Source organism: Pandoraea sp., assembly GCF_004297875.1.
Taxonomy (GTDB): Bacteria; Pseudomonadota; Gammaproteobacteria; order Burkholderiales; family Burkholderiaceae; genus Pandoraea.
In genome coordinates this window covers 1-56,669 of the sequence record NZ_SCSK01000048.1, presented here as the reverse complement: position 1 = coordinate 56,669, position 56,669 = coordinate 1, and the positions used below count along the sequence as shown (strand labels likewise).

Here is a 56,669-nt window from a genome sequence, read left to right as displayed (position 1 = left end):
GGCACGCATAACGGCAGGTCGCGACGATGGCTGGCGACATCGGCGCGGATCGATTGCGCCCAGGCCAGCACCTCGCTGTGCTGCGCGTCGCCTCGCTCCGCGGCAAAAGTCTGCGCCAGATCGAGCAGCGTCGCCGCCCGCTCTTCGAGCCCATGCCATCGGCCGGACCAGTCGGCGTCGTTCATTGGCGCCTCAAGCAGCCACTGTTCGAAATCATCGAGCCCTTCGTTGAGCTGACGCAAGTTGACCGTCAAGGTACGGCGGTCGTCTCGCTCGGCCTGGATCGCTTCGCGCAGCAGCCATACAGTATCCCGGACTCCCGCCAACTGTGCTGCGCAAAACACCGGCTGCTGCGCCATTTCGAGGCAGCCGCTGGCAAGCGCGAGCAAGTGGCCAGCCAGATTACCGCTGTCGACCGACGAAATATATTGCGGATTGAGCGGGCTTAGCGTGCAGGTGTCATACCAATTGAAAAAATGTCCGCGAAAACGCTGCAGGGCCTGCATCGTCCCCAGCGTCGTCTCGAGCCTTTCCACCATTTCCGTGATGCCCAGCCAGCCAAAATCGCGCGCTGAAAGCGTCGACAGCAGATAAAGCCCGAAATTGGTTGGGGAACTTCGGTGCGCGACAATCGGCGCCGGGTCCTCCTGGAAATTATCGGGCGGCAGTCCGTGATCCTGCTCGGTGACAAAAGTGGCAAAAAATCGCCAGATGCGGCGCCCGGCCATGCGCATCGCCACCACGTCGGCGGCCTTGCCGGGGTAGGGCGGGGCAGTCTTCGGCGGCGCGCTGATCCATTGAGAAAAAAATGGCGAGATGCCCCACAGCACGAGAAACGGCGCGGCCAATCGCAGGTTGTCGGGATTAAGGTAGGCCACCACGGCGGCACACAGCACGGCAATGAAGATGGCGCCGCGCAAAGACCAGGTGAAACTGCCCAGCGAAATGCCCGCGCGCAATTTCGCCTGCGCGGCGGTCACCCATTCGAGCAGCAGGCGGCGGCTGACCAGCAAACGGAACAGCGTGCGGCCGATGGCATCGAGCGCCAGCCAGGCGTGGTTCGCCAGCAACGTGACGGCAATCAGCAGGTGGCTGCCGCCATAAGCCACGTCTTTGCCCACGGCACGCAGATGGCTGCGGATCGATATGCCACTGCGCGGCGGTATCAAGCCCTGGCACAGCGACAACAGCGCCGGCAAGGCAAGTGCGAGCAGCACGTAACCGCTCCACAGGCCGACGGGTACTCGCGGCAGCACCCAACTTGCCAGTAACGTGAAGATCATGGCTGGCGCGGATAGCGAGCGACGCAAGTTGTCGATCATTTTCCAGCGGCCGATGGCGGGAATCGATTCGCCGGTGAGGCCTGCAATCCATGGCAGCAACTGCCAATCGCCTCTTATCCATCGGTGCGACCGGGTTGCCGCGACTTGAGAGTGGGAAGGAAAATCTTCGAATAATTCAATATCCGTCACCAAGCCGCAGCGCACGAAGACACTTTCCAATAAATCGTGACTGAGCACGGTATTTTCGGGAATGCGGCCGGCCAACCCGCTCTCGAAAGCGTCGACGTCATAGATGCCTTTGCCGGTATAACTGCCTTCGCCGAATAGATCCTGGTAGACGTTCGAGACTGCGCCGGCGTAGGGATCGATACCGCACGGCCCGGAGAAAATGCATTGGAAAATGGACCTTTCCTGAGCCGTGGGGAGCGTCGGAGTGATGCGCGGCTGCAAAATGCCGTACCCTTCGACGACCCGGCGCGAGCGCGGATCGATCCTCGGCTGGTTCAAAGGATGCGCCGCGGTACCGACCAATTGGCGCACGGCGTCGATCGGCAGCCGCGTATCGCTATCGAGCGTCAGCACATAACGTACGCCGGCGGGTGCACGCGGCGGCTGGCCACCCACAGGCAGGAACGAGGTATCTGTCGCTCCGCGCAAAAGGCGGTTGAATTCGTGCAACTTGCCGCGCTTTCGCTCCCAGGCAATCCATTTGCGCTGGGCCTGGTTCCACAAGCGCCTGCGGTGGAACAGGAAGAAGCGCGGGGTGCCGTCGAGCGCGGCGCCATATTGTGCATTGAGCGTCGCGATTTTCTCCGCCGCGGCGTTCAACAGCGCCCAATCGCCGTCGCGATATTCGGTGTCTGCATCGGCCCAGTCCGACAGCAGCGCGAAAAGTATGTCGCCCTTGGCGTTGGCAAGGTAATGCACTTCCAGTTGTTCTATTTGCGCCTCGATTGCCGCTTGCGACGTGAGCAGCGTCGGCACCACGACAAAAGTCCGCAGTTCCGGCGGGATACCTTGCTCCAGCGCCAAACGCGCCAGATGATGCGGCGCGACCAGCCCGGTGATGGCTTTGTTGATCAGCGTAACCGCCATGTCCGAGGCCGGGAAAAACCCCAGCAAGCCCAGTAGAAGCGCCCCTGCCAGACCCACGCCGGCATTGATGCTGGGCCATAGCGGCAGGCACAACAGCACCGCGCTGAGCAGCAGGATCGTACCGATATACGCTGCCGTGGCGCGTGAGGTGTAGGCGCGCAGCAAATGCTGCTTCCACGTCGGGCGAAAACCGACTTCCCGCTCGAAGGCAGGGCGACCGCTGGAAATGAGGTAATAACCGGGGTCGGCGATGCGCCCGTCGGATAGGTTGCCCCGCTCGGCGTTGCCCGCCGCCTTGGCCACCGCGGCGCGGGCGATTTCGAGTTCGGTATGCCGCGATTGTTCGGCCAGCACCTCGATGGCGTGGCGATACCGGTCGCGGGTCGTGAAATCCATGCTCGGATACACTGGATGGCGGCGCAGGCATTCGTCGACCAGGCTGACGTCCTCGACGAGCGGGCGCCAGTCGAACGCGTACATGTCGCGCATGCTGGTGATGAGGTTGCGCACGGTCATATTGGCGGCCGCTTGTTCAGCGTGCTCGGCCTGCACGACATCGTCAAACGATTGCGCCTGGCGCGCCAATTGCTGATTCAGTCTTTGCAGCGAGATATCCTGGTAGCGCAGGCGCTGAATCAATTGCACCACGAAAGCCGATCCGAACGGTTCGGCAATCAGCTTGTTCATCGCCGTATCGATGGCCTGCGGCGTTTGAGCGCGAAGCGCCAGCAAATCGTCGGCGATTTCGTCGGCTTTCTGACGCCCCGTTTGCGCGCCAATGACATGCACGCTTAACCGGCGCAGATTCTCGATCATCACGCACTGCAGGGTCAGCGGAATGGCCCACAATTCAGCAATGGTCAGCGGCTCGATGCGTTGATAGGCACGCAGAAAGCGTCGCAGCAAGGCAGCATCGAAGCGGCTATCGGTATGCGCGACGAACGCCCAGATCACGCCATAAATGCGAGGCTTGCCATGGAGCGGGCCATCCGAAAGCATCGGCAACACACGATAGGAGCGCTGCGCCAGCCCCAAGCGAGTTTCCTTGAACAGCCCTTCGATCACCCGGAAATTGTCGAGCAGCCACTCGGCCGCCGGCGTGATGGAGCGGCGCTGCCGCGTTGCCTGAGAGATCGCGCGATAGCATTTGAGCAAGACGCGTTCGTTGTCGGCCGCGCGTGCGGCCAACGCTCGCCCGTTGCCGCGGCGCGCGGAGACGACCTGCGCCGCGGCCAGGCTTGCCGCGTGTTGCTCGAGCCGCTCCGTGCTGAAAAGTTCGGCGCGAATCGGTGGCTCGCGCGGGCCGAGATCGCCGGCGATACGCTCAGCGCCAAGGAAGCTCGTAAAGCGCGGCAGGAGCCACATAGTGATACCTCTTAGGTCGCTGGATTGGGTCGGTGAGGTTCTTCTGGCCGGCCAACCGCGTTAGCCAACCCACACGCGGGAGCTGCCAGCTCATCCGGTAGGAAGCGGGCGAAACGCGCAATCAGGTCGCAGGAGCGTGGCGCCGCGGCTCGTCCGGAACGAGGCGCCGCGGGCGCGCGCCATCCACGCTCATTGCCACAATGCGACTGCTCCAACGAGGAAGCAGTCAGAGAGTGAGAGCTGCGGGATGGACGATCAGTCTTGCAGAAATAGCGCGCCCGGTATGTACGGTAGCGTACAGAACACTATCGCCAGGCCTGAGCGTTCTCGCGTTATGTACGCCACCGAACCGACACCGGACCATGGCACGCCTATGGTGCTACCGGTGGCAAGTGGCCTCTACATCCGTTCGGATGATCGTGGCTGAGCATTTCGCTGGCCAAACCATTGATGGAGAAACATGAGAAAACGGAACAGCAGGGCGATCGGAATATTGACGATGACCGTTTTGGTGCTGGCGTTGTCGGCCTGCCAGAAGCCGGAAGGGCCGGCGCAGCGTGCCGGCAAGGCAATCGATAATGCCGCGGCAAATGCAGGACAACAGATCGAGAACGCGGGCGACAACATCAAAAACGCAGCCAAAAGGGGCAGCAACTAACGCATCGATCCCTCACGCTCGCTAGGCTCGCACACCAGGCACATGTAAAAATGAACTCGCCTGTTCAGAAGGCGCCAAACATGGAATAACCGGTCGGGAAAAGCGTTCTCGGCCAGTTGTCGTGAAGCGCTCAGGTTGAATGCGCGGAACATCCCGCTGGAGAAAATGATGCTCAAGATACCTGTCGGATTCGTGGTGTGTCCATGTTGCGGCATGGCATTTCCACTGACTGTCACTACCACGGACGAGGCGCATTTGCGAGCCCACTTGCGGTCGGATGCTCCAGTCAAATGCCCCACCTGCAATCATGCATTTGCCTGCGGCAGCGCAAAATCCTATGTGCAGGAAGAATTGATCCAGGATGGCACCACGCTCGATTCATCCAGCAGGGGGTGTCTGGGTGGATTGGATAATCACTGACTGCTTTTCGATGGATCGGAGTTGCCTCGCCCTGTTGATGCATGCCCCGCTAACTCGCGATTTTGCCCGGAAGAAGCCGGTTGTACTCGTTCTTCACCACCGCATAACATTCACAGGTTCGCCTCTCCAGGCCAGGACGATCCAGCACGGTAATGTGACCTCGAACATAGCTGATCAGCCCGGCCCGTTGCAATTTCAGCGCCGCCTCCGTCACGCCCTCCCGACGAACGCCAAGCATGTTCGCGATCAATTCCTGGGTCATGACGAGTTCATTTCCCGTGAGGCGGTCCAGACTCAAAAGCAACCACCGGCATAGCTGCTGATCCAGAGAATGATGGCGATTACACACCGCCGTTTGCGCCATTTGAGTGATGAGCGCCTGGATGTAGCGCAGCATAAGACGCATAACCGGGCCAGCTCGACTGAAATCGTCCTTTACTGTTTGCGCGCTCAGCCTGAAACCCGTTCCCGCACTCTGTACCACCGCGCGGCTGGGGGTGGACCCACCGCCCATGAACAGCGCAATGCCTATCACGCCTTCGTTACCGACAACGGCAATCTCGGCCGAAGCACTGTTTTCCATGACATACAGCAAGGAGACGATGGCGGTGGTCGGAAAATAAACGTGGCTCAGCGTGCCACCCGACTCATATATCACTTTTCCCAGCGGCAATTGAACCAGTTCGAGCTGCGGTAGCCAGCGTTGCCATGGCTCATCAGGCAGGGCGGCAAGCAGATGATTCTGTCTCGGGTCCGGGGAAACAGTCATGGCAGGCTCTCAAACTGGACGAGGTTCAGCGCCAAAAAAGCCGCTCGAACGCATCGCGTCGGAGGCTGCCGTGCATGGCGCATGATCGCATTGTGCCGCGCTCCGTGGCACATGGCATACGCGGAATTACCCTATCGGGACATCTATCGGGAGCGTGTTTCGAGAACATGACTCTGATGCGCACTCAACATAACGGTATGCATAGCGGCCTCGACACCAATGTACGCTGCCGTACAGACAATGTGATGACGGGCGTTTAACCTCCACAACTTGCCACACCGCATGTCACAAATATCAATTTCGGCATTATAGAATCGGGTTCTCATGCAACTATTTAGGACATATAACTATAAAAAAAATCAGCCAGATCATTTGTCGCCAAAGCGGAATCTATGGACCTTCTGAAATTCCCGGATTATGTCCGACGAAAATTCCTGGTGTTACGCGGCTTTTCTCGTGTAGCCGTCACGCTTGGAGGCATCATTATCATCCTGGTTCTCGCCGGAATGCTTGGGTTGCCGGTGAATTCCTTCGCACTGAGTCATCAGATGTTCCTGTCCGCGTCATCGGAAGCGCAGAGTTCGCGCTTGACGACCGGCGGTGAGGTTGCCGGGGTGGGCATTGGAGCTGCATCGCAGCAAGAGAGTCAGCTGACGCACAGTGCCGCCCAGGCGATATCGCCGGATAGCGGCAAGCCGCGCGAGCTCGGGTCCACCGCCGCCGGGCCATCGGAAAATGCGGGGATCAGCACGCACGCGGCGTCGGCAAGCGAGACCCGCAGGCAATCCGGAGGTTGGCTGGCTATTACGAGGCATTCCGTTGCCTCGGGCATGACGACGGCGCTGTTTGTGATTGTCTTGATCATGACAGCTTATGCCTTGCGGCACATGCTGTTCACGCTCAGCCGGCTGTTCGGCAAGCAACGTCATCCGTACATCGACATCGACGACGCGCCGTGGCCGATGATCACGGTGTTCATCGCCGCCCACAATGAAGAAAATGTCATTGCCGGATGTATGGACGCATTGCTCAACACGAGTTACCCGATCGACCGCCTGAAAATCGTTCCGGTCAACGATCGCTCCGTGGATGGCACGCGCGTCATTATCGACGATTATGTCGCGCGACATTCGGGCCGCATCATACCGTTTCATCGCGCGGATGGAAAAGCCGGCAAGGCTGCAGCGCTCAAGGATGCGTTGGCCTATGCCGAAGGCGATATCGCGATCATTTTCGATGCGGACTATGTGCCGGGACGCGGCTTGTTGCGGCAACTGGTGGCTCCTTTCTTCGATCCCGAAGTCGGCGCCGTGATGGGCCGCGTGGTGCCGATGAATGTCGGCACCAACCTGCTCACCCGGATGCTTGATCTCGAGCGATCGGGGGGGTATCAGGTCGACCAGCAAGCGCGCATGAACTTGAAACTGGTTCCCCAATATGGCGGCACTGTCGGTGGCGTGCGCCTGTCCGCGGTCAACGCCGTGGGCGGGTGGCATGACGATGTATTGGCCGAAGACACCGACATCACTTACCGACTCTTGCTCAACGGCTGGAAGACGATTTATACGAATCGCTCCGAATGCTATGAGGAAGTGCCGGAAGATTGGCGCGTGCGCATCAAACAGATCAAGCGTTGGGCCAAAGGGCACAACCAGGTACTGGCGCGATATTGGTATCAGTTTTTAACCAGCCCCTATCTGAGCTGGCGTGAACGCATCGACGGCATGTTGCTGCTGCTGGTCTTTGTCATGCCTCCGCTTCTTTTGCTCGGCTGGATACTCGCGCTCTGCCTGTATTTTCTCGATGCCGGAGATCTTTTGACAAAATTGATACCGATATTTGCCTTGATGGCTTACGGCACGATGGGAAATTTCGCTGCTTTCTTCCAGATTGTCATTGCCGTATTGCTTGACGGAAATCGACGCCGGCTGCGTCTGCTGCCTTTTAATCTGCTTGGATTTTTCGTCAATCTGTTTGCGATCTCTTCGTCCGTTTTCAGTTTGGCGATCGATTACGTTTTCAAGCGAGACATGGTCTGGGAGAAAACCGTGCGGTACCGCAAGCCGGGGGTCGAATGAACCTCGCCTGGCTTTACTTCGTCGCATTCGGAACGACATGCCTGGCTCTGATGTGGCTGGCATTTCATCCCGCGTGGCAAGAATGGCGAACACCGACTGACTGCACGCCGCTGGCGGTTTTCCCCAATTACACCAGCGACATCGATCACTTCGCGGAAAAATTTCGTGGTGTCGCGCTGTCCAATATCGCCGGAGAAATCCTGGCGGCCCATGAAATTTTCGAACACGTACCGGAAGATCTTAACGAAATGAATTGGGCGCTCGCGCGGCGTCCGTTGATCGCATACGACTCGATCAAGACGGCGGGGCCCGTCCGATGCAAGCCGCCGTTATTTGTCCAGGGTGGCATAGAGGCTTCGAGCGGCGACAGTTTTACCGCGCTGTTTGCCCAGGGCAGCATCAGATTGGGGCCAGATAGCGAGGTGCTTGAATGGGCTTATGCCGATGATGTCATTTATCTCGGCGAAGGAAGTTGCGCGTTGCGCCGTATATCCTCCGCGACTGCTGTCGAGTTGGACAAGCGGTGCTGCTTCGAGCGAATCAGCGCGCCCGTGGTGCGCTTCGGCGTTGCGCCCGACGGTGTCCCAGGCACACGAAGACCGGCGCCGGTCGAGGCATCGTTCGACGATTTGCCCAATGTGATTCGCCGCGGCGACTCGGTTCATATGGTCAGGGGCAACTGTGAATTACCGGAAGGAAAAATTTATCGGGGATCGCTGATTGTGACCGGGCGTCTTTTGATTGGTGCATGGGTGGAAATCGATGGAGACATCAAGGCCAGGAAGGACATCACGGTGGGCGCGCATGCGCGAATTCTGGGGTCTTTGATCAGCGAAAAACAAATTCAGGTGCGCCATGAGGCGTTCGTCGAAGGACCGGTCATCTCGGAGACCATTGTTTATCTTGGGGTACGGGCCAAGTTGGGGACATCGGCATCGCCGACCACGATTAGCGCGGGAAATATTTTTGCCGAAGCCGGCGCCATCGCGCATGGCACGGTATGGGCGAGGGATTTAGGAGTGGTATGGTCAATATAAGCGTTGCAAGACTTTGCGGTTATCTGGTATTGCCGATTGCGCTTGCCTTTTCAATGCCTTGCCATGCGCAGCCATCGAAGCTGCAACTGGCCGGTTACGCCGATCCGCAAGGGGCGATTTCGATTCAATATAACGGCGACACCATAGACCCGTATTTCGCGCTGCAAGCGCTTCTGCTGGCACGCGAAAACGGGCTCGACATTTCTCCCTATGCGAGACAATGGGCCGATTGGCTGGTTCAGCGGCAAAAGCCGGATGGCACCTTCGACCGCTACTGTCGTCGCGGTCCGGTATGGGCGCCCTGCAAGACCGCCGATGCCGACGACGCGCTGGTGGCCCTCTGGCTGAAGTTTCTGGACACCATGCCGGCAGAACTCAAAAAGAATCCGGTTTGGCAGCGAAGCTATCAAAAAAGCGTTGCCACGTTGAGTCACCTCATCGATCCGGTGCGAGGCATCTACTTGGTGTCCCCCGTCTATCAACACGGGCTGTTCATGGATAACCTGGAAGTTTTGTCCTATCGTCCGAAGCCGGGCGGCGGCACCGCATTGCTGGATACAAAAAAGCTTGCGCGCAATATTCACACGATATTCTGGGACAAGCAGGCGCGGCATTTCCTGGTGTCCACCCAGTCGGGACAGGATGCGATTGCCCGGACTTTTTATCCTGACGATATCGCGCAATTGTTTCCGCTGCTGTTCAAGTTCGACCACCTGCCCACAGATCCACATACCTATTATGAGCAATGGATGCATCAGTATCGTGCGACATGGCTCATGCAATCCCATGCCGACTTTTCCTGGGGCCTGGTGGCGGTCGTCGCGCTGGATCAGGGCGATCCCACCTCTGCAAGCTGCTGGCTCCGGGAGACGCGCGCGGCTCGGAATACCTCGCATTGGATCGTGACCGACGAAGTGGCGCGGCAGATCCTGGCCCACAAGGGTGTTACGGCAGCCGGGCCGGAGGTTAGCTGTCAATGACCCGTTCCCTGCGCGTCACGCTCGATGTCTCGCAAGCCGAATATGCTGGCGATAACAACCGTCGTTTGCCACCGCATACGCCGCCCTCATTCGATTTCAATAGGCCTGTCGTGTCCAAAAAAACTTATCTGGCTTGCATCGGGACCCGCCCGGAAATCATCAAAATGGCACCGGTGTATCGGGAATTCAAAGCGCGCGGCCATCAGGTACTGGTGGTTCATACGGGCCAGCATGGTGCTATCGCCGAGGCGCTGTATGCGTTTTTCGATATGCCGCCCGATATCACTATTGATCTGCAGCGCAAATCGTCATCACTGACGGATCTGACCGCGGCGCTGCTCCATGGCATTGATGACGCCGTCGAGCGGCTCCGGCCGGACGCGCTGATGGTGCAGGGCGATACCACCTCCGCACTGGTCGGCGCGCTGGTCGGTTATTACCATGACAAGTCCGTGATACACATCGAGGCCGGTTTGCGCACCCATGAGCGCGAGCCTTTTCCCGAGGAGAAAAATCGCGAATTGATCGGTCGTCTGGCCAGTTGGCATTTTCCGCCAACGCAGCAGGCCGGCCTCAATTTGCAGAATGAAGGAGTCGATCGCGCTGGCGTTTTCGAAGTGGGTAATACCGTCATTGACGCCGCGCTGTGGGCGCACGAGCGCATCAAACATTCGCCGCTCGAGCGCAATGCGGTGACGCCGGCCGACTTGCTTGAGTTCGAAGCCCGCTATACGAGCCATCGATTGATCCTCGTCACCGCTCACCGGCGGGAAAACTGGGGCCAACCAATCCGCAATATCGCTCATGCCGTCGCGCGCGTCATTGAAGCGCACGGCAATACGGTGGCGGTATGGCCGTTACATCCGAATCCGGCAGTGCGGGCCGACGTTGAATCGGTCATGCGGGATCTGCCGCCACAGGTTCGAGCGCGCATCTGCGTGACTGAACCGCTGAGCTACCAGGCGTTAATTGCGATGTTGGTCCGTTGCGAGTTCACGCTGACCGACTCCGGCGGTATCCAGGAAGAGGCATCCGCATTCCGTAAGCCCGTACTGATTGCCCGCAACAGCACCGAACGTCAGGAACTGGTCGACGCCGGCGGCGCGAAACTGGTGGGCACTGAGGTTGCCGAGATGGTCGAGCAGGCGGGTTTGCTGTTGTCCGACCCGGCCGCCTATCGTCGCATGCAACTCGACAAGAGCCCGTTCGGCGACGGTAAGAGCGCGCAACGCATCGTCGACATTCTGATCGACGCCCATGCGACTTTGGAACGGTCTGCTCATTTCATCGTTCCGTCGCCAGAGATGCGGCAAGACAACCAGTCCGGCCGGATTTTGCCGTGATGCAAGCGGGCGCTGCCGACCGGCACGCCCCGATAACGGGATTTCCATGGGAGAGCAGGCGTGGCAACGGAATACTTTATTCTCACCGCAATATTGTCCCTATTCGTCGCATACGCGCCTGCTTACGCACAGCAGCAGAATGTGGAGAACCCCAGCGCCGCCAACAAATACGTGCAACCGGTGCCGGTCGATGTCGTGGCACCGCCCATTCGGAGTCTCGAACTGAGCGCCGGCGCCGAGCACCTGAACGCGGGTTATGGGAACTGGCTCGATACGACGTTGCGCGGCATCTATGGGATTGGCCCCAATGTGATTCAGGCAGAGCTCTCCTCCAAACGCGAATTCGGCCAATTTGGCAACTTTGTCGGCATAGGCGACACCTATACGATCAATCAGGATTGGTATGTCAGCGCCGCCGTTGGCTTTGGCGATGGCGCGTTCTATTTACCTCGCGAACGTCTAGACGTGTTCATCAACCGCAAGTGGCTGCCAAAGCGCAATCTCGTCAGCTCAATCGGTGTCGGCTATTACAACGCTCCGGATGGCCATATCGATCGCAGCCTAAGCCTTGGGGCGGCCTATTATTTCGATCAACCGTGGATCATCCAGGCGGGCGTGCGTTTCAACCATAGCGATCCGGGAAACATCCCAACGCATCAACAGTTCGTCGCCGTCACTTATGGTCGCGACAAGAAAAATCTGGTGACGGCACGCTATAGCTGGGGAGGCGAGGGGTATCAGGCAATTTCCCAAACGGCAACGCTGGTCAATTTCCAGAGCAAGGAGATTACTCTCGAATGGCGTCATTGGTTCAGCAAGAAGTCGGGCTTTCTGGTCAGCGTGGATCACTACCAAAACCCGATTTACGGACGTAACGGCGCATATGTCGGTCTGTTCCATCAATTCTAAAAATTTCACAATGAAAAAACAGACAGGTACCGCGCGGGCACGCGAACAGGCGTTCCGCGCGGCAGTGAAATCGCTCAGGCAGACCAAACTATTGCATCGGCATGCGCGCCAGCATCGAGCCATCAGCCGACTGCCCATCGGCCCCTATTTGCTGCTTCAGGCAATAGCGCTACCCACGCTATTCTGCGGCGGCTTGGTGTGGGCAAAGCCTTATATCCTAGGGATCTGGCGCGACTGTGTCGTATTTTGGGCGCAACGACTGAACATACCGCTTCAGGTTGATCGCGGCACTGGAAATTGGCGCAGCCTGGATCTGATCTGGGCGCAATCCGCGCCAACCGCGGACCTGCCAAGCAACGCGATCATGTTAGCCACCGCCGCGGCAACCGCGCTTGCATTCCTGGCAACGGTTTGGATGAATGGCCGATTATTGCCGCTCAAGTATCTGATCCGCATTCTGTGCGTCGTGCAAGCGATGGCATTGCTGTTTTTTTGGCTTTGGCCCACGCAATTTCCCTATACGCCTCTGAGTCACCTGACTGCCGTGATCGATATGGGATACGAATTGCTGTTAGCGATACCGGTCATGCTCGCGATTGGCTACTACATTTTGAATGTGCGCATAGCAGTAAAGGCTTTTTATACGACAATGATTCTGGCTTACTTCTTCGTGATGATTCCAAATCAGGCGGTATTGCACATGCTGATACTTCAGCATTTATCAGTGCTCTTCATGCCGGTGTTGTATATCTGCTTCGGTGCGGTATTCGACGTATTGATTTTCGTCGCGTTGTACTCCTGGGTAGCCAGCATGGCGCCAGCGCAAGCAACCATCTAAGGCCGAGGAGCCGCAAACGCACCCGCTCTCGTGTCGCTACCGAGGCGGCCAAGGCGCCGGGTGCCGGCACCGCGCAATTATTCAACTGTGACGGATTTTGCCAGATTGCGCGGCTTATCGATATCGGTGCCTCGCGCCAACGCCGTGTGGTAAGCCAGCAACTGCAGTGGAACCACGTGCAGGATCGGCGACAATAAGCCATGATGCTCCGGCAGCTGTATGACGTGCATACCGTCACTGGGCGCGACCATCGAGTCGGCATCGGCGAAGACATACAGTTGGCCGCCCCGCGCGCGTACCTCCTGCATGTTCGATTTCAGCTTGCCGAGCAATGAGTCGTTTGGTGCAATCGTGACCACCGGCATATCCTCGGTTACCAACGCCAATGGACCATGCTTGAGTTCGCCGGCGGGGTACGCCTCGGCATGGATATAGGAGGTTTCCTTCAGTTTCAATGCACCTTCCAGCGCGATCGGATAATGCAAGCCGCGCCCGAGAAATAGCGCATTTTCCTTTCTGGCAAATAGGCTTGCCCAAGCCATAATCTGGGGTTCCAATTCGAGTATCCGGCAAATGGCCGCCGGTAAGTGACGCAGTGCGTTGACATGCAATCGTTGCTGTTCGGGCGTCAGGTGCCCGCGTAGTTTCGCCAGCGTAAGCCCCAGGATGAGTAAAGCCGCCAGTTGGGTGGTGAACGCCTTGGTCGAGGCCACGCCGATCTCGATGCCGGCGCGCGTAAGGAACGACAACTCGGCTTCGCGCACCAGGGCCGACACACCCACGTTGCAGATGGCCAGCGAGTGCCTGTGACCCAATTGGTGCGCATATTTGAGTGCAGCAAGCGTATCGGCGGTCTCGCCAGACTGCGATATCGCCAGTACCAGCGCATGCGGATTGACGGCCGGCTCGCGGTAGCGATATTCACTGGCGACCTCGACACTGACCGGAATGCCCACCAGCGACTCGATCCAGTATTTGGCGGTCATGCCAGCGTAATAACTCGAGCCGCACGCGAGAATCCTAATGGCGTTTATCTGTTTGAAAATCTCACTGGCACCTGCTCCGAACATCCCGGCATCCAGGTTCTCGCTGCCAATCAACGTATCAGCCAGAACCCCCGGCTGCTCAAAGATCTCCTTTTGCATGTAATGCCGGAAGGGCGCGAGTTCAGCCGGACCGGCGGTGGCCGACACGGTGTGGATCTTGCGATTGACCGAGATGCCATTACGGTCGACGACTCGAATCGATGTCTGCCGCACATCGACCAAATCGCCTTCCTCCAGATAGATGATCTGATCGGTGGCGCCGGACAGTGCCATTGCGTCGGACGCCAGGAAGTTTTCTCCATGCCCCAGTCCGGCCACCAGCGGGCAGCCGAGACGGGCGCCCACCATGCGATGCGGCTCACTCTTGCAAATCACCGCGATGGCGAATGCGCCAGTCAGGCGCTTGACGGCCTTTTCAACCGCATGCAGTAAATCGCCGTCGTACAAATGATTAATCAGATGAGCAATTACTTCGGTATCCGTTTGCGATTCGAAAAGGTAACCAAGAGATTTCAACTCGGTTCTGATGAGTTCATAATTCTCGATAATTCCGTTGTGAACCAACGCTATGCGTCGATCGCCCTGGCGATCGAGTGAGAAATGCGGGTGTGCATTATCGATCACCGGCCCGCCATGCGTCGCCCAGCGAGTGTGGGCGATCCCCGAGTTGCCGGCAAACCCGCTGGCATCGATCTGCGCCTGAAGTTCGCTGACTCGAGCAATACTCCGCGCACGGAACAGACCCTGATCATGAACGGCGATACCGCATGAGTCATAGCCGCGATACTCGAGTCGCTGCAAACCCTGCATCAACACCGGAACGATATTCCGGCCAGTTACTGCCCCCACGATTCCACACATCGCATATTCCTATTTGAATTGATTCATCGCCAGTGATTATTGCTTCGGCGATTATTGAATGTGACCGATGATTATTCATCACGATGCGTAAAGCGGAAATGTAGATTTCCTCGGTCAACGTGGCACGCTTTTACTCAGATTCTTATTAAGGAACGTCAATGGCCCGCAGCGTTACGTAAAACGCAATTCAGGCATTCTTGGATGACACCATGCCAGGATCGTGCCGTCTGTTCGATAGCCAACAGTGGCGCATTTCTTTTTCGTTTCCGGACGGCACCGCTTGCTATCGCATGCTCTATTTTTTAAAGTTAATTGAGTTTAGTGACTATCGAACCTGGCACCGACATCGCCGGATTCTATGTACGTTTTCGTACAGACAAAGCGATCTCGAACTGTTTAAATCAAATCAGGGGTTATTAAACATCGGTCGCGAGGACGCCCCGTCGAGGGTGGTTCTTCCAATCAAATAAAGTCCGTGGTCCACCCAGTCATGACTGGATTAATCCTTCCAATGCTTTTCCTCAAATCAACTGAACTGGGGAAGATTGTTTCTGGAGGTTCAAAAGATGCAAAAAAACCAAAATCTGGTATCTGAACTGCGTCACGGATCAGAGGATGGCGCTGCCGCCCCCGACGACGCAATCTCGAAATCACAACCTTGCACCAATAACAACAACCGGTCGCTGGCTGCTTCGGCAATTGCGGAAGGGATCACGGACAGCGTCAATCTGCTTAGCGCGATTAAATCGCGGTTCGAGTCAGGCGTCGCTATCCCGCTGAGTACCGCACTCAGAGACGCGGCATGCGAATCGCGCAGGGCGGCCAAGGAGAATATGCTGTTGTGCGCGGCGATGTTGGAGCAACTGCATGACCTGCTATTGCAGGAGAAGGCGCGGCTCAGACAACTCGAATCGGAAGTATGCAACGCTCGCGCCGCACTTGTTGCGGCGCGAGCCGATTTGGTCGGGACGCTGTCGGAGGGAAGACGTGTGCGCCACCTGGCCTTGCACGACGACCTCACCACATTACCGAATCGTGTTTTCTTTCGGGAATGGCTCAATAATGCGCTGCTCGCTCATCAGAAGCAGCGTCAGACCTTGGCCGTGCTTTACCTGGATCTGGACCATTTCAAGAGGATCAACGATGCGCATGGGCACCATGTGGGTGATGAACTCATCAAGATTGTCGCCGCTCGACTGGCGCGCACAGTGCGTATCGAGGACATCGTCAGCCGCTTGGGCGGCGATGAATTTGCCTGCTTGTTCTCAAATGTGCCTGATCGCGCTCATCTGAGCATTCTTGCCGGCAAGTTGTTCGAGGCCATATCGGCGCCTTTGGTAATCGACGGCGTCGCGTTCAGCATGCGCCCGAGCATTGGCATTGCGATATACCCTTCAGATGGCATGACGTCAACGGCGTTGCTCAAAAACGCCGATGCAGCCATGTATTGCGCCAAGCGACGCCAGACTGGTCACGCATTTTTTGATCAAATGGCTACTACGCAAACTCGTGGCGGCGCATAGCCAGCGAGGCTGCATAGAGGCGGTTGCAGAACCCTTGCCCGCAGCCCGGGCCTTCGACACGCAACATCGCAAGCTACAAATCGGCGACCGACTCGTCCTTCACATCGCCATCGATGATCTCGCGGCCATGCTTCTCGCCGGCGCGTCTGGCTTCACCGATCGCATCGTATGAGAGCGCTTCCGAAAGCTTGAACATGCGGCTGGTCAGATCCGTCGGTACGATCCCCGCGCGAAAAATCCGCACCGACACCTGGTACCCTTGATCTCGTTTGGGCACCCGCTTGATTTGGATGCCGTGCATATCATGGTTTGGATATATTAAGGTCTGAATTTCGAATCCCTTATGAACCGGAAGAACGGCAGTAAACATATTGTGCCTCTGTGTATATGACGAAATTCGCTAGACACGACCGAAGTGAGCGTGCCGGGATGAAATGAGGGGCGGCAACATTGTTGCGAGATCGCGAAGCGCGGCGTGCAGGACGGGGCATCACCAGCCAGCCAGGTTGCGAATCGAATAGCGCATCCAAATCAACGGCAAGTGAAGATACGCGGGCGCATTACAGCATCACGGCGTCATACATCTGAGCCCAGTGTGAACACATTCCCATCAGTTTGCAACATATCTTGACGCCTGTTGGCGCCGCGCCGACGACATAGAGTTGCTGCGTGCGCTGGCGTACAGACAGCCGGCTCCCGCATCGCTAGCGTTGCTACTATGAAGTGGGTTTCGCCGAGATGGCGGCGCGTCTTATCTCGGTACTCGATGAGGTACTGACGTTGGCTATCGACAATGAACTACCGCAGTCCCGAATTGACCTCTGCAGGTGGGAGGACGAAGGAGGGCGAGGCAGGCTGCTGCGAGGCTGGTCAAAAATCAGCTTGGTCCAGCCGCCCAGGTTTTTTGCTGATCCGTTATTCGTTTTGATGCGTTCGAAAAAATTCGCTACCGAGAAATCGAACCCTACCACCATCGAAAAATTCAGCTCGGCAAATCGGATGCTGTAGTGGGCACCATCCTCCGAGAAATGGCGTTTCCTGGCAAAGCCGCACCCGGTATGGCCGTAACGACAGACAAGCCGATGCCGCGATGATATCGGCGATATTCGCGCTTGCCAGGCAGCGACGGCGCACAGTTCACAGTTGACAGTATTGCGATGAAGAAAACAAAGATCAAATGGCTCAAAGCGCCTCAGCCGCACGATTATCCGGCAGCGGAAGCCTATTTGCGCTTGATTTTATTGCCACAGGCGGCGAGGCTCGCGGCTGTTGAATTGACGAGTGCAGCAATGACAACACTCGCCGCAAAGGACATCTTTCGGGCTTCCGGTGTTTCGCTGCTTGGGGTCAGCAACAGTCATGTTGAAAAGGATCGGGCTCGTATCACCCGGGGAAAGAAGTTGTCGCCGCTTTTGCTATTCAGAAACCCGGATCAAGGCCGGCTGGTCATTGCCGACGGCTATCATCGACTCTGTGCAGTCTATATGTTCGATGAAGATGCGATGATTCCCTGCAAAATCGTCTGAAGAAGAGAGCGCGGCTCGTTTGATGGAGGCCATTATGACGAAGGCTCAATCGGGTAAATTTACTTCAGAGCAGCTTATGCTGCGCGGCTCGCCGCCGCCCGATTTTCTGGAGTTTGCCCACGAGTGGCGGCGTCTATTCTCCGAAGCCTGGGGGACCTTCCTCCTGGTGGTTGTTGCTGCGGGCGCTGCCGTGGTCGGTGCCCGGAGCGGCGGTGAGATAACCCCGGGTATGAAGGTCGCGGCGCCGGGCCTGATGGTCATGGCTATCATTTATTTCATGGGGACTGTCAGCGGCGCCCATTTAAATCCGGCTGTCACATTAGCGTTTGCCGCGCGGCGCAATTTCCCGTGGCGCCGTGTGCCGGGTTATATCGGCGCTCAACTGGTCGGGGGAATCGCCGCGGCATCTTTTCTCCGAGCGATGTTCGGTACCGCCGCGTTGCTCGGTGCCACCACGCCCGGCTCCGGTGTGAGCGATGTTAAAGCGTTGGCGATGGAAATTCTGTTGACGACAGGGTTGGTCAGTACAATTCTCGGCACCGCATCGGGCGCTCGAAATATCGGTTCGAACGGCGCGCTGGCGATCGGCGGATATATCGCTCTGGCAGGTTTTTGGGCATCGCCCATCAGCGGAGCGTCGATGAATCCTGTTCGCTCGTTCGCCCCCGACCTGATGCGCGGCGACTTGAGCACCACCTGGATCTACGTTGCCGGTCCGCTACTGGGCGCGCTCATTGCGGTAGGCTTCGAGTGGGTTCTGAAAGGCAACGCAACCGCTGCTGGCACAATTGCCGCACAAGGAGACCACCAGGAAACGGGCTAAGCAAGGGCGATCTCATTCAACGATCATAATGTGGTTGTTTTTCGGCGATCGGCAAGGAATCTGCTACCATCAATAAAGAGTTTCAAGACGACACTTGCCTTGACAGGGCTGAGTAAGCCGTAACACAGAGTTGCAACGGGTTGATTAGAGGGAAACACTGATGAACACTGCTGATCTCCATAATCAGTTGCAATTGCGCTCTCGAGCGATGGCATACCTCGAAGACGGCACGGCGCCGCCGACAAACGGCGGAGCGGTCAGTGCCGGAACCCTGGCTTTGCTGCACCAGCTTGCCAACGATCCGGCCTACGCCGGCGATGTGCTCAAAATCCTCCATGAGCTGCAGGTCTTTCAGGTGGAACTGGATATCCAGCATGAACAGATGGAGCAAGACGCGCGCGAGTTGACGCTCGCGCTCAACCGATACGTTGAGCTCTATGCCCATGCCCCGGTTGGCTATTTAATCCTGGACTCGGATTACGTCATTCTTGAAGCCAACTTCATGGCAGGCGAGATTCTCGGTGTCGCGCATGACGCCCTGTTGGGGCAGAGAATCGATATTTTTTTTGCGCCGGGAAGTCGGCTGCCATTACTGACGCTGCTCTCGTCACTTCTCGCGGATCAGGAGCCGGGACATTTCCGCAAGGCAAGTCGCGCGGTGCAATCCGGCACGTCCATTCTTCAGGCTGTCGCGAGCGTTGCGCCGCAAAGCGGCGCTCTTTTACTCACACTGACCGATTCCGTGACCTGAGTCCGGGTATTGCGGCGCCTGCCCGCCGTGACTGCGGTGCGCTTCGACCTGCGAGGCAGGTAGCCAACAAGGTCAATCGAATCATGCGCAAATCGCCTGGCCAACATCCCGTCGATGACGATCAGGTAACGCCGCGGATTGTCGGCATCGGCGCGTCGGCCGGCGGTCTGGCCGCGCTCGAGCAATGCCTGGCTCGAGTCCCGCCGAACAGCGGTCTTGCCTACGTGGTGGTGCAACACCTGGATCCGACCCACAAGGCGTTTCTGGCGGAACTGCTGCAGCGCTTCACCGTGATGCCGGTGTGCCAGGCTCAGGACGCGATGCACATCGCGCCTGACAGCGTTTATGTCATTCCCCCGAACACCGAGCTGAGCGTCGCCGGCGGCCTGCTGCACTTGCAGCCCCCGCCAGCGCCGCGTGGCATGCGCCTGCCGATCAATGCGTTGTTTTCGTCGCTGGCACGCGATCAGAGCGAACACGCCATCGTTGTGATTTTGTCCGGGATGGGCTCCGACGGCACGCAAGGGGTCCGGGCCGTCAAGGCGCTTGGCGGCCTGACCATCGCGCAATTGCCGGAATCCGCCCAGTTCGACGCCATGCCCAAAAGCGCGATCGAGACCGGATGCGTGGACATCATTGTGCCACCGGAAGAAATTGTGGCGCGCATTCTGGCCTACATCGGTAAAAGCCCAGGGCCGCAAAGGCCAAAGAAAACGGACGACGCGCCGGTCGATCACATGGCCGAAGGAACGTGCTCCGATCCGCTTGCCGCAGTCGTGGCACTGCTGCTCGCGCGTGGCCGGCACGATTTCTCAAGCTACAAACCCAGTACGCTGCGGCGCCGCATCGAGCGCCGCATGGCGATTCATTCGATAAGTTCGTTGGCGCGGTATGCAGATTTCCTGGAGAAGAATCCCCAAGAGATCGACCTGCTGTTCAAGGAACTTCTGATCGGCGTCACGAGTTTCTTTCGCGATGCCGCGGTCTGGCAGCATCTGGCGGAAACCACCTTGCCGGCGCTGCTGGCGAGCAGTGCTCGGGAAAAAAAGCTGCGCGCCTGGGTGGTGGGATGTTCGACCGGCGAGGAGGCCTATTCGCTGGCGATCGTCTTTGAGGAAGCGATGCAGCGCTTGCAACTGCGGGACAGAACATTGCAAATCTTTGCCACCGACTTGAGCCCGGATGCTATCGCCACGGCGCGGCGCGGCGTCTATCCGGCCTCCATCGATACCAGCGTATCCGCCGAACGGCTGGCACTTTTTTTCACCTGTCATGAAGGACGCTACGGGGTCAGCCAGAGAATTCGCGATATGGTGCTGTTTGCCCAGCAAGACGTTGTGCTCGACCCGCCCTTCACCAAGCTCGACATACTGTCTTGCCGCAACCTGATGATCTACTTCGATGCGGCGCTGCAGCGCCGGCTGCTGCCGCTGTTCCACTACAGCCTGCGCGCGGGCGGCATCCTGCTGCTGGGAAACTCAGAAACAACAGGGCAATTCGACCGTTTATTCACCCCGATCGAATCGAAGCTGCGACTCTATGCACGGCATAAGAATACCCATTTCGATGGCGTCAACTTCCTGGCGCAATCATTCCCCCCACTGTCGACAATGAAAATGGAGCAAACCGTGCCTACCTCAAGACTTCCGGCGCAGCTCCATGAGAACTTGCAGAAGGCGGCGGACAATCTGTTACTGCAGGTTTATGCCCCGCCCGCTGTGGTGGTCAACAGCTCGGGCGATATCGTATACATCAGCGGCCGCACCGGAAAATATCTCGAACCTGCCGCGGGCAAGGTCAATTGGAATTTTCATGCGATGGCGCGCGATGGCATCCGCCTGCCGATTGCGACCGGGTTACAGCGCGCCGCGGAGCAAAGCGAGCCGTTGCAGTTGACCGGTCTGCAGGCGCAGAGCACCCAGGGCAGCCAGCTGGTCGATGTGACGATACAGGCGCTCAAGGAGCCGATAGCTCTGCGGGGCATGTTCATCATCGTGTTCCGTGATGTTCCCGCCGCAGCGGGGCGCCGGCGCAAGACGCCCAGTGCGCTTGAGGCATCCCACGCGGCAGCATTGCAGCGATGCCACGAGGAGATACTGGCGCTGCGAGAGGAGGCGCGCATCTCCCGGGAAGAGCTGCAATCGACCAATGAAGAGCTGCAATCCACCAACGAGGAGCTGCAGTCGGCCAACGAGGAATTGACGACGTCGAAGGAGGAAATGCAGTCGATGAACGAGGAGCTGCAAACGATCAACGCCGAGATGCAGCGCAAGCTCGACGATCTATCGCTCGCTCAGAGCGATATGAAGAACCTGCTCAATAGCACCGACATCGCCATGCTGTTCCTGGATCAAGAGCTCAATGTCAGCCGCTATACCGAGCGCACCTCCAAAATCATCAACCTGCGGGAAAGCGATGTCGGCCGGCCCCTGAGCGATCTCACCACCTCATTGCAATACCCGGCGCTGCAAGACGATGCGTGCGAGACACTGCGCACGCTGGTCCCGTCGGAAAAGCAGATTCTCAGCAATGACGGCCGGTGGTTCGCGGTACGCATCATGCCATATCGCCGACTCGACAACGTCATCGACGGCGCTGTCATTACCTTTGTCGATATCACTGCGGCAAAGGAACTGGAATTGAGGCTTCGTCGAGAATCCCGCGACTGACGTCACCGACCCAGCCACTGGCGCCTCGCTGCGCGTATGTTCGCTGACGCACCGACGATGAAGCGAGCGCAGGGGTAAGCTGACAATTGATGGTGATGCGGCCGCCTCGGCGGCGCGTGACAAATGGAGTTGGTCTTCTTGCTCGCAGGCGCAGGCTTGGTCCGCAAATGCTGATGATTTCCGCCAGACGCTGATCCAGTCCGGAAGAACACTCACAATCATGTCAGTGTTTTACGCAGGACAAAGGAAGAAATCATCATGAAAAATATCAACTTGATTGCGGCTGCGCTGTTTGTAATCGCGCTGAGCGCTTGTACCGGCCCGGCCGGGCCGCAAGGGGAAACCGGCAGCACAGGCAATACCGGCAATACCGGCTACACGGGCGACACAGGGGCTACGGGCGCCACTGGCTATACCGGCGCGACCGGCAGCACCGGGGCCACGGGTGATACCGGTGCAACGGGCTACACGGGTGCGACCGGCGCAAAAGGCAATACGGTGATTGTCGTCCCGCACTAGCAAACCCATGCGGCGTCCCGCGGATCGTCCAAACACCGGAACCTGTTGAGTCGGCACGGGGCTTTGTCACAGCTTTATGTGCCCAGTGATCACCGTCCACGCGGTGATGAAAATGGAGAGCGTCATGCAAAAGAAAAGAATTCTTATGGTCAAATTGGCGATATCGCTGTGCGTCGTCGGAACGGTGCTCGGCGGTTGTACCACCACGGGCATGACCGGCGTCGCCTCGACGGATAAAGTGCAACAGATAGACGCGAGCGTGCAAACCACGCTCAACCGGCTCTACAGCACAATGCCGAGTTCCCGTGAGCTGGTCGGCAAAGCGCGCGGCGTACTGGTATTCCCGTCCGTGCTGGCAGCCGGTTTCATTATTGGCGGCGAATATGGCGAAGGCGCATTGCGCGTCGGGAATAGGACGGTCGGTTACTACAATACGGTAACCGGTTCGTACGGCTTGCAAATCGGCGCACAATCCAAGGCCATCATTTTCCTGTTCATGACGCAGGATGCCCTGCAGAAATTCCGCGACAGCCAAGGCTGGACCGTGGGGGCCGATGCCTCGGTGGCAGTCATCAAGGCCGGCGCAAACGGTGACATCGACGTGAACACAGCGACCGAACCGGTTGACGTCATCGTCATGACCAATCAGGGATTGATGGCAAATCTCAGCATTGAAGGCACGAAGATCACCAAGTTGAGGGTCCAGTAAGGCCGGCCGCATAACGGCGTGCGCGAGACAAGGGCGGCGGAGGTTGGGACTGGTAGCGGCCCCGACTGCTCGTTGTGCCGCATTTTGAAAAAACCCACCAAAACGGTGGGCGAAATATTCCGCAGGGGGGCACGATAGAGCGGAACCGCGCCAGATTATCGCCCAATGAGTCCATGTGTATGTTCGGCAGCGTACATACGCGGGGGCAAGGCGGATGACTGCAGCTCAATTCGGAGCCAGCCGACAACGTTCGTCAACTGGCACGCGTGCTGGGGAGCAGGCGGTCAAACTCTCTCTTGACGACGCCATAGCATTCGCAAGCGCGAGCTTCGAGCCCCGGCCGATCCGTGATCGTAATGCAGCCCCGGCTGTAGTGAATTAGCCCAGCACTCTGCAATTTCCCCGCTGCTTCCGTGACGCCCTCGCGGCGCACGCCCAGCATATTGGCAATCAACTCCTGGGTCATGCGCAACTCGTTGGAAGGCAAGCGATCGAGGCTGAGCAGCAGCCACCGGCACAGTTGCTGGTCTACCGAATGGTGGCGATTGCACACGGCGGTTTGCGCCATTTGCGTGAGCAACGCCTGGGTATAGCGCAGCAGCAGATGCTGCAGGGCGATGGCACGATTGAATTCCTGTTTCAACACCTGCCCAGGCAACCGGTAGGCATGCCCCGCGCTTTGCACCACCGCGCGATTTGGCATCGTCTCGCCGCCCATGAATAGGGCGACGCCAATAATACCTTCGTTGCCCACCACCGCGATTTCGGCGGATGCGCCATCGGCCATCACGTAGAGCAGCGAGACGATGGATGTGGTGGGGAAATAGACGTGATGCAGTTGACTGCCGGATTCGTAAAGCACCTCGCCAAGCGGCATGGCTACCAGTTCCAGGTGAGGTGCCAGACTTTCCAGCTCTTCGGCCGGCAAGACAGCCAGCAGATGGTTCTGATGGAAAGTGTGAGGGGCAGGCATGGGTAACTCCAAATGACCAGCTATTTCGTGACAGAAAGGCCGTAGTATGTACGCCACCGTACCGACGGTGGCCAAGCCTGCCGCTAGGCTGGTATCGGTAAAGCAGTACCAGTCGAGCGGGCTCCAACGGCAATCGGATTTCCGTCCGATACATAGTGAGTTCGCGATACCTCCGCTAGTCGTGATTTATCGCTGCACTGCACTGAACATACCACACATGACGATCGACGTCGGCTAACTCTGGCCGGTTCCGCAGGCCGGCGGCTCATACCGGTTCGCGGCGTATTTTCCCTGGCCGAGCGCTTGCAAGGCTTTCCCCGCTTAAGGAGTACCCGCTATGCTTTATTACGCCGTTATATTTTTCGTCATTGCCTTGGTCGCCGGTCTGTTTGGATTTACCGGCATCGCCGCCGGCGCGGTAGGAATCGCCAAGATCCTGTTCTTCATTTTTCTGCTGATATTTGTGGTGACGCTTCTATTGGGCGTGGTCAGACGTTAGCAACACACACGATGAGGCAATTCGATCTCACATCAGGGCAGCCCATCAATAGCGAGGCAACAACATGCGTTCCAAGAGCAGAAAACAACATTCAGCCGACAATTTCGCCATGGATGTCAAAGCAATTCGCTCCAAGGCACGGCAACACCTGAACGCCGGTGCAGTGACCCAAGGTTATGCGGCCGACCGCGAGGTCGTACTCAGACTATTGAACGATGCGCTGGCGACCGAACTGGTTTGCGTACTGCGTTATAAACGCCACCAATTCATGGCCAGCGGCATTCACGCCGAACCGGTGGCTGCGGAGTTTGCCGCCCATGCGGGTGAAGAACAGCAACATGCGGATCGGATTGCTGGTCGGATCATTCAATTGGGCGGTGCACCTGATTTTTCTCCCGATGGACTTGCGCAACGCAGTCATTCCGAGTACGTGGAAGGAACGGATTTGCGAGACATGATCACCGAAAACCTTGTAGCCGAACGCATAGCAATCGACAGCTATCGTGAGATGGTGACTTATCTCGGCGATCGAGATCCGACCACGCGTCGCATGATTGAAGAAATACTGGCTGTGGAAGGAGAACATGCTCACGATATGTCAGACCTTCTTGAAAAAGAATGAGCAATACATTTCAAATTCATTGCCTATGTGCCCCGGCGAACAGACTCCGCCGCGCTTCGGGTCCATGCTGAGCAAATCGATCGAATGACATACAGTCAAACGTTCCGTAGTTTTTCGACATTAAATGTCTGGAGGTTGTGATGAACAAAGATCAAGTGAAAGGACGTGTAAAGGAAGTAACGGGCAACGTCAAGGAAACGACAGGGAAGGTGACCGGTGACGTGAAACTCGAAGAAAAAGGCAAGCTGCAAAAAACCCTTGGCAAGGTTCAAACGAAATACGGCGACATCAAAAACGATCTTAAGAAGGATCGTTGAGCCACAACGGATAAGAGGTAATGAAAATGAATTATGAAGATCGCGATACCTATGGCATGTACAAGGGGCGTGCCGGCATGGCGCCCGGGCCCGACGCACGGCGCGGCCCCGGCCCCGAACTGATGGGCGCAGATACACTCATCGGAAACGATGTTTACAACCACAAAGGCGAAGACCTTGGACAAATCAAGGACATCATGCTCGACATGCGCAACGGAAAGGTGGGTTATGCCGTTCTTTCCTTTGGCGGCTTCCTGAGCATGGGGGAAAAGCTGTTCGCGGTGCCATGGAGTGCCTTGACGCTGGATCTTAACAACAAGCGCTTCGTGCTCCATGTTGAGAAAGACCGTCTAAAACAAGCTCCCGGATTCGACAAGGAAAAGTGGCCGGATATGGTGGATCAGGCGTGGGCAAAGGAAATCCACTCTTACTACGGCACCAGACCTTATTACGACGAGCCCCTGCTCTAGAGCGCATCGACTTTCGAAAAAGGTTCGCGTTGCCGACGGTTTGCGCAGGAGGTATCGTGAAATTTGCCCGCAATCTGATTTTGACGATCGTGACAGTTGTCCTCGCGGGGTGCTATTGGGGCCCCGGGTATGGAAGAGGGCCGTACGAGCACGATGGTGGTTATGACCACGGTGACCAGCACATGAGGCGAGACGAATCTTCCCATCGAGAAAACCACGATCAAGGCATGCCAGATAGAGACCGTCCCGCGTACTAGGCAGGTCGATATCAATGTGGCTGATTGCGTTGCAGCCGGAATAACGGAGATAAATCATGACAATCGGACTGGGAACCATATTGCTGTTTATTGTGGTTCTCCTGCTTATCGGCGCATTCCCCACCTGGCCGCACAGCCGCGGATGGGGTTATAGGCCGAGCGGACTGCTCGGGCTGGTGCTGATCGTGCTCGTTGTCTTGCTAGTGATGGGACGCTTATGAGCTTTATTGGCTGACTTGCCAACTTTCCCGGCCAGTCAATCGCCGCAGTGCCCAACGAAATGGGGCCCGGGAGGATGAACGAGGCCTCAGGAGCATGGCTGCATGACATCTCGACACCCCGCGGGGGCCCAACCGATTACCGACGCTGCGGCGCTGGGGGCCGACGAACTTGGCAGGATTGACGCTTATTGGCGCGCTTGCAATTACCTGTGCGCCGGGATGATCTACCTGCGCGACAACCCGCTTCTAAGGGCGCCGCTTCGCCCCGAGCACTTCAAACGGCGGTTGCTCGGACATTGGGGGTCCGACCCTGGCCAGGCCTTCACGTGGGTGCACCTGAACCGCGCCATACGCAAATACGATCTTGACATGATTTACCTGAGCGGCCCCGGCCATGGAGCACCGGCCGTCATTTCCAACTGTTATCTCGAAGGCGCTTACTCGGAAATCTACCGGGAAAAAGGCCAGGACGAAGCCGGCTTGCTCAAGCTTTTTCGCGCCTTCTCTTTTCCGGGGCAGCTTGGGAGCCACTGCACCCCGGAGGTGCCAGGCTCGATTCACGAAGGCGGTGAACTCGGTTATAGCGTATCGCATGCCTTCGGTGCTGCCTTCGATAACCCCGATTTGATCGTCAGTGTCGTGGTCGGTGATGGCGAGGCGGAGACCGGACCGCTAGCGACTTCATGGCACTCCAACAAATTTCTCAACCCGGTTCGCGACGGTGCCGTATTGCCGATCCTGCATTTGAACGGGTACAAGATCGCCAATCCCACACTACTGTCTCGCATCACGCCTCAGGAACTCGAGGACCTCTTCAAGGGTTACGGCTGGACGCCATACTTGGTCGAAGGCGACGCCCCCTCATTGATGCATCAGCGGATGGCAGCCACGGTCGATGCCTGCGTGCGGCAAATTCGCGCCATCCAGGCCGAGGCCCGAAGTACCGGAGAACCCAAGAGGCCTCGCTGGCCAATGATTATCCTGAGATCACCCAAAGGGTGGACTGGGCCAAAGGAAGTGGACGGACACCGGGTGGAGGGCTCCTGGCGTGCCCACCAGGTACCTGTGCCGGATGTCCAATCGAACCCCGAACACTTGCGGATCGTCGAGCAATGGATGCGTAGCTATCGACCCGAGGAATTGTTTGATGAACATGGCACGCTGGTAGCTGAGCTGCGGGATTTGCCACCCAAGGGGGCGCGCCGCATGAGCGCCAACCCACACGCCAATGGGGGGAAGTTGTACATGCCATTGGATCTCCCCGGCTTTCGCGACTATGCGGTGCTCTCGAGCAGTCCCGGCACCAGGTCGGCGTCACCCACCGCGACCCTGGGCAAATTCCTGCGCGACGTGATGCGACGCAACATGAATAACTTTCGTCTTTTCAGTCCGGATGAGAACGCCTCCAATCGCCTTCAGGATGTCTATGAAGCCAGTTCGAAGACTTGGCTTGCCGAGATTCGGCCGGAAGACGCCGACGGCACGGACATCTCTCCCGACGGTCGCGTGATGGAAATGCTCAGCGAACATACCCTCGAGGGCTGGCTGGAAGGCTATCTGCTGACGGGACGCCATGGCATATTCAACACCTATGAGGCGTTCGTCCATATCATCGATTCAATGTACAACCAGCATGCTAAATGGCTCGAAAAGGCGAAGCTGCAATCTGCGTGGCGCCCGCCCATCGCCTCGCTCAATCTTCTGATTTCATCATTGGTATGGCGCCAGGATCACAATGGCTTCACGCATCAGGACCCTGGTTTTCTGGATTTGGTGAGCAACAAAAGCGCGGAAATCACGCGCATTTACCTTCCACCCGATGCGAATTGCCTGCTCAGCGTGGTCGATCATTGCCTGCGCAGCATGGATTATGTGAATGTGATCGTCGCCGACAAACAGCTTCATCTCGTCTACCTCGACATGGAGGCTGCGATCGACCATTGCACCAAGGGTATCGGCATCTGGAAATGGGCCAGTAACGACGGCGGCGAGGACCCCGATGTGGTAATAGCGAGTGCCGGTGACATTTTGACTCGTGAGGCGCTGGCCGCCGTCGCTATCTTAAGACAGCATTTCCCCGACATGAAAATTCGCTTCGTCAATGTCGTTGACTTGTATCGCCTCCAACCCGACACCGAGCATCCCCATGGCCTTTCCGATAAGGATTTCGACTCGCTATTTACCAAAAACAAGCCTGTGATTTTCAATTTTCACGGCTATCCGTGGCTGATTCACAAATTCACTTACCGCAGAGCCAACCATGCCAATATTCATGTGCGCGGATACAAGGAAAAGGGCAACATCAATACACCACTCGAGTTGGCCATCAAGAATCAGGTAGACCGCTTCAATCTGGCGATCGACGTCATCGACCGGGTGCCGGGGCTGCAAGGCCCCGGCGCCCATCTGAAAGAATGGTTGAAGGACCAGATCGTCGCCAACCTTCTTTATGCGGACACCGAGGGCATCGACAAACCCGAAATCCAGAATTGGCAATGGCCGGCGACTTGAATCTGCCGGCGATTCGTCCAGGTGCCCTCGAGACTCGGGCTTGACCGCCTTGTGCTATGTTGCTGATGGGACCGGCGACGCGCGATTAGATCTCGGCCGCAGACGGCACTCATAATCCGGCGCGCAGTGTTACCGGCGCGCGCAGACGGTCTTTTTGAGCAGCGTCACGCCATCCGTATAGCCCAACTCGCGATCGAGAATCTCAGGCCAATCGCCATCTTCAACTATGTGTGCTGCCGTACAGACCCGATGTGATGATGGGTCTAAAATTTCTTTAATGGGAAGAAAATAAATTATTCAACTTCCTTCAATCAATTATCCGAACTATATAAAAAAAGATTTAACATTTTGAAGCGGATATTGAGCGTCGAATTTGGCGCGATCTTGTGCCATAGGCCAATACAAGGAGTATCGAAATGAATAACTCCCGTGCATTTTCAATCAACGCGGCAGTATTTTTCATCGCAATCGGTCTTGCCGGTTGCGCGGGCATGTCTCGACAAGGCCAGGATACCGTAGCCGGTGCCGGGGTCGGCGCGGTGGCCGGCGCCGTGCTCACCGGTGGCAGCGCCTTGGGCACCGTCGGTGGCGCGGCCGTGGGCGGCCTGGTCGGCAATCAGGTCGGCAAATAATCACTGAGCCGGCCGGCGGATTGATTCCGCGCGGCTTGCCGTGTCCGGTCATCCGGGTTCGGCAAGCGATATCGGACCCTACTGGAACAAGCCAATGCTGCACAACGTGAAGGAATTGCTCGGCTGTCATATTCATGCCAATGACGGTGAAATCGGCACGGTCAAGGACCTGTATTTCGACGACGAGCGCTGGGTGATACGCTACCTCGTGGTAGAGACCGGCACATGGTTGGCCAGCCGCCGTGTGCTTATCTCGCCGATCTCGGTACGCGACACGACCTGGGTCGATAACGTGATGCGCGTGAGCCTGACACAGCGGCAAGTCAAGGACAGCCCGGACATCGACACCGACAAGCCGGTGTGTCGTCAGCATGAAGCTGACTACCACAATTATTACGGCTATCCGAACTATTGGGAGGGTGCGAATCTGTGGGGCGCAAGCATGTATCCAGTGATTCCCTGGGTTGACTCGTCGGCCGGCGTGGCGACGCTACGGGAGTCCCGTGAGAGCGCGGTTGCCCACGAAATGCAAGCGCGGCTGACGCTCAAAGGAGAGCCGGCCGACCCGCACCTGCGCAGTTGCGATGAGGTTGCCGGCTATGAGGTGCTGGCAACCGATGGGCTGATCGGCAGGGTGGCTGATTTCATTTTCGACGACAAACACTGGGCGGTGCGCTATATCGACGTCGACACTCATCGATGGATGCCGGGCAAACATGTCCTGATCTCTCGGGCCTGGGTCGATCAAGTCAGTTGGGCCGAACATCAGGTGTTGGTGGACGTCACTCGCAAAGCGGTCGAAACCGGTCCGGCATATGAAGCCGGGCATCCGCTCACGCGCCAGCAGGAAGCCAATCTTCACGAACATCACGAACGCGCTCCATACTGGCCCTTGACCGACGTCGATGAGTGAGCGAGGCCCGAACCATAAGCGATGAAGCTCTCCACGGGCGCCGAACTGCGCTTGCTGCAGCAGCAGGCATTCTCTTATTTCCTGCAGGAAGCCAGTGCCGTCAACGGCTTAATGCGCGACAAAACCGCTCCCGCTTGGCCGGCCAGCATCGCGGCGACCGGGTTGGCATTGGCGGCCTATCCGGTGGGTGTGGAGCGCGCAATGATGACGCGCGACGCTGCAGCCGAGCGCACGCTCAAAACGCTTAGATTCTTCTGGAACAGCCCGCAGGGTCCCGAACCGGATGCCACCGGCTATCACGGCTTTTTTTACCATTTTCTCGATATGCAAACCGGGCGGCGCGCCTGGCAATGCGAGCTATCCACAGTGGATACTGCATTGCTGCTGGCCGGCGCGCTCACCGCCGGCGTGTACTTCGACGCGAACACGGCCGACGAGCAGGAGATCCGCGCGCTGGCCGATGCGCTCTATCGGTGCGCCGACTGGGCTTGGGCGCAAAACGGCGGTGATACCGTAACGCATGGCTGGCGCCCGGAAAGCGGTTTCATCGAATACCGCTGGGAAGGTTATGACGAGGCATTGCTGCTCTATATCCTCGGACTGGGCTCGCCCACCCATCCGCTACCCGAGCGCAGCTATGCCGCGTGGGCGTCGACTTACACATGGCAAAACTGCTACGGTATCGACCACCTCTACGCGGGACCGCTGTTCACGCATCAGCTCTCGCACCTTTGGATCGATTTTCGCGCTATCCAGGATGCCTTTATGCGCGATAAAGGTATCGACTACTTCGAGAATAGCCGCCGGGCGACCCAGGTGCAGCGTCGATATGCACTCGACAATCCACTCAAATTCAGCGGCTATGGCGATTGTTGCTGGGGCATCACCGCCAGTGACGGGCCGGGTCCCGAGACGCTTGAGGTTGGCGGCATCGAGCGCCAGTTCTTCGGCTACCTCGGCCGCGGTGTGCCCGAGGGGCCGGACGACGGCACGCTCTCGCCATGGGCGGTGGTCGCATCCCTGCCGTTTGCCCCGGAGATTGTCTTGCCGGTGATCGAGCATTTCATTTATCACGCGAAATTGAAGCGCACGAATCGCTATGGCTTCACAGCCTCCTTCAATCCAACGCATCCCGGAAAGCCCGCCAATCCCAATGGCTGGGTGTCGCCATGGCACTACGGCTTGAACCAGGGGCCAATCGTGCTGATGATCGAAAATTATCGAACTGGCCTGCCGTGGGAATGGATGCGGCAGTGCGGCTACGTCGCGAACGGCCTGCGGCACGCGGGTTTCACGGGCGGATGGCTCTGAGCACAGCTTCGAGGCACACGCCTCCCACGCGTTCCATGCGACACACGGGCTATGACGGGCTATGTCTCGCCGACCGCGCCAAGCGCCTGATCCACGATGTGCTGGGCTTCGGTCAGAATGTCACGCAAATGCGCTTCGCCTCGCGAACTCTCGCCATAGATCTTGTAGATATTTTCGGTGCCGGACGGACGCGCGGCGAACCAGCCATGCTCGGCAACCACCTTGAGACCGCCGATCGCCGCATCGTTGCCCGGCGCGCGCGTGAGCACCGCCTGAATGGGTTCTCCGGCCAAGGATTTCGAACTCACTTGCCGGGGCGCCAGTTGCGCGAGCCTGATTTTTTGCGCCGGCGTCGCGGCGGCTTGGACCCGGTCGGCGGCCAGTTCGCCGAACTGTGCCGTCAAGTCACGGTATATCTCGCCTGGATCGCGCCCCATGCGCGCCGTCATTTCCGCCGACAGCAGGGCCGGTATCAGTCCATCCTTGTCGGTCGTCCAGGCCGTACCGTCGCGCCGCAAGAAACTTGCTCCTGCGCTTTCTTCACCGCCGAAGCCGAGCGTGCCATCCAGCAAGCCCGCGGAAAACCATTTGAAACCGACCGGAACTTCATGGAGCTTGCGCGCGAGCTTGGCGCACACTCGGTCGATCATCCGCGTGCTCACCACGGTTTTGCCGATGGCGGCGTCCTTGGGCCAGTCGGGACGATGCTGGAACAGGTAGTAGATGGCCGCCGACAAATAGTGATTCGGCGGCAGCAGTCCGGCCTCGCGCGTAACGATGCCGTGCCGGTCATGGTCGGTGTCGCAGGCGAACGCGATATCGAAACGATCCTTCAGGCCGATCAAGCCCTGCATCGCATAGGTGGAGGACGGATCCATGCGGATCCGCCCATCCCAATCGACCGTCATGAAGCGAAAAGTCGCATCGACGGCGGGATTGACGACGCTCAGATCCAGCCGATAGCGATCGGCGATCGCCGGCCAGTAATGCACCCCCGCGCCGCCCAGCGGATCGACGCCCATGCGGATATGCGCGCCGCGGATCGCATCGAGGTCGATCACGTTGCCCAGGTCGCTCACGTAGGCATCCAGAAAATCGTACTGATGCGTGGTCGGCGCCTTTTCCGCTTGCGCCAACGTCATTCGCTTGACCTCACGCAGGCCTCCCTCGAGGATGTCATTGGCCTGCTTTTCGATCCAGCCGGTGACATCGGTGCCCGCCGGGCCGCCATGCGGCGGGTTGTATTTGAAACCGCCATTATCGGGGGGATTGTGCGATGGCGTAACGACGATACCGTCGGCCAGACCAGTGCTGCGTCCTCGATTGTGATTGACAATGGCCAGAGAAACCGCCGGGGTCGGCGTGTATTCACCGCCGGCCGAGACCATGACGTCCACGCCATTGGCAGCCAGCACCTGCAGCGCGCTGGCAAAAGCCGGTCCGGAGAGCGCATGCGTGTCGATGCCAATGAATAGCGGGCCGTCGATGCCTTGCCGGCGGCGATATCGGCAAATGGCCTGGCTGATGGCCAGCACATGGGCTTCATTGAATGAGCGCTCGAACGCGCAGCCGCGATGCCCGGAGGTGCCGAACGCGACGCGTTGCGCCGGGATACTCGGATCGGGCGCTTCGCTGTAGTAGGCCTCGACGAGCTTGGCAATGTCGACCAGCAGCGTCGGCGGGGCTGGCTTACCGGCCAGGGGGCTGATTTTCATGGATTGCGGTTCACTCCCATCGGCTAGCCCATCACCCGATCGTCAAGGGCTGGTCGGATCCAGCGTGTCGCGCCTGCTCGAAAATTCGCACCCATTCAAGATAGCGCTTGGCAATGCTTGCGGCTGCCTCCTGGCGCGTCGTTTTCTGCGCCAGATAATCGGCGAGCGCTTGCCAAAAACTGGTGCGCCCCACCGCGAACCCGATGAATCCGCGCACGCTCGCCGCCGTGCTCAGCCAGTGCGTTACCCTGACCTCATCCGCGCCGCGCCCAAGCACGATGCAACTCACGTCGTCGCGCCCGTTGCGCTGCACGGTTTGGACAATCTGCTCGCAATGCTGGCGCCGATCGAGCCCTTCGATCTTCCACACATCGGGCTCGACGCCTTCGTTCTGGAAAATTCGAATCGCCCGGGACATCAGCTCGGGCCGCAGCTGTTTGTCATATGCGTCCTTATCCTGTTCGACGCGTTTCATCTGCGCGGCGGTTGCCGGCACCAGCAATTCGAACATGAACAGTTGCTGCGCGGTGCCGCAATACACGGAGAGTTGCTTGATGCGTGCGATCTGCCGACGATTGAGCGCGGCATCACCCTCCGGGTTGTAGCGCACGAGAATTTTCGCGAAGGTCGGGCTGAACGTTTCGATGTGCGCGGCATAATTCTCGCCGTATTCGAATTCGAACTCGTCGACACCGCTTTTCTCGACCGAGAGCGCGGTGGTGTAGCCACGTTTCGCGGCATCGCGCAAAATGGCGGCGCCGAACTCCTCGTCGACCAGCACCGCGGCGCACGCGGCCGGCAGGCCTTTCGCCAAGGCTTGCTGGAAGCCCTCGTAAATCAACTGCTTGCTGTCGATCACCGCGTCGCGCTGCGGTGGCGTGAGCGGCGCGCTGAATTGGAACAGACCGCTCAAGTACGATTGGCGATGATCGAACGGCAGCAGATAAAGCGGTTTGCGATAGCCTCGTTGCATGATCGTTTCCCCTTGAAGGGCGAGTCGCGTCTTACGTCATTGCTAGCGCCTCTTCAACTGGCGGTAGCGCCGAATTAGCGCATTGGTCGAACTGTCGTGCCGCAGCATCGGCTCTTGCGGGCTTTCCAGCTCCGGAATGGTTCGCTCGGCCAATGCCTTGCCAAGCTCCACGCCCCACTGGTCGAACGAATCGATTTGCCAGACGGCGCCTTGCGTGAAAACACTATGTTCGTAGAGCGCCACCAGGCGGCCCAGCGTTTCCGGCGTCAGGCGTTCCGCGAGCAGCGTGTTGCTGGGGCGATTGCCCTCGAAAAGACGATGCGGCACCAGCCAGTCGGGCGTGCCCTCGGCCTCGACTTCGGCCTGCGTCTTGCCGAACGCGAGCGCTTCGCTCTGGGCGAACAGATTGGCCATCAATAGATCGTGATGACGCGCCAGCGCATTCAGGGGCTGGCAAAAGCCGATGAAATCGCACGGAATGAGCCGGGTGCCCTGATGAATCAACTGGTAGAAGGAATGTTGGCCGTTGGTGCCCGGCTCGCCCCAGTAGATCGGTCCGGTCTGATAATCGACTGGCGCGCCGTGCAGCGTCACGTGCTTACCGTTACTCTCCATCGTCAGTTGCTGAAGATAGGCCGGAAAGCGCTTCAAGTACTGCTCGTAGGGCAGCACGGCAACTGTCTCGGCGCCGAGAAAATTGTTGTTCCATAGCGCGATCAGACCCATCAGCACAGGCAGGTTCCGTTCGAAGGGCGCCGTGCGGAAATGCTCGTCCATCGCGCGAAAACCCGCCAGCATGGCGCGAAAATGCTCGTCGCCGACGGCCAGCATGGTCGACAGGCCGATCGCCGAATCCATCGAGTAGCGCCCGCCGGCCCAGTCCCACATCGCGAACATGTGGTCGGTGTCGATGCCGAATTCGGCGACGCCCTTCGCATTGGTCGATACCGCCACGAAGTGCTTGGCGACCGCGCGCTCGTCCACGAGCTTGTTGAGCAGCCAGGCGCGCGCCGACCGCGCATTGGTCAGGGTCTCGAGCGTTTTGAAGCTCTTCGAGCAGACCACGAACAGCGTCTGCTCGGGTTTCAGGTCGCGCGTGGCCTCCGCGAAATCCGTGCCGTCGATGTTCGAAATGAAGCGAAAGGTCATGTCGCGACGGCTGTAGTGGCGCAGCGCCTCGAAGGCCATCACCGGGCCCAGATCCGAGCCGCCGATACCGATATTGACCACGTTGCGGATCGGCTCGCCGGTGTAGCCGCGCCATTGCCCGTCATGAATCCTGCGCGTGAAGGCCGCCATCTTCTCGAGCACCGCATGCACTTGCGGCACTACGTCCTCGCCATCGAGCATCACACTTGCATCGCTGGGCGCGCGCAGCGCCGTGTGGAGCACCGCGCGCTGCTCCGTAGCGTTGATCTTCTGCCCGGAGAACATCGCGTCGATGCGTTCGCGCAGACCGCGGCTGTCGGCCAGTGCAATCAGCAGCGCCAACGTCTGCGCCGTAACACGGTTCTTCGAATAATCGAAATAGAACCCGCAGGCCTCGAGCGCCAGGCGCTCGCCCCGCTTGGGGTCGTCGGCGAACAACTGCCGCAGATGCTGGGTGCGCAGCGTCTGGCAGTGCGTCTGCAGCGCCTGCCAGGCCGGGCTTTGCGTTAACGTCGGCGAGTGTGTCTGCACAGCGTCGCTCATGGTTGACCGTTCTCCTTGGTGTCGGTTGAGGCGCCTGCCTGAACGCTCTTGGTTTCAATCGCATTCATCAGATCTTGCCAGGATTGCTTGAAGGATTGCGCGCCCTCGCGCTGCAGCTCATCAGCCAGCGCCACGATATCGATACCTGCCTTGGCAAAGTTATCGAGGGTTGTTTCGGCGTCGCTGCCGTCCTCCTGCATCACGCCGATCAGCTCGCCATGCGCGGCGAACGCATTCAGCGTCTTCTCCGGCATGGTGTTGATTGTGTAGGGCGCCGCCAGCGCCTCGACGTAGTAGGTGTCCGAGATCTGCGGATCCTTCGCGCCCGTGCTTGCCCACAGCAGACGCTGGGGCAGGGCGCCCGCGTCGGCAAATCGAGCCCACGCGGCCGAAGCGAAACGCTCACGATAGGCCTTGTAGGTTCGGCGCGCGATCGCGATTCCCAGGCGATTGCGTAGCGCGAATGGCACCTTGCCGGCGACGGCTTTGTCCCAGCGGCTCACGAAGATCGATGCCACGGAGTTGACCTTGGGATCGAGGCCGGCGTCGATCCGCCGCTGAATGCCGCGCCAATAGGCATCCGCCGCCGCGACATATTGCTCGCGCGAGAACAGCAGCGTGACGTTGACCGGCACGCCGGCGAAGATGGCCTCTTCGATCGCGCGGATGCCCGCGGGCGTGCCGGGAATCTTGATGAACAGATTGGGGCACCGTGCGCTGGCGTGCAAGCGCACGGCAGCGTCAATCGTGCCGGCAGCATCATCGGCCAGCAATGGCGAAACCTCGAGAGAGACCCAGCCATCGACGCCGCCGGTGGCGTCGTACGTCGGGCGGAACAACGCCGCGGCCCGCGTAAGGTCTTCGATGGCCAGTTCGAAAAACAAGGCTTCGCCCGATTTTCCGTCTTTGACTTTCTGGCGAATCGCGGCGTCATAGGCGTCGGTGCGCCCAATGGCCTGGTCGAAAATCGTCGGATTGGATGTCAAGCCGGTAATGCAAAATTCCTTGCGGTAACGATCGAGCGTGCCGCTGTCGAGCAATTCGCGCGTGATATTGTCGAGCCACAGGCTTTGGCCCAGCTCGTGCAATTGGGTCGTGGCATTCATGGTTGCCTCCTGATCGTGCGTTCCTGTCCGGGCGCGGCACCGTTCATTGCGTTGCCCGAAAAATCGTGATTGAGTAATTCCCCGATGTGTTCGACCGTCAGATCCGCCGACGCGTATCTGGCAAGATTCGCGGGATCGCGCGCGTAATGGCCCTGACGCGGGAATACCGTGGTCAGACGCTCCTTCCAGGCTGTTTTCATTGCTTCCAGAATGCGTAATTTGTCGTCCACCATGACGTAGCGGCGTGCTGGATACCACCGCGCCACGTCGTCAAGCCGCTGTTCCTTGTGCACATAAATCAATACGCGGCCCTCGACCGCGTCCCACAGGCCCGAACGCTGCACCTTGCGCGGCTGGAAAACGACGTCGCCGTCGGTGAGGATAACCGTCCTTCCCCAGGCGCCCAGATGCGCGATGACCTCCAAGGCGCCCGCGTAGAGCAAATCCGCGAAAGGATAATCCATCAGGAAAGCCGACATCAATAACAACTTTGGGTCGTTCATGTCGGTCAGGCGGTAGCGCTGCAGCGCGCCAAGATAGTCGACGTAGCCCGACTCGGCGCGCAACGCCTCGAGAATCTCCCGGTACCGGTCACGGTTTTCCACGCCGAATTCCCGCGCGAGGTGACTCATGAGTTCGCCTCGCAAGCGATCGTTGTCGAGCAGCGTATTGTCGACGTCGAGCAGAAAAACGGTTTCATCGCGCGCCGCCATCGTTCTCCTCCGGGGAAATCGGGTTGTGCCAGCCGCCCGTGCCGGCGACGATTTCATCGGCCTTGGCCGGCCCCCATGTTTGCGGGTCGTACAGTTGCACCGGCACGGCATTGCCCAGGATCGGAGTCACCGCGCGCCACGCTGCCTCGATGCTGTCGTAGTGGGCAAACAACGTGGCGTCGCCGCGCAGCGCATCGCCGAGCAGGCGCTCGTAGGGCAGCATCTCGTCACCCGGGTGGCGGTGGGCGACGATCTCCGATATTTCCCCGGCCATCGCTTCCCCCGGTATCTTGGTGCGCGTGCCGATGGCGATCAGCACGTCGGGATCGATCCGATACCGCAAATAATTCGCTTTTCCCGGTACGGCTGTATCGAAAACCGCTGGCGTCGGCGTCTTGAGCGTAACGACCACTTCGGTAGCGCTTACAGGCAACTGCTTGCCCGCGCGAATGTAGAACGGCACGCCCCGCCAGCGTTCGTTGTCGATGCAAAGGCGCAAGGCAACGAACGTTTCCACCTGCGAGTTCGCGGCCACGCCGCGTTCGGTGCGATAGCCGTGGAATTGGCCGCGCACGGTGTGGGCCGGCGAGATCGGCTGCATCGCCTCGAAAACCCGCAGCTTGGCCTCGCGCAAGGCGTCGGGATGATTGCCCGCGGGGGGCTCCATGGCGAGCAGCGAAACCACTTGCAGCAAATGGTTTTGAACCACGTCGCGAATTGCCCCGACTGTCTCGTAAAAACCGCCTCGCCCCGCCACGCCGAACGCTTCGGCCATGTTGATCTGTACGCTGGCGACATAATCGCGGTGCCAGACGGCCCCAAGAAAGGTATTCGCGAGACGGAAATAGAGCAAATTCTGCACCGCCTCCTTGCCGAGGAAATGATCGATGCGGAAAATGTCGCTCGGCGGGAAATGCCTGGCGAGCAACCGATTAAGCGCTTGCGCTGACGGCAGATCCCGGCCGAATGGCTTTTCCACGACCAAGCGCGCGTTTTTGGCGCAGCCCGAGCGGGAAAGGCCGGTCGCGACGGCTTCGAACAATTCGGGCGGCACGGCGAGGTAATGCAGCGGATGCGCGGCGTCGCCCAGCGCGGTGCGCAATTGCCGGTAGGTGGCATCGTCCTGGTAGTCGCCGCCAATGTACTGTAGCCGCGCCGCCAGCTTTTTGAACACCGGCTCGTCCAGTGTGGCGTGCGACTCAATGCTTTGGCGCGCCCGCGCGATGAATTGATCGATCGACCAAGCTTCCTTGCCCAGACCGATGACCGGCATGTCGAGGCGGCCGTCGCGCATCATGGCCTGCAAGGCGGGAAAAATCTGCTTATAGGCCAGATCGCCGGTCGCGCCGAAGAAGACAAAAGCATCCGACTGAAAGGGCGACATGCGCTACGCTCCCGGTTTGGCGGCGGGTTTCTCGGCATGTCCGCCGAACTCGCTGCGCATGGCCGACAGAATCTTGTTGGCGAACTCGGCGTCGCCACGCGAACTGAAGCGCTCGTAGAGCGCCGCGCTCAAGACCGGCGCGGGCACCGCCTCTTCGATGGCGGCCATGATGGTCCAGCGGCCTTCGCCGGAATCCGACACGCGGCCCTGGAATTTTTCCAGCGTCGGGTCGCCTTGCAGTGCATCGGCCGTCAGATCGAGCAACCACGAGCCGATCACGCTGCCGCGCCGCCAGACTTCTGCGATTTCCGGCAATTCGAAATGATATTGATAGTACTCAGGATGCCTGAGCGGTGTCGTCTCCGCATCGGTGTCGCCCGAGCGCGTGCCGATGTCGGCATTGCGCAAAATGTTCAACCCTTCGGCGTAGGCGGCCATCAGGCCGTACTCGATGCCGTTGTGCACCATCTTGACGAAATGCCCCGCGCCGTGCGGCCCGCAATGCAGATAGCCTTGCTCCGCGGTGCCGTGGTCCTGGCGCCGGACCGGCGTGGCCGGCGCGGCGGCGGCTCCGGGTGCCAGGGCAGTGAAGATCGGGCGCAGATGCCGGATGACGTCCTTCTCGCCGCCGATCATCAGGCAATACCCGCGCTCCAGTCCGAACACGCCGCCGCTGGTGCCGACGTCGACATAATGCACGCCGCTCGACGCCAACATCCTGCCGCGCCGGATATCGTCCCGATAGTACGAGTTGCCGCCATCGATCACGATGTCGCCGGGCTCAAGCAGGGGCATCAGCCTGGCCAACTCGTCGTCGACCACCGCAGCCGGCAGCATTAGCCAGACCGCGCGCGGCTTGCCAAGCCGCGACACCAGATCCGCCAGCGATTGCGCGCCCACGGCGCCTTGCGCCTGCAGCGCCTCGACGGCTTGCGGATGCACGTCGTGCACGACGCACTCGTGACCATGGTTCATCAGGCGCCGCGTCATATCGCTGCCCATGCGGCCCAAGCCAATCATGCCGAGTTGCATCGTCAAGCTCCTTGAAATTATGAGAACGGGCGCGAATGGCCGCAAGGCGCTGCCGCATGAACCGCGGCAGCCATCAAAGACCGGCGAGCTTCGCGCAGTGCCGACGCGCTTTTCCTGGGGGGACCCGCTTGACGCGCATCGTTGCGGCCTCGCAAGACGCAGCGCAGGCGCGTGGCAACCGCCTCTATACGATACGGTAAGTTGAATACCTATTATGTACGCTGCCGAACAAAGGCGCTGTAACGAATCGTTATTGTGGTTGACACGCTCCGATTCGTGCCTGCCCCGGTGGCCGGCGCGCGCCGGACAGTGCAATATCCGCGACGTCGGGCCGTCGATAACACGGCCCGGCAAGCGATGCGCGAGCGGAAAAAAGATGCTCCGCCAACGGAGCATCGATGGGATGGGAGGCGCTAGTGCGACGCGCAGGTCAAGGCCGCGATCAGGGCACCCAGTGTCCGCGAATCCAGACCCAGCGATAGCCGTTCCATCGGTAGTGGCCGCGAACCCAGTGATAGCCGGGCACCGGTGCGACTGGCACCACTTCGACACGCGGCGCGGGTTGGGGCGGACGCGCGGGTGCCACGACACAGCCGCCGAGCGCGGCACAGCTGGCCAGCGCAACGCACCAGCGGGTCATGCGGGGACAATTCATAGAGATGCTCCTGGCGGGTATGAAAAAACTCAGGTCCGTATCAAGTCGCGCGGCGCGCCGCGCATATCGGCCGCGGGAAACAGCGTGCGTGCGACTCGTTCGGTATCCAATCCCAGGCTCTGTGCTGCCGTGGCGGCGATCAACGCATCGAGCGCGGTAGTCGGCTTGAGATCCCGGTTCTGATACAGGGCGCCGGCGCCGAGTCCCGGCCAGTCTCCCAGAACCCGTCCGCCCTTGAGCGCGCCGCCTACCAGCATCGCCACCGCGCCAGTGCCATGGTCAGTCCCGGTCGTGCCGTTGGCGGCGGCAGTGCGGCCGAACTCCGTCGCCACCAGCACCGTGGTGTTGCGCCATACGGGGCCCAGCTGATCGCGCAGCGCCGCGAGCATCGTGTCGAGCGCCTTCAGGCGCGCGGCCAGACGCGGATTCTGCGCGTCGTGCGTATCCCAACCGCCGGTCTCGATCATCGCGATGCGCGGGCCGTCGGGGCGTGCCAGAAACTTCGCTGCCAGCTTGCCGAGCCCCGCCGGGTCCTGCCGCGCGTGCATGTCGCCGGCCAGCGCGCGTGTTTGCATCGCCGAGGCCCACAATGGGTGCAGTTGTGCATCGTGCTGGTAGAGCTGTGATACGCGCATGAGCAAATCATCGGGGGCCGATGGCAATGCCGACGGCGCATACGACGCCACTTCGACCTTGCCACGCAGCGCCAGCGGCACTGTCGGCGCCAGCGCAATCGCGCTCTCGCGGGTCGCGGGCAGCAGCCCCACCAGCCGATTGAGCCAGCCATCCTTGAGCTGGTAGGGCGCGGTGCCACCGCTCTCCAACACGTTTTGGCCATCAAAATGCGAGCGCTGCCGATAGGGCGAGGCGACCGCGTGCACGAACAGCGCCTGCCCGGCGGCGTACATCCTGCCTGTTTCCACCAGCGACGGATGCAGTGCGAACAGGCCGTTGAGCTTGATCGCGGAGGCCGCGTCGATTGCCAGCTCGGCACGCAACCCCGCATAGGCCGGATCGCCATAGGGCACCACGGTGTTGAGTCCATCGGCGGCGCCGCGCTGGATCACGAAAACGAAACGATGCTCGGTCTGCACGCTGGCGAACACCAGCTGCGGCGAGACCAGTATTGCCCCAGCGCCGGCGGCGGTGAGCGAAACAAATCTGCGACGGGACACCATGGCGGTCATCTCCTGAGAAAATCCGGCGACACCAACAGCAACGCCAAGCCGGTGGCGGCCGTATCGGCATGGGCGACGGCCGCCGCGGTCGACGGGCTGAGCGAGCCGAGCAGCAGCGTTTTGCCCAGGGATCGCGGGTCGCGCCGGTCGCCGACCTGAGCGGCCAGACGCCGCGCGAACTCGACGCGGCGCACCAGTGCGTCGGGCGCGGCCCAACTGGCCGCGATATCGTCATAGCCGGCGGGCGAGCCCGGCTGCCAGACCGGTTGTCCCAACTGGCGCAGCAGCGGCGCGGCGTGCATCTGGCCCAGATGCGCAAAACCCAGTCCGCGAAGCGATGAAATCGTCCACTCCCACGGGGTCTTGAATTTTTTTGCGGCAGGCGACCACGCCTCGGGCGCCTCGACCAGGGTCCGATAGACCGCCGGCAGGTCGCCGCGACTGCGCAGGAAAGTGTCGGCCAGACGGGCCACCAGGGCCGGCGGCGGCGTGTCCGCGACAAAATGGCGGGCGAGTTCCTCGGCCAGGTGATGCGCGGTGGCCGGCGACGCGGCGAAGTCGCGCAGAATCGCCAGCGGCTGCGCCTCGCCGGCCTGGCCGTAGGTCCGCCCCATCACGTGACGCACGCCGGGTTCGTGCAGTGGCGCCCGGAAAATGAAGGTGCCAGGCGCATGTCCGATACGCTCGGCTTCTGCCGGTCGGACGATGCTCCAGCCGGTGAGCGCGCGCGAGAACTCGGTCACGTCGGCTTGCGTATAGCCGCTGCGCACCCCGAGAGTATGCAACTCCATGATTTCGCGGCCGAGATTTTCGTTCAGCCCAAACTTGCGTCCGGGGTGCAGCGCCTGGGCACGCCGTGCTGCCATGCTGTCGGGCCCGATCGAGTTCGTCTGGTTCAAAAAAATCTGCATGGCCGGATGCTGCTCGACTGCCAGCAGCATGTCTTCGAAACGTCCGAGCACATGCGGCCTGATCGCCTCGGTCTCGAAGGAACCGGCCAGCCCCGCCACGGCAGGATTCTCGACCGATACCGCGAAGTGATTAGACCAGAAGTACACCAGGCGCTCGACGAACGGCGCCGGGGTGACCAGCGCGTTCTCGACGCGTGCGTCGACGGCGGCGCGGTACGTCCCGCGCATGGTCTGATTCAGCGCTTTTCTGGCGGCTACTTTGTCGGCCGCGGCGCTTTGCCGGATTTGCTGCCGGCGCGTACCAAGATCGGTCGCCAGGGCCACGCTGCCGGGCTGGGCCGCCAGCGCTGGCGGCGATCTCTGGTAGGTGTCGAACTGGCGCAACAGCCATGCCTTGGGTTGTTGCGGCGCCGCTTCGTCAGCCCGGGCGCCGAGGCCGAAGCGATTGACGGCAATCGCCGCGGCCGTCATGCCCGAGGGGTTGGTCTCGTCGATCATAAAGGCGCTCCTTCGGCCGGTTGTTTGACCATTAAACGCGGCAGCGCGAAGAATCCGTCGCCACCGCCGCGATCCGGATCAGTTGCGCGGAGGCTGCCGCTTTGGCGGTTGCCGCCACTGGCCGCTGCGCGAGAGGCCTTCGGCAAACAACTTGCGCTCCTCGGGCGTCAGGCTCGCGGCATAATCCACCACGCTGTTCTCGACACGCGTGCGCAGCGCCATGTCGGCCTGCCGGGTGCGTTCGAGCGCGGCGTCGAGCGCGTTGCGGTCGAGTTGGGGCGCGCCCAGCAAGGCAAGCACTTCGCGGCGTCCTTCGCGTCCTTGCCGCGCAAACTCTCGTCCGTCCTTGCGCGCGGCCTTGAGAGCGGCGATAAACGCCTGCTGGCGCTGCGCCGGCAGCTCATCGGCCGCGAAGCGCAGCGCGTAGCGCGGCGGCGCATGCGCGACGAGGCGAGGGCGGTGCGCGGTTAGCCATTGGTAGCCGCCGCCGACGATGCCGCCGAGCAAAAAGGCGTTCAGTATCAGCGAGCCCACCAACACGAGCTTGACGGTCCGATCGTTCATCATCCCCCCCATTGCTGCACCGAGCCGCTGAAAGAGGTCAGCGGCTCGCCTGCGTAATGCCCCGCCGGCGGCTCGTTGCTCACCAGGAAAAGCGACACGATGAGCGCGCCAGCCAATGCGCCGGCAACACCCGCACCCGCGAAAATGGCGCTCGACCACCAGAGCTGGGCGCGCTCGATCAGCATGCGCCTGGGTGCGCCGGCGACAATGCGCCGCATCAGCGCGCCATCGGGTGGCGCGACGCGATCCTCGGCGAGCCAATCATCGAGGCTGGCGGCCGCCGCCAGCATGCCGTCGGCAGCAGCGCGATGTTCGGCGGCCCACCGCTGCGCGCCGGCGCGTTCGTCGTCGGGCCAGTGGCGCGGATCGGCGCCATAGGTCTCGACAAGGGTCTGAAATCTTTCTGGAGTCATGGCAATTCTCCCCCGACACCCTGTAGTTGTGCGCGCATGCCCCGCCGGGCCCTGGCGAGCAGGCTCTCCAGCGCCTCGACGCTGACGTTCATCAAACTTGCCGCCTCGATGTTCGACATTTCCTGGTAGTAGCACAGCACCAGCGCCTCGCGCTGTCGCACTGGCAGCGCGGCCAGCGCCGCCTGGACCCGCGCGCCGCGCGAGCGCGCCTCCCACGCCAGATCGGGCGGCGCGGCGGGGTCGGCCCCATCGGGCATTTCGTCGCGCGGCTCCTCGCGCTGCCGCCGCAGGCGGTCGTAGCACAGGTTGAGCGTCACGCGGTGCAGCCACGTATCGAACCTGGCCTCGCCCTCGCGCCAATGCGGCGCCTGTTTCCACACTCGCGCAAATACATCTTGCGCCACGTCTTCGGCTTCCATCCGGTCCCCCAATAGTCGGGTCGCGAGCGCGAGCAGCCGCGGCAGTTTCTGCGCGACCATGGTCCGGATTGCTGCCGGATCTTGTTTTCCGACACGTGCCACCAAATCCGCGTCAGGATCTCGTTCGCTCAATGCTGTTATTCCCGCGCCATACATCGCGCAAAGGGTGGTTGTTCAAGTAGCGTCCAGTCGATCGTACCCGACCGGCGACGCGGGCATCCCCCGGCGCCGCAACCCGCCGGCCGGACGGCACTGGCTCGCGGCGATCAGTACACCACGACCCGCGGCCGGTAATAGACCGGCCGCGCCGGCACGACGACGCAACCGGCCAATGTGATCATCGCCAGGGCCAGAATCAGTACGGTTTTCATCATCTTCGCTCACTTGTCAGTGGTTCAACAGCTGTTGCGCGACCTCCCGGCGCCGGCCTCAACGGGCCCAATGACCCTCGATCCAGCGCCAGTAAGGACCGCGATGGACCCAATGACCGGGCACCCAGTGGTATCCGGCATGGCGCAGCCGCCAGTGCCCGGGCACCCAAATATAACGGCCTTGCGCCCAGCGCCAGTGGCCGCGCTGCCAGACATAGCCCGGGCGGGGCGCGGGCATGATTTCCACGCGTGGGGGCGGCGGCGCGACAGGCGCGACGATCACGGCTTGGGCAAAGACTGCCGAGCTAAGCAGCAGCGCTGCCGTCGCGACGACTGCCTTCGAGCGTATAAGCATTTTCATGAACATCTCCCGAAAGATTCATATCGTTAATCGGGCAAGCGTCATATGGCCCGTCTTTTCGATTAAACGGCGCAAACCGGCCAATCCGTCGCGAGCGGCTGAATTTTTTTGATGGCGTATGCGTGCCGGTCTTTGCAAGGCCGACGATGGAACGATTGGGAGCGGGGAGCAGACAGGCGCGGCGGGCCCTATGGCTCGCGCTTTCCGGGCTCCACGACGCCCTGCGCGGACAGCTCGATGATCTCTGCGGTGATTTCTTCCTGGCGCAAGCGCCGGTATTCGCCGGTCAGCTCAGCCAGTTTGGCCCGCACGTTATGCTGGGCCGAGGTCATGGCGAACAGGCGGGCCTCGTTTTCGGCCGCGAAGGATAGCAGCACCGCCTCGCATAACTGCGTATAGACATACTCCTCGGCCAGCCTGGCGAGCAGGCGGGGCAAGGGCAGGGTGGTCAGCGGGGCCTGGCCCGGCACGCCGCCCGCGAAGCGCGAGAAATCGAACGGCAGCAGCGTCTTGCTGACGATTTCGATCGGTTCGACAGCCTGCGGCGTGGCATGCAGCAACGTGACCTCATCCATCCCGCCGCGCGCCAGTCGACGATACAGCGCGTCGGTCAGACGGTCGCCCAATCCCGGCATCTCGCTGGCGTGGGCAATCATCGGCGCGCACCAGCCGACCCGCATGCGGCGCGACCTGGCGATCAGCGCGCCGCGGTCGCCGACAAAGAAATATTCGGTCGGGCGCGCGCCGGCTTGACGCTCGGCGGCCCCGACCAGATGCTCGTTGAACGCGCCGACAAAACCCTGCTCCGCGCATAGCACGACCACGATCCGGCCGCCGCCTGTTTGGGTGGCGCGCGGTGCTCCCGCCGGACCAGCCTGCTCCAGGGCCAGCGCGGCGCCGATCGCCTGCGCGATGGTGCCGGCACAGGTGCGAATCCCGTCCAGCCGCGCGCGAGCCTCTCTGGCGCGTGCCGCGGCGATGCCGCGCATCGCTCCGACCACGGCGGCCAGATCCTGAACACTGTCCAGGCGGGCCTGCACGTCGCTGAGTCTGTCGCTCATTGCGCGGCCGCACCCGCTGGGGGTTGACGGCCTGCCTCGCGCATCAAGTCCTGCACGATCCGGTCCATCTGCGCGCGCGCGGCGCCCGCCTCATCGCCGCGCACAGCGCCGGCCAGCAGTCTCTCGCGCGCGGCCGCGATGCAGGTCGTCGGCAGCGGATCGAACAAGCCGTCGGCCAGCGCACCGAGCAGCGCGATCTCCAGCGTTTCGGGCAGCGGTGAAAAACGGGCTTGCCGGATCAATGCGCGAATGCGCTGGCCACGCACGATCTGGGCACTGATGCGGGCGTCAGTGATGCCGCCAAAGCGGGTGAACATCTCCAGTTCCTGGAATTGCGAGTAATCCAGCCGCAGACGGCTCGACGCGTGGCGCAGCGCTGCCGTCTGAGCCTTGCCGCCGACCCGGCTCACGCTCAGGCCGACGTCCACCGCGGGCCGCTGGTTGGCGGCGAACAGGCTCGCATCGAGCACAATCTGTCCGTCGGTGATGGAAATCAGGTTGGTGGGGATATAAGCCGACAAATTGCCGGCGTCGGTTTCCGCAATCGGCAGCGCGGTCACGGACCCGCCGCCGAGCTCTCCCGATAGCTTCGCCGCGCGCTCGAGCAGGCGGGCGTGCAGATAAAAGATATCGCCGGGATAGGCCTCCCGGCCCGGCGGCTCGCGTGTGAGCAGCGCCAGTTCGCGGTGCGTCGCGGCATGCTTGGTCAGGTCGTCGATCACCAGCAGCGCGTGCTGGCCCCGATCGCGAAAATACTCGGCTATCGTCATGCCGGCGAACGGCGCGATCCACTGCAGGCCTGCCGGCGCCGCCGCCGAAGCGACCACGAACACGCAACGCTCGGGCGCACCGTGACGGCGCACTGCATCGATCACGCGCTGCACCGCCGTGGCCCGCTGTCCGATCGCGACATAGACGCAGATAACGTCGGAATCCTTCTGGTTGACGATAGTGTCGACCGCGATCGACGTCTTGCCGGTAGCGCGATCGCCGATGATCAGCTCGCGCTGGCCCCGACCGATCGCGAACAGAGCGTCGATCAGCAAAATGCCGGTGGCCAGTGGCTCGCTCACGAGGTCACGCTCGATGATCGCGGGCGCGGCCCGCTCGACCGGCATGAAAGCGGTCTCGCCAAGCGGCTCGTCGCGGTCCAGCGGCCGCCCGAGCGGGTCCACCACGCGGCCCAGCAAGCCCGATCCAACGGCCGTCCGGACCACCTCACCGGTGCCGCTCACGCGCGCGCCGGCACAAATCGCCTCGCCCTCGTCGAGCAGCACCACGCCGATGGCGTCGGCATCGAGCGTCAGGGCGAAACCGAATTGTCCGCTCTCGAAACGCAGCAACTCGTTCAGGCGCACCTCGGGCAGGCCCGAGACCAGCGCGATGCCGTCGGCCACGTGTTCGACGCGTCCGATACTTCGTGCTTGCGGCGCGAAGTGCAAACGCGCCAGGGTTGCGCGGTTGCGTGCCAGCCAGGCGTCATCGACCGCATCAGTCATGAGATGCCTCACGATCCTGCAGTTCGGCCTGCAGCAGCGACAAATCAGCCCGCAAGCTATTGCGCACGATGGCATGCGGCGCTTCGAGCTCGAACCCGGCGAGCACCGCCGGATCGACGCCGAGCGACAGCACCGCCTCGTGCCCAAGCGCAGTGCTGAGCGCGCGACGGCAATCGGCCTGTTCGCCGGCACTCAGGATGCGCGCGGCAACCAGTCGCAACGGCGCATCGGCGCGACCCAGCGAGGTGCGCAATTCGCCAGGCAGCTTGGCCAGTTCCGCCGCGAGGCCGTCGATGAAACCGGCCACGCGCGCTTCCGGCGGCAGCCGCTCGAGCAGCTTGGCGGTTACCTCGAGCGCAAACTGCGAGGCGCGGCGGGCGTCGGACCGCGCGGCCTCGCGCCGGGCCGCCGCGATCTCGGTATTGGCGGCGGCGCGCAACTGATCCGCCTCGGCGTGAGCCGCGGCGATCAATGAGGCCTTGAGCGCCCCGGCCTCGGCAGCCGCTTCGTCCAGCGCCTTACCGCGTTGCTCGGCCACGCGTGCGGCATCGGCCTCGGCCTGCTGGCGGGCGTCGAGCGCGGCGTGCCGGGCGGCCTCGGCGTCGGCCAACAAGGCTGCGGCCGCGCGCTGACGCTCGCCGACGATTTTTGCGATCGGACGGAACAGAAAGCGCGCCAGCAGCCACACCAGCACCAATGCATTGATGGCCTGCAGCCCGAGCGTCCACCAATCGATGTGCATGACGTCTCCGGACTCACTTGACGAACGGGTTGGCGAACAGCACCAGCAACGCCACCACCAGGCAATAGATCGCCATGGTCTCGATCATCGCCAGCCCGACGAACAGCGTGCGGGAGATCGTACCGGCGGACTCCGGCTGGCGTGCGAGCGCGTCCATTGCCGCGGCAACCGCCCGCCCTTCGCCGAGCGCGGGGCCGATCGCGCCGAACGACACAGCGATCGCCGCGGCAAGAATGCTGACGACTTGGATCAGATTGTTCATGACATTCCTCGTTCTTTATCCGCCTGGGCGGGCCGGCTCTCGTCCAGCGCCGCGCCGATGAAAACCATCGCCAATACCGAGAAGATGTACGCCTGCACCGCGCCGGTGAGCAAGTCGAGCGCCATCAACGGTATCGGCACCAGCAGCCCCGCCAGCGACAGCACGATGCCGACGATAAACACCCCGCTCATGACGTTGCCGAACAGCCGTACGATCAGCGAAAAAGTGCGCGTCAGCTGCTCGACCAGGTTGAGCGGGATCATGATCCAGGTTGGCTCGGCGAAGGTGCCCAAATAACGGCGCAGGCCGCGCGCGCGCACGCCATAGAAAATCGTCGCGCAGAAAACGATCAGCGCCAGCGCCACATCGGTCTCGATATGCGCGGTCGGCGGCTCGACACCGGGCAGCAGCGACGACCAGTTGCAAGCAAGAATCAGCAGGAAGAGGGTGCCGATAAGCGCGCGATACTGCGCCGGTTCGGCCTGCATGGTGCCGCGAATCTGTTCATCGATCGTGCCGACCAGCAATTCGAACACGGTTTGGGCTTTCGACGGCGCCAATCTCAGGTGGCGCGTCACCAGCGCCGCGCCGGCCCACAGCACTGCCATCACGACCCAAGTCGTCACCACCGGCGTGGAGATGGGCACCGGCCCGAAATGAAACAGCGGCTGCGTCGCGAGCGGGGAAGAGATCATGGCCGGTCTCCTCGGTGAGGGGCACTGCGCACAACCTCCTGCGCCGCCTCGCGGGTGTTTCGCCGCAGCGCGCCGCGGCGCGCGAGCAGCAGGCCGGCCGCGCCGCCGAGCAGCACCCATGCACCGAACCTGGCAAGCACGAAAAATATCAGAGCCAGCAGTGCCAGCCGGCCCGCTTGCAGCAGCAGCGCCTTGCCGGCCGCGCCTGCGGTGAACAAACGCACCGTCTGGCGCAGCGTGGCAAAGTGCAGCATGCCGGCCAGCCAGCCGGCCGCGCTGCCGGCGACGATCGCCGGCAGCTGCGCCGGAATTGACGTGATCACGATTTCCCTCCGGTTTGCCGGTGCATCCATTTCCACGCGAACCACAAGCCAAGCGCCGCGCCCAGCATCAGCAACGGCGCCGAGAAGAACACGCCAGTCGCGAAGCGGCGGTCAAGCCAGCGGCCGGCAGCCAAGCCAAGCAACGTCGGCATGACGATGGTCCAGCCAAGAATGCCGATCTGGCCCAGTCGGCTACCCAGCGACGGCTCCGGCTCATCGCGCCGGCGCGCCTCGCGCCGCAATGCCTCGCGCGCCGCATGCGCGACCCGGTCGGCCGGTGCCTCGGCGTGCTGTGGGGGGATGTCGTCGCTCGGATCCATGGGACACAACTTCATTCAGTTGGCAGACCCGCGCCCGGCCCAGCCGGCCGCGGCCCGGATGCCCGGACAGGCCGCAGGTAGCGCAGCAGCTGGCGCACCGCCTGGGCGTGCAGGCGGGTCTGCTCGGCGCGCGCCCTGCGCTGTGCATCGAGCTGTCTAGCCCGCGCGGCGTGAACTTCGACCTCGAGTGCTTCGAGCGATTCGCCAAGCAGGCCGTCGCGGCACGCGACGCTCACGCGGTAGCCGTCGGCCACCTGCAGCACGCCTTCCTCGACCGCGCAGAAATGCGATACGCCGTCGCTGCCATGCCAGCGCAGCACGGTCGGGCAGAGCACCGTCAGAAACGCGGCATGGCCCGGCAGGATACCGAAGCTGCCGCTCTCGTCTTCGGCTCGCAGCGCAGTGATCGCATCTCCCTCGAACAGCACGGCGGCCGGCGTGGCGATGCTCAGGTGCAAGGCGCGGCTCATGATGCGGACGCTGAGGCCGGTGCCGCGCCTGCTGCGGCCTGCCGCTGCTCCTTCTCGCGTGCCTCGTCGAGCGTGCCGACCATATATAACGAACTTTCCTGCCAGTCGTCGCATTCGCCCGCCAATATCGCCCGGCAGCCGGCCAGCGTATCGGCGATCGGCACCGCGCGACCCGGCACGCCGGTAAATGCCTCGGTCACCGCGAACGGCTGCGTCAGGAAGCGCTGCAGACGGCGCGCGCGGCCAACGATACGGCGATCGTCGGCGCCCAGTTCTTCGACGCCGAGCAGCGAAATGACGTCCTGCAACTCCCGGTAATGCTCGATGACCTGTCGCACCTCGGTGGCAACCGCGGTGTGCTCGGCACCGACTACCAGCGGGTCGAGCAGAATCGACGAAGACGCGATCGGATCGATGGCCGGATACATGCCTTCGGCGGCCATCGTGCGCGATAGCACCACCATGCTGTCGACGTGCGCGGCGATGGTCGTCACGGCCGGGTCGGTAAAGTCATCGGCCGGCACATACACGGCTTCGATGGCCGTGACAGACACTTGCCCGACCGAGACGATGCGCTCCTGCAGCGCGGCCACCTCGCTGGCCAGGGTCGGCTGATAACCGACCCGCGACGGCAGCCGCCCCAACAGGCCGGAGACTTCGGCGCCGGCCTGCACGAAGCGAAATACGTTGTCCATCAATAGCAAGACGTTTTGATGCCGTTCATCACGAAAATATTCGGCGATCGTCAATGCCGTGAGCGGCACGCGCCACCGCGCGCCGGGCGGCTCGTTCATCTGGCCATACACCAGCACGGTGCGCGGCAGCACGCCGGAGCCACGCATCTCAAGCAGCATTTCGTGTCCCTCGCGGGAGCGCTCGCCAACGCCAGCGAATACCGATATGCCCTGATAGCGTTCGACCATCGCGTGGATCAACTCCATCACCAGCACTGTCTTGCCTACCCCGGCGCCGCCGAACATGGCAGCCTTGCCGCCTTGCGCGAGCGGCGCGAGCAGATCGATCACCTTGATGCCGGTAGCGAAGATTTCGGTCACGCCGCCTTGCGCGGCCAGCGGCGGCGGCTCGCGGTGCATCGGCCGGCGCGGCACGTCTGGCGGCAACGGCTCGCCGCGGTCGCCTGGCGTGCCGGTCACGTCGATCAAGCGGCCCAGCATGGCGTCGCCCACCGGCACCGCAATCGGGCCGCCGTGCGCGCGCACGGCCGCGCCGCGCGGCAAGCCGGCGGTCGACTGCAGCGCAAGCGCGCGCACGGTGAGCGCATCGAGATGGGCCTGCACTTCGGCGAGAATCGTGCCATCGCCTTCGGTCTGCACCGTAAGCGCTTCTTCGATCCGAGGCAGCGCCGCCTCGTCGAAGGCGATATCGATCACCGCGCCGCGCACCGCCGTGACGCGGCCACGCGCGATCGAGGGGGAAGCTGCTTCAGGCAGGACGGTCAAGACTGGTCTCCACGAGCCACCGGGCAAACGGGCGGCCGCTATTTCTGCAACACATAAGTGCCTGGTGCGGCCGGTAACGCTCGGCTGGCGCCGCCGGCGCCGAGCGGCGGCGGCGTCACAGCCTTGGGCGCCGAATGCGCCTTGAGCCAATCGGTCCACGCCGGCCACCAGGAACCGTCCTGCGGGTCATGGGCCGCGACCCACTCGTCGGGGCCAACGCGCAGTTGGTGGGCGGCAGTATGTCCGTAGCGAAAATGCCGGTGAGCATGGCCGGGTTCGCTGACGATCCCGGCGTTGTGTCCGCCATTGGTCAGCACGAAGGTAACGTCCGCGTCGAGCAGCGTATGAATCTTGTAGACCGAGCGCCATGGGGCGATATGATCGTACTCGGTGCCGACCACAAAGGCCGGCACCCGCACGTTGCTGAGTGCGACGGCGCGTCCATCGACGCGATAGCGGCCGAACGCCAGATCGTTATCGAGAAACAGATGGTGCAGGTACTCCGAATGCATCCGGTAGGGCATGCGCGTGGAGTCGGCGTTCCACGCCATCATGTCCGTCATCTGCGTGCGCTCGCCCAGCAGATAATCGTGCACGATGCGCGACCAGATCAATTCGTTCGAGCGCAGCCACTGGAAAGCCCCGGACATCTGGCGCGCGCTCAAATATCCCTGCGACCACATCATGCTCTCGAGAAAATAGACCTCGCTGTCGTCGATGAACAGTTGCAATTCGCCGGGCTCGGTGAAATCGGTCTGCGCGGCGAACAGCGACAATGTAGCCAGACGCGCGTCGCCAGCGGTGGCCATGGCGGCCGCGGCAATCGACAGCAGCGTGCCGCCCAGGCAGTAGCCGGTGGCATGGATCTTCCGCTGCGGCACGATTTCGCTGACCGCATCGAGCGCGGCCATCACGCCGTCGCGCCGATAGTCTTCCAGGCTCAGGTTACGGTCCTGCGCCGTTACGTTGCGCCACGAAATGCAAAAAACCGTGTGCCCTTGCCCGACCAGATAGCGTATGAGCGAATTGTGCGGCGACAAGTCGAGGATGTAGTACTTCATGATCCAGGCCGGCACGATCAGGACCGGCTCTGCGCGCACCGTGCGCGTTGCCGGAGTGTATTGGATCAGTTCAATCAGGTGATTGCGGAACACGACCTTGCCCGGGGTCACCGCAAGATTCTCGCCAACGACGAATTTTTCGAGCCCCACGGCCGGCAAACCACTCATCTGGCGCTGCACATCCTGGAACGCATTGCCCGCGCCTTTGAGCAAATTGGCGCCGAACGTCGAGGCCGTGCGGCTGGCAACGTCAGGATTGGTGAATGGGAAATTCGATGGAGCGATCAGATCCAGCCATTGCCGCGCGCCAAACGAGACCATATCCTCGTGATGGTGCGTGGTGCCCGGCACATCTCGCGTGGCCTGCCGCCACCACTGTTCGGCCAGGAGAAATGCCTGTTGCCAATAGCGATAGGGCTCGCTTTGCCACGCCTGCGATCGAAAACGGCTATCACCCGCTGTCGGTTGCAGCGCCGTCGGCGCGCCCTCGTTGCACGCGAGCTGAGTGCTGTAGTTCGCCATCTGCTCGAGTGCCTTGGCAAACGACGCAGCCAGCTCGAGTTGCTTGCCGGGTGCCGCGGCCAGATGAATCCCCCAGTCGGCCAGGGCGAGCAGCAAAGCCGCCGGCGACAAACCCGAGGTCAGGCGCGCAATGAATGCCTCTTTCGCATGGTCGAGCGCACGAAACGGGAGGTCCGGCGCCAGCGACGGGTCTTGGTGCGAATGCCTGGCATGTTCGGCTGATGCGGAGCGGGCAGGGATATCCATCGAATTTCCTTCGGCAAATTGATGTTCGGTGCGGCGACCAATATCGGCTCTCATCATGCACCACACCCCCTGTTGCTTGCATCAGGGTGACGGATTCTTTTGATGTACATCATAAATGCCGTCGGGTAGGGCGCTACGATGGTTCACGCTCGCGCAGTTGCGCAATCACCCGATCGCCATGCCGTATGAGGCCGGCTCGGCCGCAACTGGGGCAGAGCGCCCATTTACCAATGCAGCCGGAGGCCATCATGGCAAATCTCACCCGTTTCGATCCCCTGAGTTTCGACGAGCCCTTTGAAAACCTCGTGCGCAATTTCTTTTGGAAACCAGTTGCGCTGGAAGCGTCGAAGAAAATGCAAATCAAGCTGGACGTCAAGGAAGACGACAAAAATTACACGGTGCGCGCCGACTTGCCCGGCGTGGCCAAGGAAGACATCAAAGTGTCGGTCGACGGCAATCAGGTCGCGATAAGTGCCGAAACCAAAAAGGAAACGGAAGAGAAGAAAGACGGCGATTACGTTCACCGCGAACGTTATTACGGCAGCGTGTATCGCAGTTTCTCGCTGGCGCAGGCAGTCGACGAAGCAGGCGCGCAGGCGTCCTACCGCGACGGCGTGCTGGAGCTGGTGCTGCCCAAGCGCGCCAGCGGCCAGAACAAGCAGCTGACGATTCAGTAAGTCGACCTGTATCCGCGCGAGGCCCTGCTGCCGCGCGGCAGCAAGGCCTCGCGCGTGCTGTGCTTTCTTATGCGAGCACCGAGCGCAGGCCGTCGATGTCGACGATGCGGATCAGTTTTTGCTGCAGTTCGATGAAGCCGGCGTCCTGAAAGCGGGAGAAAATGCGACTCACCGTTTCCATTTTCAGGCCTAAATAGTTGCCGATTTCCTCGCGCGTGACGCGCAGGTGAAATTCCTTCGCCGAATAACCGCGCTCGGTCAGGCGCTCCGACAGGTCGAGAATGAACGACGCCAGCCGCTCCTCCGCGCGCATATTGCCCAGTACCATCAGCAACCTGCGCTCGCGCGCGATTTCCTCGCCGAGAAACTGGTGCACCATGTGCTGGATCGACGGGATTTCGTGGCTCAACGCCTCCAGGCGATGGAACGGGATCACGCAAACCTGGCTATCTTCCAGCGCGATCGCATCGCATGCATGCTGCTGCGTGCTCAGTCCATCGAGTCCGAGCAGTTCGCCGGCGATCTGAAAGCCCATGACCTGCTCACGGCCGTCGGGATTGAACAACAGGCTTTTGAACGAGCCCGCGCGCACCGCATAGATATTCTCGAACGCGTCGTCGGCCCGATAGAGCGCGTGTCCGCGCCGCACCGTGCGCCGTACCGACACGACCGTATCGAGCTTCTCGATATCCTCGCGCGTGAGCCCTTCCGGCAGGCAAAACGCGCTCAACAGGCACGACGTGCAGCGCAGCGCCGCCGCCGTGTCCGATACCGGATGCAGATGGTGAATCTGGCGAACCGGCAGATTCATGAGCGTCGCCTTCGCGGAAGGACAGGGGGGAGCAGAGGTCACGGGCAGGGGCATGATAGGTTCCATTTCGGTGAAATAAGCTATTGCGCGATGCGCGAGGACAACACGCCGACGATATCGAGCAGTGTTGCCAAGCCGGCGGTCTTGTCTATGAAGTAGGCGGCACCCGCTCGCAGGCAGATGTCCTGGATATGCTGCTGCGCGTGATTTGTCATCACGATCACCACCACCGACGGCAAGTGCCGGCGCAGGTACTCGAGCACCATCAGCCCAGTGCCGTCGGCCAGCGTCAAGTCGAGGATCACCGCATCCGGCGCGGCGCTGTCAAGTTCGGCAATCGCCTGGCGTACGGTCGCGGAAAACCCGCTCACGCGTATTGCCGGCAGCATCGCGAGGCGTTCGATCAAGCGATCCCGGATCATCGGGGAATCTTCCACGACATAGATGCGGAACAGCGGCGAGGTGGCGGTAGTCATGCGTCCAGTATGGGGTTCTACGCCGGAACCCCAGAAAATTCCGTCATTCCACATTGTGAACGTCAATCGGTTTGTTGCCTGACGTGCCGAGCGAGTAACTCAGTCGGTAAATGCCTGCCCGAACTGCCGTG

Annotated in this window: 55 protein-coding genes (1 of these 55 running past the window's edge); 23 read left to right on the top strand and 32 right to left on the bottom strand. The window is 60.9% G+C overall.

Annotated features, from left to right (window positions below):
- From EPN80_RS14725 to EPN80_RS14715, 3 genes are all read right to left on the bottom strand, one after another.
- Positions 1-3,743: the start of a glucoamylase family protein gene (locus EPN80_RS14725; RefSeq protein ID WP_293028721.1), read on the bottom strand. 5,008 nt of this gene lie to the left of the window's left edge; only the first 3,743 of its 8,751 coding nucleotides appear in the window; its start codon is at positions 3,741-3,743; its stop codon lies off the left edge, out of view.
- A 399-nt stretch (positions 3,744-4,142) separates the two neighbouring features.
- On the bottom strand, positions 4,143-4,397 hold the full coding sequence (locus EPN80_RS14720; protein WP_293028718.1) for a hypothetical protein: 255 nt from the start codon (positions 4,395-4,397) through the stop codon (positions 4,143-4,145).
- A gap of 473 nt (positions 4,398-4,870) precedes the next feature.
- On the bottom strand, positions 4,871-5,590 hold the full coding sequence (locus tag EPN80_RS14715; protein ID WP_293028715.1) for a Crp/Fnr family transcriptional regulator: 720 nt from the start codon (positions 5,588-5,590) through the stop codon (positions 4,871-4,873).
- Positions 5,591-5,982: 392 nt separating this feature from the next.
- Between EPN80_RS14715 and EPN80_RS14710 the strand changes: the two genes are divergently transcribed.
- From EPN80_RS14710 to EPN80_RS14685, 6 genes are read left to right on the top strand one after another with little or no spacing between them, the layout of a single operon-like run.
- Positions 5,983-7,668 carry a glycosyltransferase family 2 protein gene (locus EPN80_RS14710; RefSeq protein ID WP_366469481.1) on the top strand — a complete coding sequence of 562 codons (1,686 nt, stop codon included), beginning with the start codon at positions 5,983-5,985 and terminating at the stop codon, positions 7,666-7,668.
- Positions 7,665-8,705 carry a polymer-forming cytoskeletal protein gene (locus tag EPN80_RS14705; RefSeq protein WP_293028712.1) on the top strand — a complete coding sequence of 347 codons (1,041 nt, stop codon included), beginning with the start codon at positions 7,665-7,667 and terminating at the stop codon, positions 8,703-8,705. Before EPN80_RS14710 ends, EPN80_RS14705 begins: the two co-directional genes overlap by 4 nt.
- The gene (locus EPN80_RS14700) at positions 8,693-9,685 is read left to right on the top strand and encodes a hypothetical protein (protein ID WP_293028709.1); all 993 of its coding nucleotides are present in this window, start codon (positions 8,693-8,695) and stop codon (positions 9,683-9,685) included. Before EPN80_RS14705 ends, EPN80_RS14700 begins: the two co-directional genes overlap by 13 nt.
- Positions 9,682-11,028 carry a non-hydrolyzing UDP-N-acetylglucosamine 2-epimerase gene (wecB, locus tag EPN80_RS14695; protein ID WP_293028705.1) on the top strand — a complete coding sequence of 449 codons (1,347 nt, stop codon included), beginning with the start codon at positions 9,682-9,684 and terminating at the stop codon, positions 11,026-11,028. Before EPN80_RS14700 ends, wecB begins: the two co-directional genes overlap by 4 nt.
- Positions 11,029-11,088: 60 nt before the next feature.
- Complete coding sequence (locus EPN80_RS14690) at positions 11,089-11,937, top strand: YaiO family outer membrane beta-barrel protein (RefSeq protein ID WP_293028702.1); 849 nt, start codon at positions 11,089-11,091, stop codon at positions 11,935-11,937.
- Positions 11,912-12,775 (top strand): hypothetical protein, encoded by an 864-nt coding sequence (locus EPN80_RS14685; protein WP_293028699.1) that lies wholly within the window; start codon positions 11,912-11,914, stop codon positions 12,773-12,775. Before EPN80_RS14690 ends, EPN80_RS14685 begins: the two co-directional genes overlap by 26 nt.
- 77 nt (positions 12,776-12,852) lie before the next feature.
- On the opposite strand, the gene glmS is transcribed toward EPN80_RS14685, so the two are convergent.
- The gene (gene glmS, locus EPN80_RS14680; RefSeq protein WP_293028696.1) at positions 12,853-14,682 is read right to left on the bottom strand and encodes a glutamine--fructose-6-phosphate transaminase (isomerizing); all 1,830 of its coding nucleotides are present in this window, start codon (positions 14,680-14,682) and stop codon (positions 12,853-12,855) included.
- Positions 14,683-15,248: 566 nt separating this feature from the next.
- Between glmS and EPN80_RS14675 the strand changes: the two genes are divergently transcribed.
- Positions 15,249-16,205: a GGDEF domain-containing protein gene (locus EPN80_RS14675; RefSeq protein ID WP_293028693.1), complete on the top strand. Its 957-nt coding sequence runs from the start codon at positions 15,249-15,251 to the stop codon at positions 16,203-16,205.
- Between the two features lie 73 nt (positions 16,206-16,278).
- Here EPN80_RS14675 and EPN80_RS14670 read toward each other — a convergent pair whose 3' ends face one another.
- Positions 16,279-16,506, bottom strand: a complete 228-nt coding sequence (locus EPN80_RS14670) for a hypothetical protein (RefSeq protein WP_047216412.1) — start codon at positions 16,504-16,506, stop codon at positions 16,279-16,281.
- Between the two features lie 856 nt (positions 16,507-17,362).
- On the opposite strand from EPN80_RS14670, the gene EPN80_RS14665 reads away from it, so the two are divergent.
- The 6 genes from EPN80_RS14665 (at position 17,363) to EPN80_RS14640 (ending at position 23,202) form a co-directional block, all read left to right on the top strand.
- Positions 17,363-17,731 carry a hypothetical protein gene (locus EPN80_RS14665; protein ID WP_156884690.1) on the top strand — a complete coding sequence of 123 codons (369 nt, stop codon included), beginning with the start codon at positions 17,363-17,365 and terminating at the stop codon, positions 17,729-17,731.
- Positions 17,732-17,765: 34 nt separating this feature from the next.
- The gene (locus EPN80_RS14660; protein ID WP_293028679.1) at positions 17,766-18,554 is read left to right on the top strand and encodes an aquaporin; all 789 of its coding nucleotides are present in this window, start codon (positions 17,766-17,768) and stop codon (positions 18,552-18,554) included.
- Positions 18,555-18,714: 160 nt separating this feature from the next.
- On the top strand, positions 18,715-19,305 hold the full coding sequence (locus EPN80_RS14655; protein ID WP_293028676.1) for a PAS domain-containing protein: 591 nt from the start codon (positions 18,715-18,717) through the stop codon (positions 19,303-19,305).
- 83 nt (positions 19,306-19,388) lie between these two features.
- Positions 19,389-21,974, top strand: a complete 2,586-nt coding sequence (locus EPN80_RS14650; protein ID WP_293028673.1) for a chemotaxis protein CheB — start codon at positions 19,389-19,391, stop codon at positions 21,972-21,974.
- Between the two features lie 258 nt (positions 21,975-22,232).
- Positions 22,233-22,493, top strand: a complete 261-nt coding sequence (locus tag EPN80_RS14645; RefSeq protein WP_293028670.1) for a collagen-like protein — start codon at positions 22,233-22,235, stop codon at positions 22,491-22,493.
- A gap of 124 nt (positions 22,494-22,617) precedes the next feature.
- Complete coding sequence (locus EPN80_RS14640) at positions 22,618-23,202, top strand: YSC84-related protein (RefSeq protein ID WP_293029131.1); 585 nt, start codon at positions 22,618-22,620, stop codon at positions 23,200-23,202.
- 253 nt (positions 23,203-23,455) lie between these two features.
- Here the strand turns inward: EPN80_RS14640 and EPN80_RS14635 are convergent, their stop codons facing one another.
- Positions 23,456-24,175, bottom strand: coding sequence for a Crp/Fnr family transcriptional regulator (locus EPN80_RS14635; RefSeq protein ID WP_293028667.1), 720 nt, complete (start codon positions 24,173-24,175; stop codon positions 23,456-23,458).
- 337 nt (positions 24,176-24,512) lie between these two features.
- On the opposite strand from EPN80_RS14635, the gene EPN80_RS14630 reads away from it, so the two are divergent.
- The 9 genes from EPN80_RS14630 (at position 24,513) to EPN80_RS14590 (ending at position 31,928) form a co-directional block, all read left to right on the top strand.
- Positions 24,513-24,674: a DUF1328 domain-containing protein gene (locus EPN80_RS14630; RefSeq protein ID WP_047213809.1), complete on the top strand. Its 162-nt coding sequence runs from the start codon at positions 24,513-24,515 to the stop codon at positions 24,672-24,674.
- 64 nt (positions 24,675-24,738) lie between these two features.
- Positions 24,739-25,296 carry a ferritin-like domain-containing protein gene (locus EPN80_RS14625; RefSeq protein WP_293028662.1) on the top strand — a complete coding sequence of 186 codons (558 nt, stop codon included), beginning with the start codon at positions 24,739-24,741 and terminating at the stop codon, positions 25,294-25,296.
- A gap of 140 nt (positions 25,297-25,436) precedes the next feature.
- Complete coding sequence (locus EPN80_RS14620; protein ID WP_293028660.1) at positions 25,437-25,613, top strand: CsbD family protein; 177 nt, start codon at positions 25,437-25,439, stop codon at positions 25,611-25,613.
- A gap of 20 nt (positions 25,614-25,633) precedes the next feature.
- Entirely contained in the window at positions 25,634-26,083 is a 450-nt protein-coding gene (locus tag EPN80_RS14615) for a PRC-barrel domain-containing protein (RefSeq protein WP_366469489.1), read from the top strand.
- Positions 26,084-26,396: 313 nt separating this feature from the next.
- Positions 26,397-26,561 carry a DUF3309 family protein gene (locus tag EPN80_RS14610; RefSeq protein WP_293028657.1) on the top strand — a complete coding sequence of 55 codons (165 nt, stop codon included), beginning with the start codon at positions 26,397-26,399 and terminating at the stop codon, positions 26,559-26,561.
- 102 nt (positions 26,562-26,663) lie between these two features.
- Complete coding sequence (locus tag EPN80_RS14605; RefSeq protein WP_293028654.1) at positions 26,664-29,072, top strand: phosphoketolase; 2,409 nt, start codon at positions 26,664-26,666, stop codon at positions 29,070-29,072.
- A 416-nt stretch (positions 29,073-29,488) separates the two neighbouring features.
- On the top strand, positions 29,489-29,704 hold the full coding sequence (locus tag EPN80_RS14600) for a glycine zipper 2TM domain-containing protein (protein ID WP_047213816.1): 216 nt from the start codon (positions 29,489-29,491) through the stop codon (positions 29,702-29,704).
- A gap of 94 nt (positions 29,705-29,798) precedes the next feature.
- Complete coding sequence (locus EPN80_RS14595) at positions 29,799-30,617, top strand: PRC-barrel domain-containing protein (RefSeq protein WP_293028651.1); 819 nt, start codon at positions 29,799-29,801, stop codon at positions 30,615-30,617.
- Between the two features lie 21 nt (positions 30,618-30,638).
- Positions 30,639-31,928 (top strand): glucoamylase family protein, encoded by a 1,290-nt coding sequence (locus EPN80_RS14590; RefSeq protein ID WP_293028648.1) that lies wholly within the window; start codon positions 30,639-30,641, stop codon positions 31,926-31,928.
- A gap of 59 nt (positions 31,929-31,987) precedes the next feature.
- Here EPN80_RS14590 and pgm read toward each other — a convergent pair whose 3' ends face one another.
- The 24 genes from pgm to EPN80_RS14470 form a co-directional block, all read right to left on the bottom strand.
- Positions 31,988-33,643 (bottom strand): phosphoglucomutase (alpha-D-glucose-1,6-bisphosphate-dependent), encoded by a 1,656-nt coding sequence (gene pgm / locus EPN80_RS14585; RefSeq protein ID WP_293028645.1) that lies wholly within the window; start codon positions 33,641-33,643, stop codon positions 31,988-31,990.
- 31 nt (positions 33,644-33,674) lie between these two features.
- A complete protein-coding gene (locus EPN80_RS14580) occupies positions 33,675-34,616 on the bottom strand; it encodes a 2-deoxy-5-keto-D-gluconate 6-phosphate aldolase domain-containing protein (protein WP_293028642.1) in 942 nt (313 codons plus the stop codon).
- A gap of 42 nt (positions 34,617-34,658) precedes the next feature.
- The gene (gene pgi, locus EPN80_RS14575) at positions 34,659-36,308 is read right to left on the bottom strand and encodes a glucose-6-phosphate isomerase (RefSeq protein ID WP_293028639.1); all 1,650 of its coding nucleotides are present in this window, start codon (positions 36,306-36,308) and stop codon (positions 34,659-34,661) included.
- Entirely contained in the window at positions 36,305-37,414 is a 1,110-nt protein-coding gene (gene tal / locus EPN80_RS14570) for a transaldolase (RefSeq protein ID WP_293028636.1), read from the bottom strand. The genes pgi and tal overlap by 4 nt, the downstream gene beginning before the upstream one ends.
- Positions 37,411-38,127: an HAD family hydrolase gene (locus EPN80_RS14565; RefSeq protein WP_293028633.1), complete on the bottom strand. Its 717-nt coding sequence runs from the start codon at positions 38,125-38,127 to the stop codon at positions 37,411-37,413. The genes tal and EPN80_RS14565 overlap by 4 nt, the downstream gene beginning before the upstream one ends.
- A complete protein-coding gene (zwf, locus tag EPN80_RS14560; protein ID WP_293028630.1) occupies positions 38,111-39,511 on the bottom strand; it encodes a glucose-6-phosphate dehydrogenase in 1,401 nt (466 codons plus the stop codon). The genes EPN80_RS14565 and zwf overlap by 17 nt, the downstream gene beginning before the upstream one ends.
- Before the next feature lie 3 nt (positions 39,512-39,514).
- Complete coding sequence (gene gnd, locus EPN80_RS14555; protein WP_293028627.1) at positions 39,515-40,543, bottom strand: phosphogluconate dehydrogenase (NAD(+)-dependent, decarboxylating); 1,029 nt, start codon at positions 40,541-40,543, stop codon at positions 39,515-39,517.
- 442 nt (positions 40,544-40,985) lie between these two features.
- Positions 40,986-41,198, bottom strand: a complete 213-nt coding sequence (locus EPN80_RS14550) for a hypothetical protein (protein WP_293028624.1) — start codon at positions 41,196-41,198, stop codon at positions 40,986-40,988.
- Between the two features lie 29 nt (positions 41,199-41,227).
- Positions 41,228-42,385 carry a DUF1501 domain-containing protein gene (locus EPN80_RS14545; protein WP_293028621.1) on the bottom strand — a complete coding sequence of 386 codons (1,158 nt, stop codon included), beginning with the start codon at positions 42,383-42,385 and terminating at the stop codon, positions 41,228-41,230.
- On the bottom strand, positions 42,382-43,785 hold the full coding sequence (locus EPN80_RS14540) for a DUF1800 domain-containing protein (protein ID WP_293028618.1): 1,404 nt from the start codon (positions 43,783-43,785) through the stop codon (positions 42,382-42,384). The genes EPN80_RS14545 and EPN80_RS14540 overlap by 4 nt, the downstream gene beginning before the upstream one ends.
- A gap of 78 nt (positions 43,786-43,863) precedes the next feature.
- Positions 43,864-44,349, bottom strand: a complete 486-nt coding sequence (locus EPN80_RS14535; protein WP_293029126.1) for a periplasmic heavy metal sensor — start codon at positions 44,347-44,349, stop codon at positions 43,864-43,866.
- Positions 44,349-44,762, bottom strand: a complete 414-nt coding sequence (locus EPN80_RS14530) for a hypothetical protein (RefSeq protein ID WP_293028615.1) — start codon at positions 44,760-44,762, stop codon at positions 44,349-44,351. The genes EPN80_RS14535 and EPN80_RS14530 overlap by 1 nt, the downstream gene beginning before the upstream one ends.
- The gene (locus EPN80_RS14525) at positions 44,759-45,313 is read right to left on the bottom strand and encodes an RNA polymerase sigma factor (RefSeq protein ID WP_293028612.1); all 555 of its coding nucleotides are present in this window, start codon (positions 45,311-45,313) and stop codon (positions 44,759-44,761) included. The genes EPN80_RS14530 and EPN80_RS14525 overlap by 4 nt, the downstream gene beginning before the upstream one ends.
- A 297-nt stretch (positions 45,314-45,610) precedes the next feature.
- Positions 45,611-45,913 carry a YXWGXW repeat-containing protein gene (locus EPN80_RS14520; RefSeq protein ID WP_293028609.1) on the bottom strand — a complete coding sequence of 101 codons (303 nt, stop codon included), beginning with the start codon at positions 45,911-45,913 and terminating at the stop codon, positions 45,611-45,613.
- 188 nt (positions 45,914-46,101) lie between these two features.
- Positions 46,102-46,974 carry a FoF1 ATP synthase subunit gamma gene (locus tag EPN80_RS14515; RefSeq protein ID WP_293028606.1) on the bottom strand — a complete coding sequence of 291 codons (873 nt, stop codon included), beginning with the start codon at positions 46,972-46,974 and terminating at the stop codon, positions 46,102-46,104.
- Positions 46,971-48,473, bottom strand: coding sequence for a F0F1 ATP synthase subunit alpha (locus tag EPN80_RS14510; RefSeq protein WP_293028603.1), 1,503 nt, complete (start codon positions 48,471-48,473; stop codon positions 46,971-46,973). The genes EPN80_RS14515 and EPN80_RS14510 overlap by 4 nt, the downstream gene beginning before the upstream one ends.
- Complete coding sequence (locus EPN80_RS14505; RefSeq protein WP_293028601.1) at positions 48,466-49,215, bottom strand: F0F1 ATP synthase subunit B; 750 nt, start codon at positions 49,213-49,215, stop codon at positions 48,466-48,468. The genes EPN80_RS14510 and EPN80_RS14505 overlap by 8 nt, the downstream gene beginning before the upstream one ends.
- Before the next feature lie 13 nt (positions 49,216-49,228).
- A complete protein-coding gene (locus EPN80_RS14500) occupies positions 49,229-49,477 on the bottom strand; it encodes a F0F1 ATP synthase subunit C (protein WP_047213835.1) in 249 nt (82 codons plus the stop codon).
- The gene (locus EPN80_RS14495) at positions 49,474-50,172 is read right to left on the bottom strand and encodes a F0F1 ATP synthase subunit A (protein WP_293028596.1); all 699 of its coding nucleotides are present in this window, start codon (positions 50,170-50,172) and stop codon (positions 49,474-49,476) included. The genes EPN80_RS14500 and EPN80_RS14495 overlap by 4 nt, the downstream gene beginning before the upstream one ends.
- Positions 50,169-50,495: an ATP synthase subunit I gene (locus EPN80_RS14490; protein ID WP_293028593.1), complete on the bottom strand. Its 327-nt coding sequence runs from the start codon at positions 50,493-50,495 to the stop codon at positions 50,169-50,171. Before EPN80_RS14490 ends, EPN80_RS14495 begins: the two co-directional genes overlap by 4 nt.
- Entirely contained in the window at positions 50,492-50,815 is a 324-nt protein-coding gene (locus tag EPN80_RS14485) for an AtpZ/AtpI family protein (protein ID WP_293028590.1), read from the bottom strand. The genes EPN80_RS14490 and EPN80_RS14485 overlap by 4 nt, the downstream gene beginning before the upstream one ends.
- A gap of 11 nt (positions 50,816-50,826) precedes the next feature.
- Positions 50,827-51,285, bottom strand: coding sequence for a F0F1 ATP synthase subunit epsilon (locus tag EPN80_RS14480; RefSeq protein ID WP_293028587.1), 459 nt, complete (start codon positions 51,283-51,285; stop codon positions 50,827-50,829).
- Entirely contained in the window at positions 51,282-52,745 is a 1,464-nt protein-coding gene (atpD, locus tag EPN80_RS14475) for a F0F1 ATP synthase subunit beta (protein WP_293028585.1), read from the bottom strand. Before atpD ends, EPN80_RS14480 begins: the two co-directional genes overlap by 4 nt.
- Before the next feature lie 38 nt (positions 52,746-52,783).
- On the bottom strand, positions 52,784-54,574 hold the full coding sequence (locus EPN80_RS14470) for an alpha/beta fold hydrolase (RefSeq protein ID WP_293028582.1): 1,791 nt from the start codon (positions 54,572-54,574) through the stop codon (positions 52,784-52,786).
- A gap of 248 nt (positions 54,575-54,822) precedes the next feature.
- On the opposite strand from EPN80_RS14470, the gene EPN80_RS14465 reads away from it, so the two are divergent.
- On the top strand, positions 54,823-55,251 hold the full coding sequence (locus tag EPN80_RS14465; RefSeq protein ID WP_293028580.1) for an Hsp20/alpha crystallin family protein: 429 nt from the start codon (positions 54,823-54,825) through the stop codon (positions 55,249-55,251).
- Between the two features lie 67 nt (positions 55,252-55,318).
- Here EPN80_RS14465 and fnr read toward each other — a convergent pair whose 3' ends face one another.
- Positions 55,319-56,062: a fumarate/nitrate reduction transcriptional regulator Fnr gene (gene fnr / locus EPN80_RS14460; protein ID WP_293028578.1), complete on the bottom strand. Its 744-nt coding sequence runs from the start codon at positions 56,060-56,062 to the stop codon at positions 55,319-55,321.
- 80 nt (positions 56,063-56,142) lie between these two features.
- Positions 56,143-56,538: a response regulator gene (locus EPN80_RS14455; protein ID WP_293028573.1), complete on the bottom strand. Its 396-nt coding sequence runs from the start codon at positions 56,536-56,538 to the stop codon at positions 56,143-56,145.
- Positions 56,539-56,669 lie beyond the last annotated feature (131 nt).

What these genes read in the sequence shown, in the direction of transcription:
- EPN80_RS14505 (WP_293028601.1), bottom strand. Translation starts at nt 49,215, where the DNA reads ATGCACATCGATTGGTGGACGCTCGGGCTGCAGGCCATCAATGCATTG.
- EPN80_RS14480 (WP_293028587.1), bottom strand. Translation starts at nt 51,285, where the DNA reads ATGAGCCGCGCCTTGCACCTGAGCATCGCCACGCCGGCCGCCGTGCTG.
- EPN80_RS14615 (WP_366469489.1), top strand. Translation starts at nt 25,634, where the DNA reads ATGAAAATGAATTATGAAGATCGCGATACCTATGGCATGTACAAGGGG.
- EPN80_RS14715 (WP_293028715.1), bottom strand. Translation starts at nt 5,590, where the DNA reads ATGACTGTTTCCCCGGACCCGAGACAGAATCATCTGCTTGCCGCCCTG.
- EPN80_RS14510 (WP_293028603.1), bottom strand. Translation starts at nt 48,473, where the DNA reads ATGACTGATGCGGTCGATGACGCCTGGCTGGCACGCAACCGCGCAACC.
- EPN80_RS14465 (WP_293028580.1), top strand. Translation starts at nt 54,823, where the DNA reads ATGGCAAATCTCACCCGTTTCGATCCCCTGAGTTTCGACGAGCCCTTT.
- EPN80_RS14565 (WP_293028633.1), bottom strand. Translation starts at nt 38,127, where the DNA reads ATGGCGGCGCGCGATGAAACCGTTTTTCTGCTCGACGTCGACAATACG.
- EPN80_RS14650 (WP_293028673.1), top strand. Translation starts at nt 19,389, where the DNA reads ATGCGCAAATCGCCTGGCCAACATCCCGTCGATGACGATCAGGTAACG.
- EPN80_RS14455 (WP_293028573.1), bottom strand. Translation starts at nt 56,538, where the DNA reads ATGACTACCGCCACCTCGCCGCTGTTCCGCATCTATGTCGTGGAAGAT.
- pgi (WP_293028639.1), bottom strand. Translation starts at nt 36,308, where the DNA reads ATGAGCGACGCTGTGCAGACACACTCGCCGACGTTAACGCAAAGCCCG.
- EPN80_RS14635 (WP_293028667.1), bottom strand. Translation starts at nt 24,175, where the DNA reads ATGCCTGCCCCTCACACTTTCCATCAGAACCATCTGCTGGCTGTCTTG.
- EPN80_RS14470 (WP_293028582.1), bottom strand. Translation starts at nt 54,574, where the DNA reads ATGGATATCCCTGCCCGCTCCGCATCAGCCGAACATGCCAGGCATTCG.
- EPN80_RS14640 (WP_293029131.1), top strand. Translation starts at nt 22,618, where the DNA reads ATGCAAAAGAAAAGAATTCTTATGGTCAAATTGGCGATATCGCTGTGC.
- EPN80_RS14515 (WP_293028606.1), bottom strand. Translation starts at nt 46,974, where the DNA reads ATGAGCGACAGACTCAGCGACGTGCAGGCCCGCCTGGACAGTGTTCAG.
- EPN80_RS14520 (WP_293028609.1), bottom strand. Translation starts at nt 45,913, where the DNA reads ATGAAAATGCTTATACGCTCGAAGGCAGTCGTCGCGACGGCAGCGCTG.
- pgm (WP_293028645.1), bottom strand. Translation starts at nt 33,643, where the DNA reads ATGAAAATCAGCCCCCTGGCCGGTAAGCCAGCCCCGCCGACGCTGCTG.
- EPN80_RS14675 (WP_293028693.1), top strand. Translation starts at nt 15,249, where the DNA reads ATGCAAAAAAACCAAAATCTGGTATCTGAACTGCGTCACGGATCAGAG.
- EPN80_RS14540 (WP_293028618.1), bottom strand. Translation starts at nt 43,785, where the DNA reads ATGATCGACGAGACCAACCCCTCGGGCATGACGGCCGCGGCGATTGCC.
- EPN80_RS14495 (WP_293028596.1), bottom strand. Translation starts at nt 50,172, where the DNA reads ATGATCTCTTCCCCGCTCGCGACGCAGCCGCTGTTTCATTTCGGGCCG.
- EPN80_RS14710 (WP_366469481.1), top strand. Translation starts at nt 5,983, where the DNA reads ATGGACCTTCTGAAATTCCCGGATTATGTCCGACGAAAATTCCTGGTG.
- EPN80_RS14545 (WP_293028621.1), bottom strand. Translation starts at nt 42,385, where the DNA reads ATGACCGCCATGGTGTCCCGTCGCAGATTTGTTTCGCTCACCGCCGCC.
- EPN80_RS14685 (WP_293028699.1), top strand. Translation starts at nt 11,912, where the DNA reads ATGTCGGTCTGTTCCATCAATTCTAAAAATTTCACAATGAAAAAACAG.
- EPN80_RS14535 (WP_293029126.1), bottom strand. Translation starts at nt 44,349, where the DNA reads ATGAACGATCGGACCGTCAAGCTCGTGTTGGTGGGCTCGCTGATACTG.
- EPN80_RS14705 (WP_293028712.1), top strand. Translation starts at nt 7,665, where the DNA reads ATGAACCTCGCCTGGCTTTACTTCGTCGCATTCGGAACGACATGCCTG.
- EPN80_RS14665 (WP_156884690.1), top strand. Translation starts at nt 17,363, where the DNA reads ATGAAGAAAACAAAGATCAAATGGCTCAAAGCGCCTCAGCCGCACGAT.
- EPN80_RS14700 (WP_293028709.1), top strand. Translation starts at nt 8,693, where the DNA reads ATGGTCAATATAAGCGTTGCAAGACTTTGCGGTTATCTGGTATTGCCG.
- EPN80_RS14605 (WP_293028654.1), top strand. Translation starts at nt 26,664, where the DNA reads ATGACATCTCGACACCCCGCGGGGGCCCAACCGATTACCGACGCTGCG.
- EPN80_RS14500 (WP_047213835.1), bottom strand. Translation starts at nt 49,477, where the DNA reads ATGAACAATCTGATCCAAGTCGTCAGCATTCTTGCCGCGGCGATCGCT.
- EPN80_RS14580 (WP_293028642.1), bottom strand. Translation starts at nt 34,616, where the DNA reads ATGCAACGAGGCTATCGCAAACCGCTTTATCTGCTGCCGTTCGATCAT.
- fnr (WP_293028578.1), bottom strand. Translation starts at nt 56,062, where the DNA reads ATGAATCTGCCGGTTCGCCAGATTCACCATCTGCATCCGGTATCGGAC.
- EPN80_RS14620 (WP_293028660.1), top strand. Translation starts at nt 25,437, where the DNA reads ATGAACAAAGATCAAGTGAAAGGACGTGTAAAGGAAGTAACGGGCAAC.
- wecB (WP_293028705.1), top strand. Translation starts at nt 9,682, where the DNA reads ATGACCCGTTCCCTGCGCGTCACGCTCGATGTCTCGCAAGCCGAATAT.
- EPN80_RS14595 (WP_293028651.1), top strand. Translation starts at nt 29,799, where the DNA reads ATGCTGCACAACGTGAAGGAATTGCTCGGCTGTCATATTCATGCCAAT.
- EPN80_RS14485 (WP_293028590.1), bottom strand. Translation starts at nt 50,815, where the DNA reads ATGGATCCGAGCGACGACATCCCCCCACAGCACGCCGAGGCACCGGCC.
- EPN80_RS14600 (WP_047213816.1), top strand. Translation starts at nt 29,489, where the DNA reads ATGAATAACTCCCGTGCATTTTCAATCAACGCGGCAGTATTTTTCATC.
- zwf (WP_293028630.1), bottom strand. Translation starts at nt 39,511, where the DNA reads ATGTCGCCCTTTCAGTCGGATGCTTTTGTCTTCTTCGGCGCGACCGGC.
- EPN80_RS14590 (WP_293028648.1), top strand. Translation starts at nt 30,639, where the DNA reads ATGAAGCTCTCCACGGGCGCCGAACTGCGCTTGCTGCAGCAGCAGGCA.
- EPN80_RS14630 (WP_047213809.1), top strand. Translation starts at nt 24,513, where the DNA reads ATGCTTTATTACGCCGTTATATTTTTCGTCATTGCCTTGGTCGCCGGT.
- EPN80_RS14655 (WP_293028676.1), top strand. Translation starts at nt 18,715, where the DNA reads ATGAACACTGCTGATCTCCATAATCAGTTGCAATTGCGCTCTCGAGCG.
- glmS (WP_293028696.1), bottom strand. Translation starts at nt 14,682, where the DNA reads ATGTGTGGAATCGTGGGGGCAGTAACTGGCCGGAATATCGTTCCGGTG.
- EPN80_RS14660 (WP_293028679.1), top strand. Translation starts at nt 17,766, where the DNA reads ATGACGAAGGCTCAATCGGGTAAATTTACTTCAGAGCAGCTTATGCTG.
- tal (WP_293028636.1), bottom strand. Translation starts at nt 37,414, where the DNA reads ATGAATGCCACGACCCAATTGCACGAGCTGGGCCAAAGCCTGTGGCTC.
- EPN80_RS14670 (WP_047216412.1), bottom strand. Translation starts at nt 16,506, where the DNA reads ATGCACGGCATCCAAATCAAGCGGGTGCCCAAACGAGATCAAGGGTAC.
- EPN80_RS14645 (WP_293028670.1), top strand. Translation starts at nt 22,233, where the DNA reads ATGAAAAATATCAACTTGATTGCGGCTGCGCTGTTTGTAATCGCGCTG.
- EPN80_RS14625 (WP_293028662.1), top strand. Translation starts at nt 24,739, where the DNA reads ATGCGTTCCAAGAGCAGAAAACAACATTCAGCCGACAATTTCGCCATG.
- EPN80_RS14610 (WP_293028657.1), top strand. Translation starts at nt 26,397, where the DNA reads ATGACAATCGGACTGGGAACCATATTGCTGTTTATTGTGGTTCTCCTG.
- gnd (WP_293028627.1), bottom strand. Translation starts at nt 40,543, where the DNA reads ATGCAACTCGGCATGATTGGCTTGGGCCGCATGGGCAGCGATATGACG.
- EPN80_RS14530 (WP_293028615.1), bottom strand. Translation starts at nt 44,762, where the DNA reads ATGACTCCAGAAAGATTTCAGACCCTTGTCGAGACCTATGGCGCCGAT.
- EPN80_RS14550 (WP_293028624.1), bottom strand. Translation starts at nt 41,198, where the DNA reads ATGAATTGTCCCCGCATGACCCGCTGGTGCGTTGCGCTGGCCAGCTGT.